This is a genomic window from Pleionea sediminis (genome assembly GCF_007570825.1).
Taxonomy (GTDB): domain Bacteria; phylum Pseudomonadota; class Gammaproteobacteria; order Enterobacterales; family Kangiellaceae; genus Pleionea; species Pleionea sediminis.
The window spans coordinates 1-57671 of sequence record NZ_SUNB01000008.1 but is presented as its reverse complement, the minus strand read 5'-3'; the positions used below and the strand labels follow the sequence as shown (position 1 = coordinate 57671).

General features: G+C 38.7%; 32 protein-coding genes. 27 read left to right on the top strand and 5 right to left on the bottom strand.

Annotation, left to right across the window (positions count from 1 at the left end):
• Positions 1-246: 246 nt before the first annotated feature.
• Positions 247-804, top strand: coding sequence for a lipocalin family protein (locus tag FAX86_RS20025; RefSeq protein ID WP_144395277.1), 558 nt, complete (start codon positions 247-249; stop codon positions 802-804).
• A gap of 254 nt (positions 805-1058) precedes the next feature.
• Here the strand turns inward: FAX86_RS20025 and FAX86_RS20020 are convergent, their stop codons facing one another.
• Positions 1059-1601, bottom strand: a complete 543-nt coding sequence (locus tag FAX86_RS20020) for a class I SAM-dependent methyltransferase (protein WP_164503688.1) — start codon at positions 1599-1601, stop codon at positions 1059-1061.
• A 352-nt stretch (positions 1602-1953) separates the two neighbouring features.
• Between FAX86_RS20020 and FAX86_RS20015 the strand changes: the two genes are divergently transcribed.
• Positions 1954-2793, top strand: coding sequence for a hypothetical protein (locus FAX86_RS20015; RefSeq protein ID WP_144395275.1), 840 nt, complete (start codon positions 1954-1956; stop codon positions 2791-2793).
• A 51-nt stretch (positions 2794-2844) separates the two neighbouring features.
• On the opposite strand, the gene FAX86_RS20010 is transcribed toward FAX86_RS20015, so the two are convergent.
• From FAX86_RS20010 to FAX86_RS20000, 3 genes are all read right to left on the bottom strand, one after another.
• Positions 2845-3027, bottom strand: a complete 183-nt coding sequence (locus FAX86_RS20010) for a hypothetical protein (RefSeq protein WP_144395274.1) — start codon at positions 3025-3027, stop codon at positions 2845-2847.
• A gap of 167 nt (positions 3028-3194) precedes the next feature.
• Complete coding sequence (locus FAX86_RS20005) at positions 3195-3623, bottom strand: hypothetical protein (RefSeq protein ID WP_144395273.1); 429 nt, start codon at positions 3621-3623, stop codon at positions 3195-3197.
• A 230-nt stretch (positions 3624-3853) separates the two neighbouring features.
• Positions 3854-4432: a hypothetical protein gene (locus FAX86_RS20000; RefSeq protein ID WP_144395272.1), complete on the bottom strand. Its 579-nt coding sequence runs from the start codon at positions 4430-4432 to the stop codon at positions 3854-3856.
• A gap of 275 nt (positions 4433-4707) precedes the next feature.
• On the opposite strand from FAX86_RS20000, the gene FAX86_RS19995 reads away from it, so the two are divergent.
• The gene (locus FAX86_RS19995) at positions 4708-6012 is read left to right on the top strand and encodes an NAD-dependent malic enzyme (protein WP_144395271.1); all 1305 of its coding nucleotides are present in this window, start codon (positions 4708-4710) and stop codon (positions 6010-6012) included.
• A gap of 471 nt (positions 6013-6483) precedes the next feature.
• Positions 6484-7689 carry an NPP1 family protein gene (locus FAX86_RS19990; RefSeq protein ID WP_144395270.1) on the top strand — a complete coding sequence of 402 codons (1206 nt, stop codon included), beginning with the start codon at positions 6484-6486 and terminating at the stop codon, positions 7687-7689.
• 158 nt (positions 7690-7847) lie between these two features.
• Here FAX86_RS19990 and FAX86_RS19985 read toward each other — a convergent pair whose 3' ends face one another.
• Positions 7848-9791, bottom strand: coding sequence for a tetratricopeptide repeat-containing diguanylate cyclase (locus FAX86_RS19985; protein WP_144395269.1), 1944 nt, complete (start codon positions 9789-9791; stop codon positions 7848-7850).
• Positions 9792-11024: 1233 nt separating this feature from the next.
• Between FAX86_RS19985 and FAX86_RS19980 the strand changes: the two genes are divergently transcribed.
• The 23 genes from FAX86_RS19980 to FAX86_RS19870 all read left to right on the top strand — a co-directional run.
• On the top strand, positions 11025-11516 hold the full coding sequence (locus tag FAX86_RS19980; protein WP_144395268.1) for a hypothetical protein: 492 nt from the start codon (positions 11025-11027) through the stop codon (positions 11514-11516).
• A gap of 295 nt (positions 11517-11811) precedes the next feature.
• Positions 11812-27177 carry a Tc toxin subunit A-related protein gene (locus FAX86_RS19975; protein WP_144395267.1) on the top strand — a complete coding sequence of 5122 codons (15366 nt, stop codon included), beginning with the start codon at positions 11812-11814 and terminating at the stop codon, positions 27175-27177.
• A 186-nt stretch (positions 27178-27363) separates the two neighbouring features.
• A complete protein-coding gene (locus FAX86_RS19970; RefSeq protein WP_144395266.1) occupies positions 27364-28716 on the top strand; it encodes a hypothetical protein in 1353 nt (450 codons plus the stop codon).
• Positions 28717-28874: 158 nt separating this feature from the next.
• The gene (locus tag FAX86_RS19965) at positions 28875-29954 is read left to right on the top strand and encodes a hypothetical protein (protein ID WP_144395265.1); all 1080 of its coding nucleotides are present in this window, start codon (positions 28875-28877) and stop codon (positions 29952-29954) included.
• 8 nt (positions 29955-29962) lie between these two features.
• On the top strand, positions 29963-30481 hold the full coding sequence (locus tag FAX86_RS19960; protein ID WP_144395264.1) for a GNAT family N-acetyltransferase: 519 nt from the start codon (positions 29963-29965) through the stop codon (positions 30479-30481).
• A gap of 109 nt (positions 30482-30590) precedes the next feature.
• The gene (locus FAX86_RS19955) at positions 30591-32489 is read left to right on the top strand and encodes a hypothetical protein (RefSeq protein ID WP_144395263.1); all 1899 of its coding nucleotides are present in this window, start codon (positions 30591-30593) and stop codon (positions 32487-32489) included.
• Positions 32490-32614: 125 nt separating this feature from the next.
• The gene (locus FAX86_RS19950) at positions 32615-33550 is read left to right on the top strand and encodes a hypothetical protein (RefSeq protein WP_144395262.1); all 936 of its coding nucleotides are present in this window, start codon (positions 32615-32617) and stop codon (positions 33548-33550) included.
• A gap of 190 nt (positions 33551-33740) precedes the next feature.
• A complete protein-coding gene (locus FAX86_RS19945) occupies positions 33741-34946 on the top strand; it encodes a hypothetical protein (protein ID WP_144395261.1) in 1206 nt (401 codons plus the stop codon).
• Between the two features lie 300 nt (positions 34947-35246).
• Complete coding sequence (locus FAX86_RS19940) at positions 35247-37595, top strand: tetratricopeptide repeat protein (protein ID WP_144395260.1); 2349 nt, start codon at positions 35247-35249, stop codon at positions 37593-37595.
• A gap of 355 nt (positions 37596-37950) precedes the next feature.
• The gene (locus FAX86_RS19935; protein WP_246128696.1) at positions 37951-38643 is read left to right on the top strand and encodes an ABC transporter ATP-binding protein; all 693 of its coding nucleotides are present in this window, start codon (positions 37951-37953) and stop codon (positions 38641-38643) included.
• Positions 38636-39631, top strand: a complete 996-nt coding sequence (locus tag FAX86_RS19930; RefSeq protein WP_164503687.1) for an HlyD family secretion protein — start codon at positions 38636-38638, stop codon at positions 39629-39631. The genes FAX86_RS19935 and FAX86_RS19930 overlap by 8 nt, the downstream gene beginning before the upstream one ends.
• Positions 39628-40821, top strand: a complete 1194-nt coding sequence (locus FAX86_RS19925) for an efflux RND transporter periplasmic adaptor subunit (protein ID WP_144395258.1) — start codon at positions 39628-39630, stop codon at positions 40819-40821. The genes FAX86_RS19930 and FAX86_RS19925 overlap by 4 nt, the downstream gene beginning before the upstream one ends.
• Entirely contained in the window at positions 40818-42014 is a 1197-nt protein-coding gene (locus tag FAX86_RS19920; RefSeq protein ID WP_144395257.1) for an efflux RND transporter periplasmic adaptor subunit, read from the top strand. The genes FAX86_RS19925 and FAX86_RS19920 overlap by 4 nt, the downstream gene beginning before the upstream one ends.
• Complete coding sequence (locus tag FAX86_RS19915) at positions 42011-43246, top strand: ABC transporter permease (protein WP_144395256.1); 1236 nt, start codon at positions 42011-42013, stop codon at positions 43244-43246. The genes FAX86_RS19920 and FAX86_RS19915 overlap by 4 nt, the downstream gene beginning before the upstream one ends.
• Before the next feature lie 1486 nt (positions 43247-44732).
• Positions 44733-45893, top strand: a complete 1161-nt coding sequence (locus FAX86_RS19910) for an efflux RND transporter periplasmic adaptor subunit (protein WP_164503686.1) — start codon at positions 44733-44735, stop codon at positions 45891-45893.
• The gene (locus FAX86_RS19905) at positions 45890-46597 is read left to right on the top strand and encodes an ABC transporter ATP-binding protein (RefSeq protein ID WP_144395254.1); all 708 of its coding nucleotides are present in this window, start codon (positions 45890-45892) and stop codon (positions 46595-46597) included. The genes FAX86_RS19910 and FAX86_RS19905 overlap by 4 nt, the downstream gene beginning before the upstream one ends.
• Entirely contained in the window at positions 46590-47804 is a 1215-nt protein-coding gene (locus tag FAX86_RS19900; RefSeq protein WP_144395253.1) for an ABC transporter permease, read from the top strand. The genes FAX86_RS19905 and FAX86_RS19900 overlap by 8 nt, the downstream gene beginning before the upstream one ends.
• A gap of 72 nt (positions 47805-47876) precedes the next feature.
• The gene (locus tag FAX86_RS19895; RefSeq protein ID WP_144395252.1) at positions 47877-48563 is read left to right on the top strand and encodes a YIP1 family protein; all 687 of its coding nucleotides are present in this window, start codon (positions 47877-47879) and stop codon (positions 48561-48563) included.
• Between the two features lie 143 nt (positions 48564-48706).
• Positions 48707-49465 (top strand): 4'-phosphopantetheinyl transferase family protein, encoded by a 759-nt coding sequence (locus FAX86_RS19890; RefSeq protein WP_164503685.1) that lies wholly within the window; start codon positions 48707-48709, stop codon positions 49463-49465.
• A 1066-nt stretch (positions 49466-50531) separates the two neighbouring features.
• Positions 50532-54359 carry an AMP-binding protein gene (locus FAX86_RS19885; RefSeq protein WP_144395250.1) on the top strand — a complete coding sequence of 1276 codons (3828 nt, stop codon included), beginning with the start codon at positions 50532-50534 and terminating at the stop codon, positions 54357-54359.
• A 6-nt stretch (positions 54360-54365) separates the two neighbouring features.
• Positions 54366-55022, top strand: a complete 657-nt coding sequence (gene gntA / locus FAX86_RS19880) for a guanitoxin biosynthesis heme-dependent pre-guanitoxin N-hydroxylase GntA (RefSeq protein ID WP_144395249.1) — start codon at positions 54366-54368, stop codon at positions 55020-55022.
• A gap of 4 nt (positions 55023-55026) precedes the next feature.
• Positions 55027-55614 carry a DUF1989 domain-containing protein gene (locus FAX86_RS19875; protein WP_144395248.1) on the top strand — a complete coding sequence of 196 codons (588 nt, stop codon included), beginning with the start codon at positions 55027-55029 and terminating at the stop codon, positions 55612-55614.
• Positions 55615-55646: 32 nt separating this feature from the next.
• On the top strand, positions 55647-57671 hold a 2025-nt coding region (locus FAX86_RS19870; protein ID WP_144395247.1), incomplete at its 3' end, for a condensation domain-containing protein.

Below are 57671 nucleotides of genomic sequence, written 5' to 3'. Positions count from 1 at the left end.
TATTGTCACTTTCCTGTCGCGTTTAAATCGCAATAGTCATTAGTTTACGATTTTATGTCAACCATTAGTCTCATTATTTAAAAATAATATCGCAAAAACATTAAATATATTATTTTTCTTTCTTTAAAGTTGTAAAACGAACTCCCAAAGCGATACATAAAATCTTTTGAATTTTTTATGGCAGTCGATCCAGAATCGGAAAGTGGCCGTACTCTTTGAAGTCAATCACACAAAGAGGATCGTTCTATGAAAAATTTATTTGCTCTGGTTGTTGTATTAGCTGCTATAAATGCAAAGCCATTAGAAGCAAGATGGCTTCCAGAAGTTGTTGATAACTTTGATGTCAATTTGTATCTTGGTCGTTGGTATGAGGTTGCATCCACTAAACCGGTTTTTCAAAATAACTGTCTATGTACCACTGCCGACTACACCATTAATGAAAATGGAAACGTTGGTGTTTTTAATAGTTGTCGATTAGGTGCCTTTTATGGACCCGTTAACAATGTGAGAGGTGAGGCTGTTCAAAGTCGACGAAACCCAGCAAAGTTACGCGTTGGTTTTGGTGGTTTGGATTTACCCTTTAATAACTATTGGGTGGTTGATTTAGCGGACGATTATCGTTATGCCGTTGTTTCTTCTGCTTTCCGTAACCCGATATTTATTTTATCAAGAACGCCTGAAATTGCAGAAGACGATTTAAACGGCATCCTTCAGCGACTCGAAGAACGTAATTTTAATGTTGATAATATTCTTCCTACTCAGCAACCTGGATGCAGCTATCCACCCTTTAATGGAGACCAATAGAGTAGGCTCCTATTAACTGAGAGTTTGAGAACTTTAAAAGGCCGCTAGCGATGCTCGACATTAATGAGTTTAATGAACAAGCTCTAAAAGTGTTCGCTAGCGTCATAGATGAAAATCACATAGAGATGGATTAAGAATAATTATTAAATGTTAATGTATATTGGGTTTAACATTTCGTTGGAAAATTATTAATAAAAGTTGCTTGGCTTTTTCCGAATCAAAAAATCAAATCAACATTTACTAATTGTTTACAGTCATAATACTTTTTTAAATTCCCAAACCGATGCGGGTGGAATATTACGAGAAACAAATCGAATTTTTTCCCCCTTAATATTGAGCGACTGACAGAGTGATTCTGAAATGGGCGATTTGAGAGAGTAGGTAAACTGGATTAACTTACCATCGCTATTCATTTGCTTAAATATTTGAAGTAGTATCTTGTAACGTGTGAAACGTCGCAAGTTTAATAGAGGTAAACTTGACACCACGCAGTTGATCGCAGGATGCCCGGATTTCGCCAAAAGCTGAGGCAGGTGGGATGCATCTCCACAAATAACACGTGTGCCCGCAAAGTTGCGCGTTAAGGTGTTTGAAAGATTTGGATCTTTCTCAAGGATTGTCAGGTGGTCATGAGGTAGACCACGGGCCAAGATGGCTTGGGTTATTGAGCCGGTACCCGGTCCCAGTTCTAATACCCTGTCGCGTTTGGGGTCAACCATCGAAGCCATCGCTTCGGCAAGTTTGCTACCACTGGGGAAAACCGCGCCCATTTGCCGTGGATTTCGCAGCAAAGCCATTAAAAAGGGTTGTTTCATCTTATTCGGGTACCTCTGGGATCCCCGTTAAAAAGGACGCCTTCATGATTGTTGGTTACTCGCCTAATCCTGCTTTCGAGTTAAGCTAAGAACGCTATATTTAATAATAGTTCAGTTTGTCTTTAACCTAAATAAGTTTCGAGCGTCAATAAGTCAAGTGACACAGAGTAGAACTGCCAATAGAGTCACGGAAATTTACCCGATAGCAAGGAATGCTTTTGATTATTAATCAATAAGTTGAATAAATGAGCAAACTTTTATCAGTAAAGTCTAGGGCTAATGCTATATTATCGGTTTCCGTTCAAGAGGTGATTTTTGAAGGTATGCATAGTTGATGAACAATTTATTCCCTGCTCGACTGCATGTTTTATTTGCCAGTAATAGTTCGAGAGCCTTAATTATTCGTCGTGGGCCGTCAAAACAAGTTTGTTCCTTTCTATGGGATAGACAAACCGACTCTATAGAAGTAGGGCAATGGTTAAAAGGCCGAATTTACGAGCGTCGTTCCGATATTTCTCCCGATGGAAAATACTTTATTTACTTCGCAATGAATGGTAAGTGGGATTCTGAAACACGTGGTTCCTGGACAGCTATCTCTAAAGTGCCCTACATTAAGGCGATTGAACTTTATGCAAAAGGCGATTGCTGGGAAGGTGGAGGTCTATTTTTAAACAAGAACACATTTTGGCTTAATGACAGATATTTTAACAATAACCTGGTGCTTTTCGACTCTAAAGAAGTCAAACGTGATGCGAGTTTTGTACCTGAAGGAAATTTTGGTTCTGAATGTACCGGTGTTTACTACCGGCGGTTGATTCGAGACGGCTGGCAATTGGAGGAAAGAAAGAATGTAAGTCGATGGAAAAATGCTTCAACCTTTACTAAAGCGCTCGTAAACGATTGGCAACTAATTAAACTCGCCCATGAAGAAGTTGACTCACCAGAGGGGAAAGGTTGTTACTGGGATGAACATATGCTGCTCAATAAACAAACTGGTATTGAATATATTAAAGACGATTGGGAATGGGCTGATAGGGATGGAGATTCTATTGCTTGGACATCAAACGGGTGCCTATATCGCGCGTCGCTTCAAAGTAAACATAAATTAGGTGAAGAAAAATTAATTCACGATTTTAACCATTGCACTTTTCAGAAATTAAAAGCACCCTATTAATGGAAAATAATAGGCAAAATAGAGTTTTGTAAAAACGACAAAGCAAAATTTTTATTTGCCGGGAGCGCATGGTGCATGCGGTTCTGTCACCCAGGTTGGATCACAGTAGAAGGATTGAGCATTGCCAGCGCTTAATGCTTCGTCGTCGCTTGAAGAATGGTTGGTATCAACTGGGAGCTCTATGGAGAAAATAGTTAATGCTAAGACAAATAAATTCATACTGAACCAATTCATGTTCTAACTCAATCGCTATTAATTTTATTATTGATGTTTAAACATACAGCAAGTGCAATCCATAAATCAACTAAATTAGTTAAAGTATGTGGTTTGTCAATTTAACAAGGTGAAACGGCGATTAAACCGGTTACAGTTTCACCTTAATTTCAGATAACCGCTTTACTTTAATGCTTCGTCCATATCGGATTATTACTCAAGTGATATTTAAAAAGCGCTAAATAAGCAGGGAGAGATACTGCAAATGTAATACCGCTAGTGAGAAAATCTCGCATATAACTTGGACTGCCTTGGTTATTAAATAAGTAAATAATCGTTGCAAGTGACTGTACAACAAATGCAATGCTTAATACGGTAAAGGTAATTTGCCAAAGTTTTCTAGAAACAATTGGCACCGAAAAAGTGAAACCATACAGTCCAACTAATAAGAGGGTTGAAAAAGCAGCTGTAATCCAGTCACTAATAGTCAAACGTTGTACGCTCAGAAAAACTTCTAACCCTTCAATAGATAGAATAACCATTATAATAAAGTAGATTCTCCAACCAACTGAAGGTAAGTTGACTGAATTTGTTACTCTTTGCTCCGATGTCTGCATGTCAGCTTCCTTATATGTACAGCTTCTTTTTATTTGAATTTATCTATTCTCTTGCCGGTTATTAATTAAGAGTCGCCAATCATATTGACTTTACTGAAGGTAATTAAGTTCTGGCTTGGAATTTCATCAAGTTTAAAGGATTTATCTGAATGAGAACTGAATTTAGATTTACAGGGGATAGAAAAAATAAAAAAAGCAGCTTTTGCTGCTTTTTTTACGGATAAAATTGGTTATTTCACAGATTGATTGAAATCATAAATTAATTGTTTGAGAATTATATCTAAAGCCACTTTGGTCGATTGTTGAACAGCATTCTTTTGTGCAAATGCACCGCCCCAAAACATTTTCCCGCCTTGCGAATTTCCATTTGCAGTATATACCTTTGTAAATAAGACGTTTTCTTTTTGTTTGAGTGTAACTTTCAAAGCTATTTTTGCTTGTTTATCAATAAACTGATAGTTCTGTAAGTCAAAGTAGATCAATGATCCTTGTGGGTTTTCACCATTGAGCTCGGATAATTGGTTATTAAATGCTGCTTGGACATCTTTCGACTTTAATGTCGCGTCTAGCATTTTCCCAAATTCAACAATCCAAAGATTTGCACTTCCTGTCATAAATGAGCGAAACTCATATCGGTGCGATTGTATTGCTTTTGACATTTCATAACTTGCTGATTGATTCGCCTTCGGTAAATTGCTGGTTCCGATATTGTTCGCTAAGTATTGGTCGTAATCATTTGAGACAGGGCGATTGATAGTACAAGCCGTCGTTGCGAACAAAATGAGCAGTGAAAAAAGAATTTTATACATGAAATATTCCTTTAAAATATCTTAGATGAAAGGTACGAGATATTACACCGTGAGATGCTTAAGTCAAGTATAAAAAACACACTGAACTGTTGTTAAAGGGGGGATTTCAAACTTACCAACAGCTTTAAGTGGCTTCTACTGGATGAAAAGAAAGTCATTTTTGTGAGTGACTCTAGAAATCACTAAAACTACTCACCAATAGGTTTAGTCAAAGGCAATCTTTGCTAATATTAAATATCTGTAGATATCTCATAAAAGTAGTAAACAGGTCGAAAATGAAAATTGTTGAAGTTTTGCTCGTCGAAGCGCCACACCAACCGGGAAATATGGCGAAAGTTCTCACTATTGTTGGTGATATGGGTATTACCGTTGAGGGGTTGAATGCGATACGCCGTCTCTATAAAGACACCGTATGGGAATTAACCATTGAATACGATGACTCATTCGACATGCAAGTCTTGGTGGACCATATTAATTCGCTGCCAGAAACGAAAATAGTCGGCAAGTCGGATCGTGTCTTCAATCGTCATAAAGGCGGAAAGATCAAAACAACGTCGAGTATTGAGATAAACTCTCTGGAAGTGCTACGAGATGTCTATACACCGGGTGTTGCTCGAGTCTGTCAGGCGATTCAAGCCGATCCTGAGAAGATAAAAGAGTTTACCAATATTCAAAATACGGTAGCTATCGTTACCGATGGCAGTGCCATTCTTGGTCTGGGAAATATTGGTCCTGAAGCTGGTTTGCCAGTAATGGAAGGTAAGGCGGCAATTTTTTCTGAGTTAGTCGGCATTTCTGGCGTGCCCATCTTATTAAAAGAAAAAGATCCATTACGCATTATTGAAACGGTGGAATGCATCGCATCTTCTTTTGGTGCTATTTTACTGGAAGATATAAAGGCACCTGAGTGCTTCCAAATAGAAGAAGAGTTAGTGCATCGTCTAGATAAACCCGTGTTTCATGATGATCAACATGGTACTGCCATTGTGACTTTAGCGGCGTTACTTACGGCAACCCGAAGATTGGGAATGTGTATTAAAGATAAAGTCTTTGGCCAAATTGGTTTGGGTGCTGCAGGCATGGGCATTTGCAGCTTGTTGCTGGAATATGGTGTTAGAGATGTGTTGGGCGCTGACATTAACGAAAACGCTAAAAAACAGTTACGCGGCGATGGTGGCACACCTGTCTCACTTGAAGAGTTAATGGAAAAAGCTGATATAGTGGTTGCCACATCGGGTGTTAAAGGATTGATTAAACCGGAAATGGTCAAAGAGGGCCAAATTATTATGGCGCTGACAAATCCGGACCCAGAAATCGAACCGGAAGTTGCGCTTGAACATGGCGCTGCCTTTGCGACGGATGGTAAAACAGTGAATAACATGTTGGCATTTCCCGGATTGTTCCGTGGAACCCTAGACGCTGGCGTAAGTGATATTAATCACCAAATGAAAATTGCCGCGGCCGAAACCTTGTCGAGTCTGGCGAAGGAAGACGCGTTAGTTCCTTCCGCATTGAATAAAGAAGCGCATGACGCTGTCGCAAAGGCTGTTTACGACTGCGCACTGAAGATTAAACAATAATGATATGATTTTGATGGACGCTAACATTGAAATAATGACTATATAAAAACTCAAGTTACGTCTTTCATGCGACGTCTTGAACTTTATAGTATGAAGCTGAAGGTGGTTCTGGTTAACTTAATGACGATACAAATACACGGATTCATTAAGTTGACTGGAGTTAAAGCGAATAACTCGCAGACTCGAGTTTAGAGTTTTGTGTTTAGAATTTTGCTTACTGACTTGTTGTTCGTCATTCAATTTTTGTTAATGCCTTTCGAGTTATTTTCTTTTTGTTATTCCTGATATTTTTATAATCCATGCTAATCTTAAACTGCATTGTTTAAAATGTAGAGGATGTTGTTTATCGGTATTAGATGTCTCACTCAGCTAACACACTGTGGTTGTTCATTCGAATAACATGCTGAATGTTGTTCTCGGTAAATTCTCAATTAATGACTTCCAAAAAAAATAAATATTGAGGACACCCGTATGAAAAAATATCTAAGCGTAACTTTAATAGTTGTCATCATTGGAATTAGTTTTAGCAGCGCTAAAGCCGCAGATTTCCTTAGTCTTGATCAGGCTCCCGCTGAAGGGGTAAGTGACCTAGCTCCGGTTTTTGATTTTGATGGTGATGGTTGCTATCCCGCTGCCGGTATAAGTCGCCTGGGAGAGAAAAATCCCGGTTTAAATACGTCAGGCAGTTTGGGCGGTGGTTGTCGTACGTCCAATTTTTTGGAGTATTCCAATACATTGCATCGCCGCAAATGCATCAGCGACTCAAACGGTGTGCGCTACTGCGGCAATTTTTTTGCGATGTATTTTGAGAAAGATCAAGTAATACCGGGTTATGATCCTTTCGGGCACCGTCATGATTGGGAACAGGTCGCAGTATGGACACGAAATGGAATTATCACTCATGGGAGTGTCAGCGCGCATGGTGATATGGAAACCCGCGCCATTGGCAATCTTCCTCGTCAGGGTAACCATATAAAAGTGGTGTATCATAAAGATGGCGTGACTACGCATGCCTTCCGGTTCGCAAAATCAAATGAGAGCGCAGAGAACAGTTATGGTCATTTTGTTACTCCACCCATTATTAGCTGGATGTTTATGAAAGGTGATGGTGTGAGTAATGCGGAATTAAGAAATAAGCTTAATACTTATAACTATGGCAGTGCCACCATTCCCTTAAAAGACAGCAACTTTTTGACCAATCTAAATCGGTTTAAGCCATCGAGTTATCCGCATTTCTTTAGCGGCGAAGACAGTGTTTTCACACATTGGTTTTCAGAAGAGGGTAATGGTTCTGCAATATGTCCTGAGCATCGTGTTGTAAGCGGCATAGAATGTCGGGGCAGATATTGTGATAACAAACGATTAAAATGTACTAATGTTCCCGGTGTAATACCGACTGGCTCGTCATGGGAAAGCTCTCGGTTTTCTGAAGAGCAGCCGAATTATGCCGGAAAATATGGTGAGCAAGTACTGGTTGGCTTAAAGTGTAACGGTCGCTATTGTGATAATCTTACAGCGATTTTTAAACAGCAAGGAGGAAGCTCCAATCATTGGACAAACTACTTTTCGGAAGAACAGGGATTAGGGCAGTGTGCTATTGGTAGTTTTGTAGCCGGATTACAATGCAGTGGTCGGTACTGTGATAACTTAAGTCTTCGTTGTCGACAACCACTGTAATTTCTATGATGGGTGTTACTTTTACCGTAAGCTTGTTAACACCTGTCATTATAGGGACTATGTTTAACTTCCGACTTTATTATATTCTCTACGACTCGTTAAGAGCCTGATTAACATTACAGAGGGATTTTCACACAATGTTGATTAGGCATTTGAGATTACTCGAACGAGCTCGTCAGTTCAATTTGCTTTTTTTGAGCTAATAATTCGATATCTTCATCTTGAATAGTGTCCAGCAGACTTGGATCTTGAATACTGTCAATACACACCCAACAGTTGCGTTGTTTTCTTTTTCCCAAATACAGGGCTGAGTCAGCCAGGTTAACCAGTTGACTCCATTGTAACTCTCGTTCAAGCGTTTTTACGTTAGGACAAAGAACCGCACCTACGGTACAAGAAATATCGAGCTTTAATTGGTTTTCAAAAGTAAATTCATTTGTATTGACGGTCTTTCTAAGACGTTCTGCAATACTATGATATTCGTTTTTACTTTGTAAACGTGAAATGAGTAGAAATTCTTCGCCACCCCAGCGAATCAATAAATCTGTGTCTCTTATTACCTGGCGTATACGAAATGCAAACTCCTTGAGCACTTCATCGCCAACTTCGTGTCCATAATTATCATTAATATTTTTAAAATGATCGATATCAAAGAGAAAAAAGGCCAATGTTTGCGAGCTGTCTTCTTGTTGCGACCGTCTCAGAATATTCAGCTCTCGGCCGATGTTCATTTCAAAGTAATGTCGGTTATTCAGTCCTGTTAAGCGATCGTGAAGACTCATTTCTTCAAATTGTGCGGCGAGTTTTTTCTTCTGTTGCAATTGCATAAATACCACAATCAGAATCAATGTAAAGATAATTACAGTTGTAATATTGAGTCGAGTTCGGATCGCAACTTTGTCTTCTTCGGCTTCCTTAAGGGCTTTTTCTTTGTCGAACAGTTCACCTTTTAATCTTGACTCTTGCTGCAATCGCCTTAATTCTGCGCGCGAAGCAGCCTTAATGGAACTTTGTTTTAGCTGTGGTTCAAGTTTGTTGATATAGAGTGAATAAAGCGTTTGATAACCGGCTTGTTTGAGCCCGTTATTCGACGACTCGATCATTCTTTTAACAAGGTCTTGTTTTACTTCTAAGGGAGTTTGTTCCGACAGCTGCTGGCACTGATCAATGGCGTTATTGATTGAGAGCTTTACTTGAATGATTTGTTGATAACATGACAGGTAGTCCGAGTGAAACTCAACGCTTGCGGCCGTACTTAACGAACGCATTAAATAGGATTCCGCTTTATCTCGTTGGTTAAGCTCCAAGTAAGATAAACTGCTAAAAACGAGCTTTGACTCAATTAAGTCTTCATTGTCGTCGGGAACCTTTTCAAACCAATATAATGCTTTTTGATAGTCGTAGATATGTAGCGCATATGCAATTCCAAGATTAAAGTATATCGCAGGTAAGGTTCTATCGACGTAGTTCGCGAGTTCTGGTTTATCAATTTTCAATTGTTTCAATCTTGTTAAAGTATCCAGTTTTAATTGAATGCCTCGTTGAACGTATTCCCGATCTCCGTGAATGACATACATTAATGCCAAGTTTAAAGTAACGTTAGTTAGCAAGTTTATATCAGCTTGCTCTGCCAGAGGTAACACTTGTTCATAGCTTTCGAAGGCTTGAGCAATATCACCTTCAACAGACTGTAGCCAGGCAACATAATCCAAAGACTCTGCTGCGACCCTGATATTGCGACTTTCTAGTGCATCATTATGAAGCGCTATTAATTGTTTTATGACAGCTTTATTATTTGCCGTCGAGTTGACCAGACAAATCAGTCGATATCGATGGTCGAAAAGCTGTGGTGGTGTTGTTTGACAAAGAGGCGGTAACTGATCGTCTTTATTTTTTCGAGCATATTGAAAAGCAAGCTCGCGCTTTAAGCGATAAATTTCAGTTGGATTGTCACTTTTCTCTATTTGTTGGTTAAGCCATGAGATTCGACTCGAGTGTTCAAGGCTTTTATAAGAGTCGGGCAAGGAAGGTAGCTTTTCAAGCTCAGTTTGACTAACCGATTCTTGAGCAATAGCGGTTTGCGACGCTATTACAATCAGCATTATAATAGCTAGCGGTGCGCACCAATGTAATATTTGGCGACACGAAAAATCATCTTCAATTTGAGTTATTAACTGTTTAATAAATAGCTCCAGCGTAGTAAAGACTATTGATCTAGTCTTTTTTTGAGACCTTACACCAGTGGAATAAGTGTAGCAAATGGGAGATAACAGACCATAAATACATCAATCGTCAACATACTATTCCTTCATGATTTATGCCCGGTATGCATACGATGAAAAGGTTCGTCACAGAAGTAGGATCCGACGAAATATATTCGGCCAATCTGTGTTTTATAAAGATGGAGCCTATAGATAACTAGTCGAATATTCGATGTCCGTTATTTCTGGGCTGCTAAACCAATTTCTATAATTTGTGGAACAAACGTTCAATATGGCAGTAACTTGTTGACAATAGAAACAATTTACGGTTAAATATTTCCATAATGGATCACTCTCCTAAAAAGCCGACGCAAGTCGGCTTTTTTGTATCCAACGAAAAAGTCCCCAAGCAAGTAAAGTCAAGTATCTCGATATGGGAATATTTTAAGGCCTTACTAGAAAACGTGATATGGTTTAAAGATTATCAGAGTGTAATGCAATCCGTCCTCATAGTAATTTCTTTAGGTTTTCAAATTCATTATTAGTAAACTCTAATTGAATTTCTTTTTAAATATACAAACGTAACGGAATCATAGGACGAAAAAATTTCGTTTAAAGTAATTCAAATCAGAGACAAAATTCTAAGAATGAAACCGCTAAATTTGATAACGAAAGTCTTAGAGACAAAAATGTGCCTTAATAAATTCTATTCTTCGTAAAATCATCGATTTAAATGGCACAAGGAGCGATGTTATTATTTTTTCGATTAGATCGAGAGAGCTGGAAGGATCTAACGTAAAAAGAATGGAGATCAATTTAAGAAATCAAGAAATACGAAAAATGATTGTCTTGAAGTAAAATTAGTGTCAAGAGCACTATTTTCCAGTCTAATAATAACTTAAAGCTATAGTAAGATACTTTTTATTTGAATGTCTATTGACAGCTGAAACAAATTTCAGTTTAATGTTTCCATAATCGGAATAATCTAAAAGATTTTAACATCGCAGTTACAATTTAGAAATAACACAAAAGGCCAACTTCAGTTGGCCTTTTTTTTGCCTTTAAAGTATTCGTATTAAATCAATTAAACTTATAGATTTTTCATCTACTTATATAATTATTGAGGATTAAACTATGTCCAATAACGTTATCAATATATCCGTAAACACTTCTGACTCACAATCCATCATCGTATGCTTAGCCGAATATAAGTATCGAGAAGTTTATCAAGCTATTGATTTATTGAAGCAAAATTTAAAAATCGGATCAGGAGCTACATTTGTGGATGTTCAGCTTGACGCATCACTTGCCAGAAATGTACTTGCCGAATTGGTAAAAAGGCCATTCTGTGATGTTTATAAACTGGTGGGAACTATTAATGAACAGCTTGACCGATTAGCCGAAAATGAGTTCAGACACACTAGTTCATTAGATTTAGACGCCACTCATGAAAGTAAGGGCGAGCTTGCAAATAAGTTAAGAAACAACGATCCCTTGTCTGGTTCGCTTGAAGGAAGTGAGATTGCCGAAGCAGAAGAAAAATTTAATGCTCAGGATGTTAGTTCAAACACAATGGGTGGCTCCATGTTTGATCAATTTATTCCTCAGCGCAATTCAGTAAATTAATCATCGATAATGACTTTATAGAATATCTAGAGGTCACAAGAAGGGCGCTTATGTGATTTTTGAGAATTTACGTCTCTTACATATAAGTAGCCCCAATGTAAAAACGTTCTTCATTAAGTGTTTACAAGATTGGTAGTACGATAAAAAGTTAGTTCTTTTACCAGTCATCATTTCTAGTTTTTTACAACTCTCTAATAAATTTTCCATCAACATTTTATCAGCGCCTGTTTTGTCAGAGGTGGCAATGGCAATGAGCGTATGCGTTGAATTAATGAATTAAAATAGGAATAAATCCATGTCATTAAATAATATTGAAAATGATAACATGCCAAACTATATAAAATTATTTGGTGATGTTGATTTTAGAGAGGGCGAAGAAGCCCGCTCTGTTTACTCTCCCGCGGCTTATCTAACTGATTTATTGCAGTTGATCGATGACGAAATTAAAGCAGTCGATGATCCGGGTACAGGAGCAAGTGATGATGAGGTGAAGGCTTATCGAGCCCAACTTCATCAACGGCGAGAAGATATTCAAGATATTTTGTTAGATCACGATAGTACGTTTGAATTACTACCTTATCTTGATATTGTTAATCAACGTCTAGAAGTCAGAGTGGCTGGCTTGCCCAATGGAAGTTCAAGAGAAGAAGTCTATGCTGCAGCCTATAATAAATTGGCGAATGCTAAATTTCCATTCGATCTGCCATTTGATCTGCATAACGAACGCACGAAGTTATACGCAAAATATTTATCCGTTTCGCCATTAAAACTCTATCAGTCTATAGCTCCAACGATAAATGATGAGGTTATCGTAAAGGAATATCTTGGTCTTTCAAATGAGCAATATGTGAATATTTCAGATAACATGACGGTTGAAAGTGAGATTGATGAGGCGATTGTAAATTACTACGGTGGTAAATTAACCGATTTGGACAATGTTTTAGTTGATTGTTTCAAAGAGACCACCGATATTGCGCACATTGATTTAAACCATTTATTAAATTGGAACTTGAGTGATAAGGAAAAACAAACTTCTAATACAGTATTTAATATAACCGATACTTATTTAAACTCAGGTTTGGATGGGTATTTTAAATTCTCTCAAGACGAATCAATGCTTGAGTGGGTAGGTGGCAGCGAGGTTATTAAACGAAAGAAGTGGTTGCAAAGAGCGTATCGTTTCCTACATTTATCAAAAGCACTCGGCTGGAGTTACATCGATCTTGAATTGGTGATTCGAACCTGCTGCCATAATGTTTTAGATGAAGAAGCTTTAAAATCGATTGCACTCGTCAAACATGCAATGAGTAAGTTCGATATAAGTACTCAGGAAGCATGCGCATTATATTCAAATATGAACAACCACAATTTTGGAGAAGAAGATTCTCCAGTAGATTTATTTAATCACTTTTACAATGGTGCTTGTGCTGAAGTTGACGAGCGCTATGTAGGCCCAATAGAACCTGATCAATATAAAGGTTACACGCCTTTCCGCGCTACTGGCAAAATACTCGATTTAGTCAATAAACCCTATCGAACTCGTATTGCTCGATCTCTAGGACTTTCAGACAAGCATCTGCAAGAAATAATAATGGGTTTTCACTCGCGTAACGATCAAGATATTGAAGACGAATCTTTACATTTCTCGTTATGGACTTTTAAGAAATTTCAATCGTCTCAAAATGGCACTGAAACTTATGAGTACGATACTAGTTCCAATGGTCTTTCATCTGATTATGGCATGTTATCGACATTATATCGAACTCGAAAATTATGCGAGTATCTCGACTGGTCCTACTCTGATTTATTTAATGTTTTGGATGTAGTTGAACACGATCCACTCGTAGGTTCGGAAGGATTGAATAACAAATTCATTCAACGGTCGAGTCTTAACAGAAATGGCTTTGATATATTAGTTAACGGCGAAGTTAATGAGCTTCAGTGGCTAGTTCAAATCTTAGAAAGTGTCAGTCAGTTGATGCTAGATTCAAGTTTGAGTTCAGAAGATTTGCTTTATTTTACTTGCGGACGATACCCTAGGAATTTAAAGCACACTGGTGGTGATGATGTTAAAAAAGCATTAACTCCATTCGAAAGAGAGATGCAAGAAGATGTTGCTACGTATGACAAAATATACCAAAAATTTAAAGAAACGCTTCTTAAGCCAGTGTCGTATAAATCAACTAAGTTTAGTGAACGACTTTCGAGAATTGCATATGATTTTGTGGTCGACGCAGAAGGTGAGTTGGTCTCCCCTGATGATAATCGTTTAGTTCATAAGAACAAACAAGCGATTAAAAATACGGCAGAAGATGTAATTCAATATCTAGATGTAATCAGTCCATCGGATTTCTTGGGTTTGGGGTTAGAGGAAAAAGTAGCCTCAAAAATATTCGATAATCTCGTTCTAATTGGGTATTTAGATAACAGCGGTACCGTCAAACAAGATTACTGGCCACTAACAGTCAATGACTTTTTCCTCGAGACTGACTTTAATTCAATTAAAGATGAGCTTTTTAATAAGATATCAATGTATTGCAAAGAATATGTAGATGCCACTTTGAACCCATCCGATTTAGAGTTTTTAGATCTAACCGTTGAAGAGCGTAACGAGTTAATAGATAACTTGATTTTTAATGGCTATCTCGATGAAAGCAATGTTGTTATAGAGAAGTCAACTTTTGAATCGCAGGAAAATATCAGCTTGTTTGATGTGAATTCAAATATTGGTGTTTTCGCAGAGTCAGTTTACAACTACATTCAACTAAGAGTTGAAAAGTTCAAGAAATCAAGAGTGAAAGTAAGCAGCAGCTTATTTGAAGAACTAGAGCTTTCTGAGCAAGAAGGTTCTTTGTTACTTGAAAACCTGATTGTTAATGAGTACTTATCAGAAGAATGTATCATTAAAGATAATGAAGTAATGTTATCTTTAAATGAAAAAGAATTTTTATTAGATATTCAATTTTATCCGCATCGAAAGCAGATATTAAGAAGTATCAAGACTCGTATTAAAAAGGTTCAAGAGAGCTATCTAGTTTTAGGTAGAGAGCAGTTTAATAAAATTGCAGACTCAGTTGTCGCCAGCTGGATATTTAAAGTAATGACGGATTTCTATATGGTTGATGGTCGGTTCACGGCTGAAGCCATGGACTTTTTCCGCGATAATAATAACTCGAATGAACTCGATATACATTGGCCGTTTACTAAGCATGATAACGGATTAGTTTTCAAACGCGTGCAATCAATATTGAATGAAGTGGATTCTTATCGGTTTACTTCAAGTCACCTATCTTCTCTAGATTTTAGTGATAGCGAATATGATGATCTTATTGATGTATTAATCAACAATGGTTCTTTGAGCGAAGATTGGACTATTACTCCTGAAAAAGTAGAGTACTTTTTAATCTTGGACAATGCTCTTACATACGAGCTTGAGGGTTTCGAAGATTATAATAAAGATGTTTTCTTTCTAATACATGGTTTGGCGAAGAGAGTTAGTGAGACCAAGTCGGATTTTATAAATAGCCATAACCGTATTGCGCAACAACAACAAGATGTTATCTATCAAATGTTGTCTGAAGCATTTTCTTTAGAAAGAGAGGCCGTAGAAGCTCTGACCAATGAAATGTTTGGCGATAGTATGATGGTTTCTGATACCTGGATTTTACCATTACTCAATTCTGTTGATGTCTTCGATAAAATTTCCGAACCGCCAAAAAATAGGTTGTTTAATAAAAGTTTCCGTCGGATAAAACGTTTTGCCAAATTATCAGAACAATTAAAGCTTAGTACTCATGAAATTGTTATAGCCTTCAGAGACCAAAGTATCGTTAATAAGTTACCTATTGATATTGAGCTGCCTACTTATACGATTAAAGGGAAAACAGGTATTTCGGACAAAATAATTGAGATTCAGCAGACCGGTTTTGACGCTTTGTTAGAGAGCATGGATGGCTACATCTATATCTTCAAGAATGCAGAAACTAGCGATATTAACTATGAAGACGATTATCCTCGTTATTGGATGTTTTCTTCGATTACCAGTGAAAAGGAAGATACCGAAGACGATAGTTTGTCGACTTTATTAACAGGTAATAAAGATAAGTTAGTAGAATTTGAAAGTGTTCATGCTGCATTTGTTAATGAGAATGATCAGGATGTTATTATTATTGGAGATTCTTATTATTATAGAAACTTGATAACCGAAGAAGAAGAAGAGGAAGCAGTAAATAGAAAAGAAAAAGGCTGCTTTCCCAGACATCGTAAATGGCACAGAGTTAAGCGTGAGTGGGGAAGAACCCATAATAACTTTAGTAAGCTAAAACGAGTCGATGCGGCTTTTACTGACCTTAGTGGTCAAAGTTACTTGTTCAGCGATAGTCAGTTTGTTCGATATACGAAAAGCAGTAATGGTAGTTATGATTACAGTACCATTGATGCAGACTACCCGAAAGATATTCAAAGTGATTGGCATGTAGAGGGACTATCTGGTGTATTGCATGAGGATTTCAAGTGTGGTGTTGATGCAGCGCTACACGGTTCTGATCATATTACATATTTCTTTAAAGATAATCATTTTGTAACCTCTGATGCACCAAGCGAAAAGAAGTCAATTAACAAACACTTTATTAATGGCAAAAACAACATTGCAGATGGTCAAGAAGTAAGTGCATGTTTCACAATGAACGGAAAAACCTTTGCGTTCAGTGGCGACCAAGTGTTTGCCTATCGAGACGCATTAGAAAATAACGATTTAGAAATATTAGAAGGCTTTCCTTTAACGATTAAAGAATTTATTCACGAAACCATCGGTGATGGAGCTGTAATTCCTTCAGAATATCTACATGGTATCGATGCGGCTTTTTTGGGTGAAGATGAAAAATTGCATTTATTTGTAAATGATAAAACTGTTATTGTTGACTTCGCTAATAAAACTATTTCATCAGAAAAATATTTAAAAGAAGATTGGGGAAATGCTAAAAGTGATACCGATATTCAAAGTATAACGGTCGATGCTGCGTTAGCTGGTGTAGATGGAAGAATTTATATTTTTAGTGGTACTCAATATTATCGATACAGTTCTGAAGATTATACAAAAGTAGATGATGGTTACCCACGCTCCATTGCTGAGGACTGGCAAGGCTTATCAACCATTAATGCAGCATTCATTATGGACGGTAAAACCTACATTTTTGGTATGGGAGATTACGTCGATGCTCAGGGTGTAGTCAGAACTCAGCAAGACATTTATGTCCGTTATTCAACAAACGACTACAAAGTACCCGATCAAGATTATCCTAAACTGCAAGATGAAGTCACCGAATACTGGTGGAATTTCCCTGAAGGTTTTGGAACGGGAACGGTGGATGTGATCGATGGAGTTACAGCAAGAAAGCAAGTCGATGCTGTGTTTAATGCGCCAAATAACAAAACCTACGTTTTTTCAGGCAACCAATTTATTGCGTTCGATCACATCAATCGCTGGTGGAGCGAGCCAAAATATATTGCAGACGAGTGGCACCAATGGGCCGGTGCTGGAATTAATAAAATTGATGCAGCATTTTGCGGAAAAGATGGAAGAAGTTATCTATTCAGTGGAAACCGCTTTGTTATTCTTTCAGATAAAGATTTATGCAATATTGAATATGGATATCCAAAGCTTATTGGTAGCCTTTGGTGCAAGGTTGTTGACCCATTAAGCCAATGTGGAAAAATCAACGCGGCTGTATTTCTCTCTAGTGTTGAATATAAAGACAATGGTGGAGATATTAACGCTGAGAAGATAAAAGAAATCAATCGTTACACCTATTTGTTCAGTGGTGATCATTATTATCGTTATGTGTATTCAGGCAATAGTTACTTGTTGGACTCTGGTTATCCGCGAACGGTAGCGCACTTTAAAGATGAACCTCGTTTTAAGTATTTAGACGAAGAGACTTCTACGTTATTTGAAACGGATGCTAATTGGCTATCACATATCAATGCAATTGCTGCGGATGAACGCAGTGTATTCATGTTTGAAGGTCGTAACCTACACGTCTTATCAGACAGTTTAAATAAGGTATATGGAGACAATAGTTCTGTTTATCAAAATATCGATTGTGCTTTATCTTATGAGGGTGCATTTTTTGTAAAACAAAATAACTCCTGGAAGCATCTAAGTGCACCTGAACAATCAAGTGTAATGTTAACTCCTGAATTACCAAGCTTACTCAAACATATTAGTAATGACGATAATATTCAACTCGATGCAGTCTTACAAGGTCTTGACGACAATACCTACTTGTTCATGGACGACTGTTATTATGATACTCAATTGAATCGTGAATATAAAATTTCCAGTAAGTGGGGGCGAGAAAGAAACAATATTCAGGACAAAGGAAAGATTGATGCTGTTCTTCGTAGGGAAGACGGTAAGACCTATCTGTTTAGTGGCGATCAATATGTGGTTTATCATACTGATACCTATGTTGGAGAAAATGTTTATCGCCGGACTCTACAGGATCAAGCGGTTCACCTTATTGAAGATGACTGGTTTGGATTACAGAGTATTGACCTCGCTTATAATCTCGGAGAAAAGACCTACCTATTTGAAAAGCCAGATTATAATGGGCAACGTCGTTATGTTTGTTTGTCCAGTTGTGACTGGGAGAATAAACACGATGTAAATCCCAAAATGTGCAGCGATAACTTCTGGAACCTACCTGAGCACTTATTGGCCGAGGGCTGGAATCTTCCTGATGGAATTTTAGTTGATGATCAACTCACCACGTTGGAACAAGTTGAAGGCAAGTTTAAGACAGTATTAGGTGACAGTAAGGAAGATGAAGAACATCATACGTTAATCTTTGTTAAAGATGGTCAGTTTGTCCAGCTAAATACTCGTACCGATCGTTGGACGAAACCTTGTTCCATTAATAAATTATGGGAAGGTTTAAACTGTGAGGAGGACTTCTTTGATGAGTTGACTTCTATTTTTGTGTATGAAGGCAATGTCTACCTCTTTGCCGACAATTGTTACAGAATCAGTCGAGTGACTACAGGTACAAACAACACGCTAACTCGATTATTAGAAGAACCTAAGGCAATCAAAGATGACTGGGCAATTGTTGAACCACGAGTAGAACGAATAGACGCAGCATTCGTTTACGACAATAAACATACTTATCTATTTAGTGGTAGTGATTATATTCGGTATGAGGATCATGATTATTGTCATGTGCCTGCTGGATATCCTAAACGTATCGCGGAAAGTTTAAGACAAGAACCTGGTTTTGAACACTTGCCTCATGGATTTGAAAGTTATGTCAATCAAATAGTTAATATGGCTTCAACCGGTATTAACCCCGTCATTATTAAAGCGGCATTAACCAACGATCAGAATATATATCTATTCTTCGAAGACCGGTGCTTAGCGGTTGGCAAAGAAAAACGTCGTAATATGCAAGTGGGTTTATTGGGGAATAAACACAATGCTTTTTCTCAGTATGGAAAGATTGATGCCGCATTCCGAAAAGAGGACGTCACTTATTTATTTTCTGGTGATCAATATTTGAGATACTCTGAATGTGGTTACCATAAGCCAGATGCAGGCTATCCGAAGAGTATAGAAAGAGATTTTGTTGCGGACTATTTTCGAGATCAAGTAAATATCAATTTTGAACTCCCCAAGAGCTTCTGTAAAAATGTTAGCGCTGCATTGGTTGATCACGAAACCGTATATCTATTTAAAGGTAGGGAGTTTATTAAGCTAGAAAACGGAGAATCAGTTCAGTTAGTAGAAGGTAACTGGGGACAAGTTAATAATCTATTTGTTGATGAAAATGGTGAGCCTAAGCAAGGCGCAATTGATGGAGCATTCGTTGATAATGAAGGAAGACTCTATGTTATCAAACAAAATCAAGTGATTCGCTACAAAGATACTGAACAAACCTTCATTGAAAAAGGATTCCCAAAACATATTAATTCTGTCTTCAAGCAGCTGCCATTGAGCTATGAGAGTGGTATTGATGGTGCTTTCACCTATGCTGGACAAACTTATCTCTTTAAAAATGCGGTAAATGTAGAAGAGAGAGCTGATTACGTTAAATACGATAATTCAAATTATGATTGCTTATCGAGACCTCTTTTATCAAGTATTTACCCAATGTATTTCGATGAAAAATGGGGCTCTATTGCTGATTATCGGTTAAGAGATTTATCGACGATTAGCTGCTTTAAAATGTTGGTTGAAGATTACGGTAGTGACCAATCTGTCGTAGATGTTTTACGGCAAGACAGTGGTTACATTAATAAACCCTATGAACTTCTGGCGGAATTATTTGATTGGGATATCGATGAACTCAAGTGGTTAAAACGCCATAATGCCTTCTTACCAACTCAAGTAAACGATGAGCGTCGATATGATCTTGAGTTACTTTGCAGAATGCATGATATCTTCCAATTAATGTCGGAGATTAGTGCGGATGTTCGGACCTTTTATACTGACTTTTGGAGCAAGCGCTTTGAAGAGAACATGACTGATAAACCAGCGGACTATCTATTAGGTTTGTTAGGTAGCAAATATTGTGGTGATAAAAGTCAAGATGTTCTTATTGACGAGTTGCACAATCATTTAAACGTGATGAAACGAGATGCATTAGTACCTTACGTTATTGAGAACAATGACAGAAGTATTATTGACGCCCGCGATCTTTATGAGGACATGCTAGTTGATGTCAACATGAGTGAATGCATGGAAACGTCTAAAATAAAGGAAGCGATTTCTGCGCTTCAGTTGTATTTTCATCGTTATTTTATTGGATTGGAGCCTGCACAATTAATTGATGAAGGAGAGCCTGGAAAGGCTATTTTAGCTTCCGAACGTAGAGAGCGGTTGAAAGATCGCTGGGATTGGTTGAAAAGCTATCGAGTTTGGGAGGCCAATCGTAAAGTATTCCTTTATCCTGAGAATTATATACGTCCTGAACTCAGAGACACAAAATCTCCGCAGTTTGAAGCACTCGAAGAGAAATTGCTTCAAGGCGAACTTAACGAAGATAATATTGCTAAAGCAATTAATCATTATACTAATGAGTTTTCAGTAGTCTCACAGCTGACAATTTCTGGAGGATATGTTTATTCCGATCCTAAGTCGCCGAGTGATAAAAGTGTGATTTTATTTGGACGAACAAAAACACAGCCTGAAATGTATTACTATAGAATCGGTACTTTTGTTGCAAGAAGAAGTGATGCGGTGAAGTGGCAGCCCTGGAAAAGTGTCGATATACAAATTGAAGCGAAAAGAGTTTACCCAGTCTATGCATTGAATCGCTTCTATGTATTCTGGGCAAAAGTTGAAGATAGATCCGACGCAGGCCCTAATACCTCAAGTAAATTTGAGAAAAAAGGCGAGAATTTTAACTCTAAGTCAAATGTTACGAATAGTACAGCTCTGACATTTTACTACTCATCTACCGATCTGAATGGACAGTGGTCACCAGCTCAGAAGTTAAACTATGAAATTCCATCCAGTGATACGATAGTAGAGTCTCTATTGGATTTTAGTGATATTAAAGTAAACTCGAAAAATGAAATCGATCATATCGAAGTAAAATGTATTTACACGTCTGAACGAGAAATTAAACCAGTTGCTGACTCCGAAGGAAGAATTGAAACAGGAGAGCTGATTGATCAAATTGTCAGTGCTAATGATGACAATTCTCGATATGTTTACTTTAAGGTGAATAATGGAAATGGAACCTTTTATCTGACGGACGAAATTGATTCAAGTAGTGGAAATTGGCATGGATACCAACGTTCGTTACGCGCATCACGATTGTTACCTGGCGAAGAATTGGAAAACTCTTTCCGATATCAGATTACAATTAATCCATGGAATAGAAGTCCGAATGAGTTTTCGATTATAGCATTTAACAATTCCAATAATGGTTGGTGGAACTCTCATGGTGACAAAGGGTGGTTAGGACAATTTAGGGTCGATCATGGTTCTTCATGTCGTAAAAGATTTGAGTTTGCGTTGTATAAATCAAGCGTCACTGCCGGTTATTCTTTAGTTGGTGAGGATGATTTATATTTGATGGTCGACGAAAGTAACGGCTTTGTTCGCTATGCGGATATCAAGTCACTAACCAATAACGATCAGCGGTTACGCACGGTTATTAAAATTATTGCTAATCGGAAAGAGTTAAAAAGTAGCTTCCGATTCTTTCCTGAGTCAAGAAAAGTTGCCACAGTACCGGGAACCAGTGGGAAAATTGGTTTAGAAGAAAAGTCATTGCTGATTCGCGGACTAAAAACGTTTAAAGAATTGTTTCCTGCCGAAGACGACAACAACCTAAATCAAGCCATATTATTGAACTCACCTAAGGATGATACCTCATTAACTTGGGCGAGTTTCGATTATAAAGGTGCAAGCTTTATGTGTATGCCGTTGAGTGGAACGGCCGGTGTGTACACTCCTCATAATATCGCTTTGAATGGATTTAAAGTAATTTCTGCTGTAAATATTGAGGATGATACTTGGCTATTCAGTGATAATAAGAAGTTTATCAAGGCACAGCAAAACGACATTAGCAGCAATCAACCACTTCCTAATTCGCAAAATATTACAGATGTTTGGGGTATTACTCCGAATGCTTGGGAAAATATTGATGCGGCATTTGTCCAGGGTGCAGTGACTCATCTTATTAAAGGTGAGGAATATATTTCTTATCCGAATGGTAAATACGATGTAATTCCCGCGGGCTATCCTAAATCGTTAGCACAAAATCGAGAAATGTTGCCCCAAGCCGCAGTAGATGCAACTTTCCGAGCTGACAGTGTTAACTATTTTGTGCGTGGAGAAGATTGGTACAAAGTAGATGAGTTTGGTCAAGAAGTTCAAATGCCTGGTCGTCTTTGGCCTGAAAGTGATGAAGTGGGTGTCGGCGAAATTTCGCCAACGGAAGCCAAAGCCTACTTAAAAGTTAATGGCGTGGCGTATGCAATCGGCAATTCGAACAGACTATTAAAATTAACTAACTCTAATTTTGAAGGACAAGCGAATTCGAACTTTTCTCAATCTTCGTCACAACTTCCTCATTGTAATCGCCGAGCATTCATGATGAATGGTAAGTTGTACATCACGACGGATAGCGAAGACAGATACCGATATAATATTGGAGGATTAGAAGCTGCTCATGCTCATAATGGATGGACTTACGCTATTATTAAAAATGCGTCAAACGAATATGAAGTTAGGTCCTGGAATAACTCGTACGATCCGATTCGTAAATACATCATAAAAACCAAAAGTGGTCAAACGATTGATAATTTATTTTGGTTGAAAGATAGATTCTATATTATATCGGGTAATGACTATTATACCTTCATGAGTTTAGACAATCATCGTGATATAAGTGGCACACCTGATGGACAATTAGTCGATATTATTGAAAAAGCAAAGATTTTCTCTGTTATTGTCAAGCAAGATACGGTCGTAGTAATGACGAGCGATCGCTATATTAAATTCGACAAAAGTGAGCTTAAGGAAACTTCGCCTAGCTTACCTATGCCACAAGCAATATTGGGTAATTCTGATGGAATACCACAAAATCTTGACGTTATCGATGCTGCTTTCTTTAGTAATGAAAGAGTCGCTTATTATTTTGGGACGACTCATTTTATTACTGATGAAACTAATGCTTCCCTTGAGCAAATTTCTGGTAATTGGGGTAGACTCAAAAATAATCTACAAGATGACGGTGAATATAAAGGCAGAGTGGATGCAGCGTTCACGAAAGGAGATTATCTCTATTTAATATCGGGCGATCAATACTATCGATATGCCAAAATAAACCTTGATTCACCTCAGCTTGATACAGGTTATCCAAAGTTACTTGAAGGTAACTTAGAAGGTATCATTTCTGAGAATAAAAACTTTGACTTTGCGTTTACATTAGGTATCGATGAGAACGTTTACTATGTCAGTAAAGCACGAATCAAGAATGTACCGTTTTTAGACATACAATGGGATGGTGGCTCAACACAATATGATGTTGCCTATAATATAGGCATTGACAAGTTGTATATTATTAATGGTAACAAAGGCTACATGGAGTCCGAACCTCAAGAAATACTAACTGACGAAGACTATGCCGAATATGATCTTATTCGTTTATCGTCGATGGCGGGCAGCAAATTATCGCAGATCATCTTCAATAAAGGTGTGAAAGGCGTTATGAGTTTAGAGAGTCAGTTTATGGATGAAGCGCCACGATTCGAGCTGTCAAGTTCGACAACCGCTAACACACAAGAAGCTGTGATTCGAGCAACTCCAAATAAAGTGAGTCCTAGTCGTTTTCCTGTTGATACACATTTGGAGTTTAAAGGTGCTAATGGTCAGTACTATTGGGAATTGTTTTATCATGCTCCTTCGTTGATTGCTCAATCCTTGAATAATGCGCAGCAATTTGAAGAAGCGAAGTCATGGTATGAGTGTATTTATGATCCAACATCAATTAATGAATATTGGCAATTCGTTCCATTTAATCAAATTGATATTGTTGCTATTAATAAGCAAATTCGCGACATGAGTGAAATGCCTTTAAGTCTGGACCGAAATATTATTTCTGCGTTAACGGATAAGTTATTGCCATTTGTTCCATTCTTTGCTGGAGAAAAGGATTTAAGTGATGGAGCCATAGATGAACTAAAGGCATTACGTGAATGGAGCGACGAAGATAAAGTATATAAAACTTGGGAAGAGCTATATCGTGTACAAGTTGCATTGCGAGATTCTTTACCTACCAGCATTATAGAGACAGTAAATGAAGCTAATCTATTGATAACGTTAAATCAATTACCACCCAGTCCAAATGAGGCACCGTCTCTCACTACTTGTCAGGTAATTAGATTAAGAATTAAACATTTGCTATCGAACAATCCATCCCCTTCGGACGTTCTACTGGCTCAAAGTTCTCAAAAAGCACTTGATGATAACTGTATTGATATTTCAAAAATTATCGATTTAAGAATAGAAATGTTGTTATCTTCAGAACTTACTGACGAGAAAAAAGATTTGGCAAAAGCGGCGCACAAGGCGAACGAATTGCTTTCAATGACAACACGTTTGTATCAACGTTATCGTTACTTACAAACAAGTATGGAGCAAATTAAAACTTACCTAAATGATCCTTTTGACCCGCATGCAATTGCTGCATTACGTATTAATGCTTACCGAAGAACAACGGTAATGGCATACATTGATAACTTGCTTGATTGGGGAGACCATTTATTTAGACGTTATACGCGTGAAAGCATAGGCGAAGCTCGAATGTTGTATGTTTTAGCTTACGATATGTTAGGCAAGAAACCGGAAAATTTAGGTAAGCGATATCTTACTGATGATTTAAGTTTCAGGGAGATACGTCAAAACGGTGCTGGTATAGCTTCTCCATTTCCTGAATTCGATGTTATAAATTTTGACAGAGAAAATTATGACTTCCTATTCGATACCGAAGGTGATCCAACAGTTACAAGTTTGTCTCATAATGGAACGGTTCATGAGAGTGTGGCTAACCCATACTTTTATGTCCCTGAGAATAATTTTGTTCTTCGTTATTGGGAAAGAGTTGAAGATCGCCTCCATAAAATTCGACACTGCCTAAATATTGAAGGTGTTAAGCAACCGCTGCCCTTATTCCAACCGCCAATTGATCCTATGGCTTTGGTAAATGCGGTTGCCTCTGGAGGCAGCTTGCAAGCGGCTCTAGAAAGTATGAATTTACCGGTGCCACATTACCGATTTAATTTCATGCTCAACAAAGCACGAGAAGTTTCGGAGAAGGCGAGCCAACTAGGTAATGAATTACTCGCTGCGATTGAGAAAAAAGATGCCGAAGAGTTGAGCCAAATGCAAACAAAGCATGAAGGTCAAATCATAGAGCTAACGAAAGAAGTCCGAGTTGCGCAGATAGATGAAATTGGTGCAAATATAGAAAACTTAAAAGAAAGCATGGTTAGCGCGAAACAGCAACTTGATCATTACAATGGCTTGGTATCTGAAGGTATGATTACTTCAGAGCAAGTTCAAATAGGGATGATGACAGCAGCAAGTGTCATGTTTGTAGCAATTCCTATTTTGAAATTCGCCGGCGCTGCGGTAACAGCTGCTGCACCTGATGTCAAAGTGGGTGCGCCGACTACCATAGGTGCGACTAAGGGAGGTTCCAGTATCGGCGCTGGATTGACTTTCAGTGCTGAAGCGCTTGAATCTATTGCTGAAGGTATCAGCATGGGGGCTGAAGTAGCCGGTATGTATGCACAACATCAACGTTCAGTTGAAGATTGGAAGCATCAAGCGGTTGTTTTTGATAGTGAGATAAAACAAATTGGACATCAGCTAGAAAGCGCTAATCGCCAAATGGACGCCGCCAAGCAAGAACTGAAAATCAATCAAAAAGAGCAAGAAAACAACGCCTCAATCATGACGTTTATGAAAGAGAAGTTTTCTAACAAAGATTTGTACCTTTGGATGCAGGGTAAGTTATCGGCGCTATACTACCAGGCTTATAATATGGCTCATGACTTGGCAAAAATTGCTGAAGTGGCATATCGATATGAGCGCGGTTTGTATGCTGATAAAGTAAACTTTATCAATGGTCACTACTGGGATAACGCTCAAAAAGGTTTACTAGCAGGTGACAGCTTAGGTATCGATCTTAATAAGATGGAAAAGTCTTATTTGGATACCAATAAGCGCAGTTTTGAAATTACCAAAACAATCTCTCTACTGGACATAGACCCGTTAGAATTCTTTAAACTAAAGAAAGATGGAGTCTGTGAGTTTAGCTTTAAAGAGGAGCATTTTGACTATGATTTCCCTGGCCATTATTGCCGTCAAATTAAAACGCTCTCGGTGAAGCTCAATGCTGGTGAAGGTAAGACGGTTTTCGCGACTTTGACTCAGTTGAATAATAAGACGCTGTTAGCGCCTGATGTGAAAGCGGTTAAATACCTATTGTCTCCAAAAGACTTATCACCTGTTTCGATTCGTCATGATTGGAGACCAAGTCAGCAAATCGCTGTTTCACAAGTGGACCAATATTCAGGACAAAGTTCGGGATTATTCGAGTTAAACTTTGGTGATGATCGCTATTTGCCGTTTGAAGGTACTGGTGCAGTTTCTAGATGGCGACTGGAATTAGGTGGTAAGAAGGGAAGTTATAACCTTAAAGACTTGCAAGATTTAGAAATCGAGTTGAAATATACTGCGAAACAAGGAGGTGAAGATTTTGCTGATGCGGTTCGAGGATTATTGAAACCTTACGATACTGCAGTTCAACTTAATATTGCAGAAGCTTTTCCTAGAGAGTTCTATGCTTTCGTCCAAGATGAGACTGATGAATTAAGAATTAATATCACTCGTGATATGCTGCCTAATATTTCAGGTAGTAAAATAAATGGAATTTACCCCATTTTCGAAACACAAGATGATAGTGCTTTTTCAATGGTTCTCAACGACGATGACGAACTGAAAATTAAGAACCATAAATTACTATTTACCAATGGATTATCTGTAAGTAGAAAAGGAGAAACCTGGACCTTTAAAGCGAGAGGTAAAAAATCATTATTGACTAATATGATACTGGTGCTTGGTTATAAGGCATCAGCTTTATAAACTCAGTCTTTCAACTCAAATTAGACAAAAGAAGCTGACTTTTGCTTCTTTTGTCTTATCTTAGATAATTATTCGCTTACATCTACTTCACAGTAGTTAATTCAAAATAATTGATAAATACAAAAGAACTTATTGATGAATTTTTAGCTTGTTCGTAAGTTCTAAAGTTAATTAATGGAAGGTTTTATGTTTAACTTCTTAAAAAGAAAAGGTAAGAAAAAAAACAAGTCTGACAAAGCAACCGATTTTAACAATGTGACCAGCTTATCAGACCTTAGTCGAGAAATTCTGGAGCAAACCAGTAGTGAGAGGGCCGCGAGTCGTCGAATTGCGAAAGAACCCGTTGAGCTTGTCGAGAGTAGTCCACAAAATAAAAAAGAAATATCGAGTAGAATCAAAAAGCCGACACTCGAAGTGGTTAGTAAACCACAGAGACAAATATTTCTCGGTAGTAATGTAATGAGTTCAAACGATGGCTTATCCGAAGCAATTCTTTCTCGATTACCGAAAGATTTCAACGGACCGGTTAAATTTAGAAGCAGGGAACAAGCCGTTCTCTATTCTCAAGGCAAAGCCGAAGGTATGGGAGTTTGGAATGGTAAGTGGGTGAATCTAAGTGGTAATGGAACGATTGTTTTTGGTGAGGAACATAACGAATTGCGAGAAGATTTTGTTCAGGCAATGAATATAAGACACCGGCTTATTGAAGGTGCCTTTGAACGATCGTTACACGGAGTTCCGCTCGGAAACATTCCTACTCCACCAGCGACTCATGCAGCACATAAAAAATACGACGGCAGTGAAACTAATAAAGCGCTCGAAAACTATTGGCTAAGAGGCGGTCAATATATGGCTCGATTTGGCGCCGCAACCCTGAAGAATATTGAGCAATTTGTTACCAATATCGACAAGAACCCAAGCGAGGCCTATATTCCACCCATTGACAGACCGAATGAACTGCAAGAATTAATGAGAACGATTAGTGGAGTTAGGTTGCCAGCTATCTCTGAACAAACTCCTGATAGTGTTCGAGATGTTATTGCTGCTGTGAGGAATGCACAAACTCAGATTGCACAGTCTCAACAATCGGGATTAACTGAACTGATAGACACTTCAATAAGTGCTAATCGTGATCGTAGAGGAATTTATGCACACAGAGCCCTTGTTGAAGAATTAACAAAAGAACAAGCGCAGCAACTTCTCGATAACTTTACGCGTATATCGGACGCGGTTAAAGCAATTGGTTCAGCTCAATTTAAGGCTATCGCCTCCGAAAGTGAATTAGAAAATGATGTAAGACGAGTCGCCGAAACCCAGAAATTTGGTGCTAAAGACGATCCTTTCGCAATTTGGGGGCCAAGACGAGAAGTTGCTATGTTATCTAATTTAAATGCTGCACTACAAATCAATCCTCCACCAATCTTTGTTTCTATGGGAGTTGCTCACTCTGAGAACCGAAGAGATGTTATTGATATTATACCAGGCGTTACTTATGTGAAAGGAGGTATTCCTGATTTGGTAGAACTGGGTTCAATCTAAGAATTCAAGATTTCAAACTATTAGAAGTTGATTGTTAAAGATACAAAACAGTCAACTTCACTAATAGTTATTGGTCAGTATTGAGCTTAACTCAACCATTCTATTTTGAACCAAATCTGTTTGTTAATTTTATAAGCAGTCAAGAAAAAGGCACACCAATGTCAAAACCGAGTGCAAAGAAGAAAAGGAAGAATACAGAACGCATAAAAAGGAGTAGAGAAAAAGATAAGCGAGAAAGGCAACAAGAAAGAGCTAAGCAAAGGCGAGAGAAAAATCTATTTCAGTCTGAATTCATTAATAATGATGATCAAGACAGTGACCAGTCGGACACTGAATTCGGTGGTGTTGTACCTCGAAAGCCATTAAGTACATTAATACCAAAAGGCAAAGGAAAGGATTCTTCATTAAAAAGCCCGTTAAACATAAAACTTTTGGAAATTGATGAGCGTGTTAAAAACTATCAAGAAAGAAGTGTGAAAAGCGAAAGCGCGAATAAGGCATTTAAAAAGGGAATTGAACTGTGGCAAGCGCTACAATCCAACGACACTACTGAATCATTACAAAAACTAGATCAACAATTCTCGAATCACTATTTTAATGATTTGGATTCGTCTGAGTTTGAAGGGGTGTATAAAAATAAGCCACTTAATGACGATCAATATGTAGTTTCTTCATGGGGGGTCGAGCAGTCCAGTTCAAAACCTCCCGAGCAAGGCGCAAAAGAAAGTCAGAACGAATATGACGAAAGAATAAGTCAGCTAGGTGACGCACACTATACCAACTTCTTCGACCTTGGGATAAATGGGACGATTGTTGCTACATCAAATTTTCGAGATAAAGATTCAAATGTCGGAGCAAAAGGGAATTCTGTACCCAACAATATTTCGATTTGGGGGCAATATATGGTGACACTTAACGACTGGTCTCGTCGAAGTGGTAACGATATTGCTTCAGCTCTTAAAAATTTGAAGTCGATTAGAAGAAAAGAAATATCTAATGATGAAACGATGGAAGTAATCACACAATTTTTTAGCGAGGATATGATAAAAGATAAGAGTGTTACATTGGACCCAGGAGATGACAGGTTTTTTTCAATAATAGGAACACCAAATGGAAAGAGTGTTGTAAGAATGCTCTCAGAAAGAAAAGGTGTACTTAATAAAGACATCGAAAGTGTATCTCTTTTTAAAGATGGAATTGGAATTAGTCTGCAATTCAACTTGAAAAATAGAGTGTAATTTGAGTAATGAAGTTAGTTCCATTAAAACCCCAGCATATTTTAGGGTACTACAAACAATATCAAGATCCAGAGATGATCAAGTTACTCGATGGAGAGGTTCTTGATAGTCAATGTGAAGTTTCTCAATTTATCAACGAATCTATCGAGAACCCCAGTGAACATGATTTTGCAATCATTAAAAATCGTCGGTTCCTGGGGATTATTGGCATTGATGTTCTAGAAAATGGTAAATATGCGTGTATATACTATTGGTTAGGACAAGAATTTAGAGGAAAAGGAATCGCAACTTCTGCGATTAAAATCATGACTTCTTACGCTAAGAATTTGAAAGTCGAAAAACTTTACGCGTTTGTTTGGCCGCATAACAGACCATCAATAAGTTTATTAATCGGTAATGGTTTTGTTCGATTGCCAGAAACAATTAAGACGCAAGGTAATAAATTAGGATTTATGTTAGATCTCTACGGATATGAGGTTTTAGAGAGTTCAAAGTTACAACGTATCGTTCAAAAGTTAGGGTTTTAACCAAACTATTGTCATTAAAATTCCATTGATTTAATAAACGAGTAATGAGTAGTGTGTCTTACTGCTACCGTCGGTATTTTTATATTGAGAAAATCTATGAGGCTTCATCATGTCATCTCCATCAAAAAGAAGTAATAAGTTAAGAAATAAGTTAAAGAAGAACAAAGATAGCTCGCGCAACCGAGATACTGATGTTACATCTTCAGGGCTATCGGGTTCGAACAAAGTTAGTGTATCCGATGGCGGCCGTTCTATAGCTAAGAATAAGAAGTCAAGTAATGTCGATGCAAAAAGAGTTCTTAGCATTTTGGCGGGTACTACCGATCCATCAACCGCAAGTCAATCACAAAAAGACTTTGATAGCTTGATTAATGGACTAGATTCCTCAGGCTTAAGGCAAGTACAACAAACTTTAGCCTCCAATGCAGAAAAACCACCAGTTGAGATCGTAAAAGCGTTGGAGAAGGCTCAAATCAATCAACGAAAACAAGAGCAACAAGATTCTGCCCGTGAAGATATTGTTAATCTATCGGATGCATTAAGCAAAGATCCTAGTCAATTAACGCCTGAAAATATAAGGGATGCGATTAAAGCAACCGAGGAAGCGATTGCAAAAGGTCAAGCCATTAATAGTGATGGTGGCTTTTGGTCTCGCTTAGGTGAAACGCTGCGTATAGCACTATTAAAATTGGCGGATATGGATGACAGACAAGTCGCGAACGAAGAGTTATTGCAGCAATATGCCGATGTATTGGAAGCACGTAATGATTTTGAAGTCATTGGGGACACCAATAGAGCGGCAGATACACAGGATATTATTAGAAATTTGGAGAATGAGACCGCAGACGCGATTAATAAAACTGCGGTCGCTATTGATTCGGTTTTAAATTCAATCGATGACCTGGATACTGATAATCCAGAAAAAGTTATTGATACGCTTGATAAGATAAAAGTTGCACAGAATGATATTTTGGACCTGACAGATAAAAGGCGAGGTTTCTATGCTCGTCGTCTAAAGAAATTAAATGATACTCTATTACAAGCGGCTGGATTAAATCCAGACTCTAATTTTGCTAAAAGTAAAACTGACAGAGATACGTTTATTAAATCATCTCTGACTCAAGATGGACTCGATCTAGATTTACTAGAAAGTTTATCGAATGAAGCCAATGAGTTAGATACCGCAAATGAATTGATTATCGATTCTCAAAATTCTAGGTTGGATGGGAATAGTAAGTCTGATTCCACTGATGAAATTACACGAGTTAACGATCAAAACTCCCGTTCTGATTCGGTTTCAAAGTTACCGGATTTAGCTAGCGATTTAGGTTCAATTAGTATTGATAAAGTCGAAGGCTCCATTACCAATCAACAAGATGATGTCGATTCAAATCAAGGGCGAAGCGAGGATAACGCGACTGATTCCACGAGCTTAGACGAATCCAGCATATCAGAGCCGTCTGTACGGGACAAGGTTCCGACAACCATAGAGGAAGCTGTCAATAATGTATTAAGTGCAACTGAGAAGTTACCTTGGAATATGACTCAGTCCGACATTGCTGGAGCAATAAAAAGTATAAAAGATGCACAAGGCCTTTCTTTATCGTTAACCGGTACTGCAAAAAGTGAGACTCTTAGTGCGCTCAATCGTTTTGATAATGCTTTAAAAGAGCTAGGAGACAATATTTCGAACTCACAAAACCCTTCGTTACAACAAGCGGTGAATGACTCCAGAAAAAATTTGGAAAATGTGGTTAATAAACACCAAGACGATATCAATAATAATTCAATTGATCCCTCTATTGCTAATCTTGTAAGAAAGTCTGTCGAACAAATCCAACCAAATGAAATTGATGACGCCCTTAGTGTTGTGAGTCGTGCACCGAGCTCACCAAAATCTAATGCTTTAAGAACCGCATTAATTAATGTCAAAGAAGAATTGGGTGATGTCAGTCCGGTCGCGAAACAAGCTTTAGCGACTGCGCTAGACGGTTTTCGTACTCGATAAATACTCAGAATATTTGAGTAGTAAGATGACAAATAAGGTTGTAATAAATCAATCAGATTTAAGATTATTCAATGCATATTAAAGCCGAAGTAATCGGCTTTTTCGTTTAAATATATGGAGACAAAATGAGCGCTAGAAGACGACGTAACAGTAAAAGTGATAGTGGAGTTAATAAGGAGCAAGGTGGTGATATTGATCTCCAGAAGGGTAAGGATGTACAGCAATCTAAAAGCGATGAACAGGAAAAGAGCAATAATCCTGAGTCTTCCGATGTTTCACAGGATGCTGTTAGTCAATCGGGAAGTGTCGCAGCCAGTCGACAAGTAGGGAGTGGCCCCATACCTAAAGTTGAGACTTATGCAACTTTAAAAGACAGAGTGGTACAGTCTCAAAACATTAAAGAAGAGCTACAATTTTTGGGTGCTGGTACCAATAAAGATGCTTATTCCATAAACGATAAATGGGTGTTATTGGTCGCTAAAGAAAAAAATGAATCGGGTGATAAGTCAGACAACTCTCTAAAATTGTTACAAGAAGAAGCTTCGACCTTAAAGAAATTGCGTGAAGCTGGGATTGATACACCGGACGTTGGGGATGCAGAAGTTATTGTCGTTAGGATAGATGGAAAAGAACGCTATGCAATTTTAGAAGAAAAAGTTAATGGCTTTGAAATGCGTGGTGATGGAACAGCAACGACCGATCAAGACGTTCAGAAGTTCAGCGAGAAAGTGGTGGCTGATATTAAAGATACGGCCGATCCAGAGAAAAAATTAGAAAAATACACCAATGCATTAAACAGTTTAGAAAAGTTACGCGATTACTTTGATACAGGAACGGATATTCTAGATTGGCAAGTGACTTACCGAGAAAATGACGGATTCGTACTCACAATTGATCCGGGTCAGGAGGGGATTGCTCAGAATGGTACTGCTAAAAAAGATAGAGCACGTGTGGATAAATTGATTAAAGATTTAATACGCTCGAAAGACTTAAAAGATCTTAATGCTAAATTAGGTAAAGAAAGAGTAAAAGAACTGGATCCACCGATAAAGCTTTTCTAACAATCGGATTTATTCTTTGAGTCACCTATAACCATCGACCAAGAGTTACTAATTATAGATGATTCTGAACAGCTCGTTCAACTGTTTGCTAGTGAAAAAATAAGACCTTTTTGGTCGATTCTCAAGATTTGTCAATCAATTAACCGAATCCACTGAAAACGAATGTTTCTTTTCGATAGGTGAGAATTTTATGATGTTAAAACGAAAGTCGAATACAAATAAGAAAGCCGAATACCAAACAGAAAGTGATACTAAGTCAAATGAACAAGTGAAAGTCGAGGAACAAAAAGTTCAGGAAATTGAGAAACGTCGACCTATAAAGGACAAAGGTGACTCAGAACATGTAATCAGTTCAGTTAATGAGAAACATTCTTTATCCTCAGGAAATGGGGAAGAAAGTTCTGTTAAAGATGTCCGAGCACCACTGCTAACGAAAATAAGGCAGAAAAAACTAAATAAGCTCCACCTAACAGTAAACAATGGAGGGCAAGAAATAATAGTTAATTATGTTTGGATTAACCCTGATCCTCTAGGCGCACTTGAGAAGTTCAATATTTATTCGTGGAGAGCGCTGGGGCATAAAGTCAATATTTATACTCATCCAACATTATCTCACGAAGAATTAGGAATAGAACCGATTGATGCTACCATTATTCCATTAAGATCAAAGTTAGATGAAGATGAAGCTGTAGATGTAGAAGGAGACCCTAGACATATCTTAAAAGATGGTCGTTCGATTCTAAGTCGCTGGATTGATGCAATACCGGAACAAGGAATAACTCGAGAACATATTTTCAATATAGTCGACCTAACGAAGTCCTATCTCGGAGGAACTAAGCGTGGAATTGTGTTGGATATGAAGGTGGGTCCTAGTGTACATCTTCAGGATTATGCAGCTAGCTTTAACGATCAGCTGATTAGCTATACGCGTGGTGGTAATACACCTGAATTACCAGAAAATCAAAGTATTGGAACCATGCAGAAATCAGATAGTTTACGAGTGGAATATGCTTTGGCATTTAATGAAAGGATAAAAAATCTAGCAGACGCAGATTTTAACAAACCTTGGTTTAATCACATCACCGGTTATCACGGTCAATCCTATCAGCAATCCAACTGGTTAGACGTAGCAACCAAGAAACCTGATGGCCAGATTAATAAAGATGATTACAAAGTATCTGAACCTGGCGAGTTTGGTAAGGGACCATTTCGAATCTATAAAGCTGCTAGTGATCAAACGAATAAACCGAATAGTGTTAAGACAAAGCCGCAAGACGTTTTGGATATTTCAATAGAAGCTCTAAATGAGATGATGCAAAGTGGGGGTGATCAGTATTTTATAGAGAAAGCAATAATGGCTCATTCAAAATTGCCTAAACCAGCTCCACTTTGGTGATGATTACATTGTTGTGGGGCCTGTTTTTAATCAGATCTTAAGCTAATATCGAGTGTTCTTTGTTCAATCGACTTCAGTTCTTAGTTACTAACCCTCCTCGAAGCCACTGTTGGAGTGGCTTTCTTCGTTTTCCTTTCGCTTCTTTCATGCAAGCAATTCTATTTCAGTAAACGTGTCATTTTTATTGATTCTCTTGTATATACATCCTTGTTTAATAAGTAAAATATATCGTAGAGAATTAATGACTTATGGTATCGTTATACTTCTTGTTAAAAATAATAAAATCAAAGTTTAATCGTTATGGAAAGTTCATCTCTGTTCAATAAAATATGGGAGCAACGCGTACTTCAAGTTGTTGGGTTGTATATTGCAGCAACTTGGATGGCAATAGAGATTGGCGACTGGGTGATTGAACGATTTGTTTTAGCGCCCGAAATTACCTCATTTATATTCATAGCGATGTTGTGTTTTTTGCCATCGGTTGTTTTATTGGCGTTTCAGTATGGCAAAAAAGGCAAGGATCCTTGGCATAAGTCTACATTTCTTTTTGTTCCTGCAAATGGTGTTTTGGCGGTGTTTTTATCGTTTACTTTTGTCCAGCCTGTCAAAGCTACTGAAGTTAAAACAGCCATCGATGAGACAGGAAAAACTCAAGAGTATGTTGTGCCCAAGGAGCAATATAATCGGCGAATTATCAGCTTTTTTTGGGAGGAAGAGCAGTTAGCTGACGATGAAAAGTGGCTGCAATACGCGTTGCCCTGGTTGTTAGGAAAAGATTTAAGTCGTAATAAGTTTCTATCCAATATTACACCTTTTGAACACGCTCACTTGTACAATATTGTTAAGGATGGAGGATTTGAAAAAGGCGTAGGTGAACCGCTTGCTTTGCAGTTGGATGCGGTCCGAAAGCACTCCAGAGAATACTTTATTACTGGAAAAGTCACTAAACAAAACGACTTTTTGATTTTAACGGCCCATTTGTATCGATCGAGCGATGGTAAAATCGAAGAAACGTTTACTGCGAAAGGTAAAAATATATTTAAGACGATCGATCAACTCTCTGAAGAAATTAGTAAAAATCTTATAGGTTTTGCCATCCGAGAGTCCGTGCAAGATGATCTTCCCGTGAAAGAGCATGTTATTTCTGATCACGATGCTCTTAGAGTTTTGACTAATGCCATGGTTGATAAACTAAAAAATCCATATGGTGAGCAATACATCGGGCAATTTGAGGAGGCCTACTCATTAGAGCCTACCTCCATAGAAATTTTAAAAATACTGTCTGCTGCTTACTTTAATAACGGCCAATTTGCTTTGGCGAAACAAATAGGCGATAAACTGCAAAAGCAGTTTTATAAATTAACACGTCAGGAAAAGTTTAAGTATCAAGGGTATCTCTACAGCATTAATGGTGACTACGACTCTCATTTGAAAATTCTTGACCTATGGGTTGAGCTTTATCCCAATTCGATCGACGCGCATAATTATCGCGCCCAATATCAGTTGTCTTACGCAAAAGATCTCAATACAGCAGAAGCGAGCATGCTTAAATTAACGTCATTACTGCCAAACGATGCGGGTGTTTTCTATCGTTTAGCATCGCTTTATGACCGTATGGGAAAGATTGATAAGTCAATTGACGTTATGAGAAAGTCTATTGAACTCAGTAGCGATAAAGTTAACGGAAACTTACAATTAGCACAGCTTTATGAACAAAAAGGTGACTTCGCTAGCGCTAGAGATATTTATGAAGAAGTTGCGTTGATAGAGCCGGACAAAAGCTCTGTGAAATATCTGCTCGCATTAAATCAGCTTAAATTGGGTGACTTAAAGCAAGCAGAAAAAATACTTACAAAAGAATTAAAAGCTAATAACCTTTCAATCAATGAAATAGCGGGAATGCGGCATCTATTAGGTGAGGTGTACGTTTCTTCTGGTGAGATTGACAAAGCGCAGCAACAATACGATTTATTAGAATCCGAACTCGCTAATTTGTCTGAGGTTAATAAGTTAAACGCAACAATAATACCTAAAATTCATTTACTTGAAAAATTGGGTGAGCATTCGCAGCAGGTCAGGCAGATTGAAAATACATTAGTTAATTTTGAACCACCTTATACTTATGTCATAGAGTCTCTTTTACTGGGGGTGTATCGCGCTCAAAAGGACATCAATGCGATTAATGAATTTATAAAAAGATACGAATTAATCAGCGAAGAAAATAGCGCCTATGTTGAGAGTATACTCGATTACGCCTACTTGTATTTTTACGAATTGACTGATAATTACATTGAAGCAAAAAATCGTTCTGAGGTAATTATCGAGCGACTTAAGAAAACTTCACGCAGCATTAAACATCGCTTTTCTTATTTGTCATGGAAAGTTGAATCGGCAAGGCTATATTATTTGACAGAACAATATGATAGAAGCGAAGCTATTTTATCGGAAGTGTTAGTTGAATTTCCAGCGTCGGTATTGGCCAAGAAGGAATTAGTGACTTTGTACCTAAAGACAAACCGATTGGAAAAGGCTAAACAATTAGACGCAGAAATCATGACCATCTGGGCCAATGCAAATCCAGAGTATGTGGAGTATCAGGACTATTTGGAGTTGCGTGCTAAATTAGATTTGGAAGATAGTGCTTTATAGTAACAATAGAAATATTTCTAACATTGATTTCAGGCATTCTTAAATCAGCAAATTCTGTAATAAAATAAAGAACATAGGGGACTTATTGTAAGACAATGGAGTTGTTTGTTTGCTAGCCATGTCTTGTGATCTTCGTATAGGTGAAAAGTCAGCTAAAACTGTTGTTAGTTGTTAGTTGTTAGAAACTAGGATGGTTAGAAGCAGGCAAATTAGTTGCATCAATTGTATTTAACTATTTCAAAAGACATTGTTAGAAACATTTTGCTGGTTCAGTCTCGGTCTGGAGACTGATATATTAACCCCAAAATTCAGTTAAGATCGTCTGTTCTCTATTAATGGAATAGCAATAATTAAAATGGGTCAAAGTTCAATGATACAGGTGAGTAACCTCTCTAAAACTTATACGATGGGTCATAAGCGATTTAAAGCGTTAGATAACATCGATTTAACCATTCAGAAAAATGATTTCGTGGCCATTATGGGGCAATCTGGATCGGGCAAGTCGACTTTAATGAACGTTTTGGGTTGCCTGGCACAGGCCGATTCGGGAGATTATCAGCTAGATGGTGAGTCGGTTGCTCAGCTCACAGATGATGCTCTCGCAAGAATTCGCAATGAAAAAATTGGTTTTGTATTCCAGTCCTTTAATTTACAGACACGGCGTACGGCGCTAGACAATGTATTACTTCCCTGTCGTTTTAGTTCTGATAAACCGGAACAAATTAGAGTTCGTGCTGAAGCTTTATTAAAGCGCGTTGGGTTAGAATCTCGCATGAATCATAAACCAGGAGAGTTGTCGGGCGGGCAACGCCAGCGTGTTGCCATAGCAAGAGCTTTGATTAATCAGCCCTCAATTATCTTAGCCGATGAGCCTACCGGTAATTTGGATAGTAAAACCACACTTGAAATTATGTCACTGTTTAACGAACTCCATCAGTCAGGCCAAACAATTATTATGGTCACACACGAAGATGAAATAGCAGCTTATGCTAAGAAAGTGATTTGGTTAAAAGATGGACAAATTGTTAAGGTGGAACACAATGACTAGGTTACTCTTCCTATTTTTTATTTTCATTTCCAATATGCTTGCTGCAGAATCTTTGTTGCTTTCAGGAAAAGTAGAAGACGAGCAAGCACAATATTTTTCTGCGCCCTGGACCAACACTTGGCGCGTACAAGTTAAATGGTTGATGAAAGAAGGTATGGTGGCAAAACCTGGCGATGCTGTCGTTCGATTTGATACCAGCAATCTTGAGTCGGAAGTTGAACAAAGAGAAACCGCATTACGACAGGCTGAACAACAAGCACTTGAAGAGGGCTTGCGATTAGAAAAAGAGTTTATCAATGCACAATTTGAGTGGAAAAAGGCCAAGTTAAGATTACAAAAAACAGAATTAAGTGCCAAGGTTCCGAAACGATTTTACAGTGATTATGAATACGCCCAAGTTCAATTCGACTGGGTAAAAGCAAAAGATACGTTGAAGCGGGCGTTTGAACAAATGAACTTGAAAGAAAAAGCGTATCGGGCTGAGCAAGAAAAACAGCAGTTAAAAGTTGAGTTGATAAAGCAGCAGTTGGCAAGAACGAAGACGTTATTGGATTCGATGGAGCTTAAAGCCAAGATGGAAGGTCCTGTATTCTATGCTCTACATCCATGGACGGGCACAAAAATACAAGAAGGTTCGACCGTTCAAACAACCATGCAAGTTGCTTCAATTTCTGGCGGCGGCGAGCTACAGGTTAAAGCTTGGGTTAATGAAATCGATTGGCCCAAATTGAAAAAAGGCCTTCCTGTGAAAATCGTTTTTGATGTTGAACTGGATCGTGAGTTTGTTGGTTTAATTAAAAGCGTGGGGACTCAATCGGAAGTTCGTAAAGAGTGGGGGGAATCGGCTTGGTATCCAGTAACGGTTTCTGTTGAGTCAAAGGAGTTTAGTTTAGTTCCAGGCATGAGTGCGTTGGTTGAAGTTGATTTATCCTCTCATCCTCAAAACTTTGCAGAAATTAAAAGTAAAAGTGAAGGAGCGCAACAATGATAATTAGATTATTGAGTCGTTCCCTGATGAAAAGTAGTTTTGTGCTAGTTATGTTATCGCTTTGGTTAACGGGATGTGCAAACGATTCTGAAGAATGGAGTGAGGTAACAGTAAAGCAAGTTGATATTGCGGTTAAAGCATCAGGGGAATTAGGAAGCGCAGAATTGCTGACTATTAATCCACCGATGGTCAGTAATATGTGGCAGTATAAGATTCAGTTTATGGTGCCAGAGGGCAGCATGGTTAAGAAGGGTCAACGTCTCGTCAGTTTTGACAGCAGTCAATTACAACAGCAGCTACGTGTTAAGCAGAGTGAATTAGATAAAGCGGAAAAAAATCTTGAAAGTACCCAACTTAATGCTGAGCAACAATCTGAATCATTAAAGTTAGCTTTAGCTGAAAAAAACATGAATCGGGATAAAGCAAAAAGAAAATGGGAGCAATCTGACGACTTAGTAAGTTCGGTAGATATTAAACAATTAAAACTCGATTACCAGCTTTCATTGCTTGATGTTGAGCAAGCTGAATTTCAACTTGAACACTATAACAAAGAAGCCGACACTAAGTATAAAGTCACACAAAACGATGTCGAGCGATTGCAAAACGATGTTGAGCGATTAAAGCGTGAAATACAAAGGATGACAGTGGTTGCCCCAAAATCGGGAATGGTCATTTACACCAGCCACAATGGAGAAAAGCCAGTTGTAGGTTCATCGATTTGGCAAGGGCGAAGTGTGATGGAAATTCCCTCGATGGAGAAAATGATTGTTAAAGCCGATATTGATGAGGTGGATGCGAAAAAAATAGCGCTTGGGCAATTGGTGGAAATTAAAATTGATGCCATTTCTGATCAAGTATTTACCGGAAAAATCACCAAACTGGGTCAGGTTTATCGACCGAAATCCCATGATGTGCCCTCGGTTGTATTTGATGCAGAAGTAATGATTGACAATCCGAATACTGAATTAATGCGTCCTGGAATGAGTGCACGGTTATCAATATTTGTTAACTCTTATGAAAAAGCGATAACCGTACCATCGGAAGCTATATATTATGATAATGATACCGCTTTCGTGACGGTAGATGGTTTGGTGGGTAAAGAGCAGCGAACTGTAGTCGTTGGTCCTTTGGTGGGTGATGAAATAGTTGTTCTCAGTGGCTTGCAAGAAAAGGAGCGCGTATTGTTATGAGGATTATAACGTCAATAATTATTTTAATGGGACTCATGGGGTGCGAAGAAGCTGAGCAGAGTCATGGGTTAACTTATGTCGTGAATAAATCGATACAATCAATTGAAGTTCCTGCGAAAGGGGAGCTAGTTGCCAAAACATCTACGCCTATTTCTATTCCAGCCGGAATTTTCGAGCCACAACAACTTGCATGGATGGTTGATGAAAACCAATTGGTGAAAAAAGACGAAGTGATAGCCAGACTTGACGCCACTAAATATAGGTATGAATTACAACAGAAAGGATTAGAGCGAAAACAGGTTGTGATCGAGAAAGATGTTAAGAAAAATACATTATCTAATGAGGAAGATGACATCGGTAGCGATAAAAAGTTGATAAAGAAAGAACTAACGATTGCGGATAAATACGTGATTGATGATGTACGTTTGTATTCGAAGAACGACATTATCGATAAGATGAAAAATAAGGATTATTTAGAAGCCCGTTTGGCAAACAATGAATGGCGATTTGATAAATATCAGATGAAAGCCGATACCGAAATGGAGCTATTGGCATTGAGGCAAAAGGAATTTGATACCAAAATGATGATGTATAATTCATCACTCGATAAAATGGAAATTAAAGCCCCACATGATGGTGTCTTTGTGTTAAGCAAAAACTGGCGTGGTGAAAAGACCAAAGTCGGCGAAATGTTATTTCCAGGACGAGAATTTGCGGTATTGCCAGATCTCTCAGAGATGCAAGCGGAACTCTACATTTTAGAAAGTGAGTCGGCCAATGTGAAAGTTGGATTAGCTGTCAAAGTCTTTCTCGATGCTTATCCCAATGAAATGTATCGCGGAATGATTGCGTCAATTGAACCGATGGCGCAAGTCATTAGCCGTGAAAGTCCGGTTAAATACTTTAAGGCTCGGGTTGATTTAGAACAAACTGTGCAAGAAAAAATGCGTCCTGGAACACAGCTTAATGCGAGGATTTTACTGACTGAAGATTCAAGCGACCCATTGATTCCTAGTACAGCACTCTATCAGAAAGATGAAAAGTTCTATGTTGATGTTTTGGAAAAGGGGCAATGGAAACAGCGGGAAATCGAAATGGGAGTTCGCGGAAGTGATTTAACTCAAGTCACAGAAGGGCTTGTGGAAAAAGACGTGGTAGCGATCTTTCCGCTCATTAAGGAATTCAGCCGATGAAAACTATGGAAATTATAAAAGACGTATTCAGTGAGTTGTTTCACCATAAATTACGCACTTTATTGACGCTGCTTGGTATGATTTTTGGTGTTGGCGCTGTTATTGCTATGTTAAGTATTGGCGAGGGCGCAGAAAGAGAGGCTATGCAACTTATCGATTCAATGGGGTTGCGCAACATTATTGTTAACTCAAAGGAAATGGATGAGCAACAGCTAAAAGAAGTTCGTGAAAAAACAGTCGGCTTATCATTAAGAGATCTGGAAGTATTGGAAGCAACCTTTCCTTTTATTGAAGCGTCAGGCGCTGAGAAAACAATAAAGACCTATGCACTTTTTAGTAATCAGTCCAAAAGTGATGCCACAGTAAAAGGCCGCACTCCGTCGTATTTTGCTTTATCAAATTCTCAGGTAGCCTCTGGGCGCTTGCTGAATCAAAAGGATGAACGTGCATACTCTCAGGTTGTCGTGCTTGGTGAGCAAGCAGCAAAACAATTGTTTCCTTCAAGTGAACCGGTGGGTGAATATTTGAAGATTAATCATCTTTGGTTTGAAGTCGTCGGTGTGATTGCTGATCGTAAATTATCAAAAGATGAAATTGGTGGAATTAAGTTGGGCGGTGAATCCAACCAAGTGTTTGTTCCATTAAATACGGCGTTAAAGAAATTTAAGTTTGGTATATTGGAAAACGAAGTGGATACTTTAAAAGTGCAAGTTAAAAAAGGTACGGATATCTATCAAGCCTCTCAAGGTATTACTAAAGTATTGAGTAAACGGCACGCAGAAATTGATGATTTTAGTTTAATTATTCCGTCGGCGTTACTAGAACAGCAAAATCAAACCCAACGAATTTTTACCATTGTTATGTCGTGTGTTGCTGGAATCAGCTTGCTGGTTGGTGGAATTGGTATTATGAATATCATGTTGGCTACGGTGCTTGAACGAACCAAAGAAATTGGTTTGTTTAGAGCGGTCGGTGCCAGAAAAACTGATATTGTCATTCAATTTGTTATAGAGAGTTTTGTTATCGCTGCCTTGGGCGGCGTGCTGGGGATAGCACTCGGTTTTGCTTTGGCGTTCGTGATTGCATCTTACGCAAACTGGGCCGTCGCCAGTTCCTTGTTTGCCGTTGTGTTGGCTGTAGGAGTCTGTGCCGTCATTGGCGTTGGTTTTGGTTTGTATCCTGCCATTAAAGCGTCAAAACTTGATCCGATAGAAGCTTTACAAAGAGATTAGTCAGTTAGGTGTTCTGCACTTGTTAGACTTAGAGTGCAGAAACGACGCTGATTAAGCATAAATGAAACTATGGCTTAGCCATTTTTAAAAACGAACTTAACCTCGAAAAAGTCGACCTAGAGTCGATTAATTTCACGGGCCTCATTGCCTCATGTTTAATTAAGTTGACCTCTTTATCCATTCTTTCAAAAATAAACTATGTAACTCTTTGATTATTTTAATTTTAATCTGAATGTCTCTTTGATACATACCTTCTAAAACTGAGTTAATTCTAGAAATCGCTTCTGTTGGTAAATTGATAGATTCAGTCAACGCCTTAATCAATGAGGTAAGGTCGATTGCAATGCAGTAAAACAGGTAGTCAAAACACTGTTTTTAGTTGCCTAAGGTTTTTGAATTGTACTAGACTCATATTTGTGTATCTACATAAGAGATAGTTTGATGCAGGTTACTAGGTCGTAGATTGTTGATGTCATATCAGCTATTACAGTATAAATATAGTAATCATATTGATAGAAAAAACTTAGTGGCGTTTGAGTCAAACTTAAAAAAGCAAGGTTTCAAGAAAGTCTTATCGGAAGAGAAAGTTTGGGAGTTTTGCACCGAATTTAAGTACATCCCGATGGTGGGAAAACGTGTTATGCTAATCCATTCATAATGAATGGAGGATTGCTGCGAATAGTCTAAATATTAAAGTTAGTCAGGTATATTACCAATTAGATGATTTTGATGAGGTGATAGAGTATTCCTTGCTACTAATTATTATCTATCTTTTAGAGTTCTGGAGTGTTATTAAAGCCCTTGAGTTAGTTGTTCAAGATCAGTGAAACTATCGACTCAGGAAGTGTGACAGTTCAGTTCTTCCGATATTGATTATAGTAATATGAGTGGCTTAAAGAATGTTCCTAACATACGCTATGTAATGTTTGTTAATCATTCTCAATAGAGAACAGCGATACACATTTTCGACTACTACAATATTTGACTTCTTAATTTTTAAAATCAATCTTTGTTGAATTAAGCAATGTTTGCTAGTATGCTCTAGCTTGGTTTCGTACTTTTAGTACATTGTTCAGATTAAGTTTTGGATATGCAGTTGCTATGGAAAGCAAAAGTCTTCTATGATTTAGATAGCGAGGACGAATATTTGTGGCCAGAAAGAATCTAAAGTATTTTCTAAATTACTTGATAGTTTTAATGGTTGTATTTCGGATAAATCACTAAAGAAGAAAAAGGACTTTGAAAAAAGAGTCTAGTTCATGCTCGGTATAATGTAAGAACCGAATGTTTTGATGGCTAAAAACCGCTCCTGTTATGAATCCATGATAGTGATTCTATGATTTTATCTGGAATATCTTGAAAAGATATGGTGGGCGCGTTGGTTCTTTGACTATTACCTAAAGCAATCTAATGAATTTATTTGGTTCTTTCTTTATATCTGTAGATGGATAAAAGTATATTGGAGTACATTGGGGTATCAATAGAAATGAAGAAAACTGCTTTCCTGATGATAGGACTTATTTTAATTGTTGGAGTGCCGCTTATAAGCCAAAATAAAAGTAAGCATACCAAATCTGTAAGGACGACTCTCGTTGATTTACATAGAGTAGATTCCAGCATAATAGCGTCAGGTAATTTGATTCATAAAGATCGAGTTGAGCTCCGTGCCGAAGTTATAGGCAAGGTTGTGGAAATATTTGTAAAGGAAGGGGATCAGGTTAAGGCAGGCCAGTTATTAATGCGTATTGATGACGAGCAATATAAGGCTCGTGTTAATCAACAAAGTGCTCAAGTTAGTCGCCAAAAAAGTGAACTTTCGAGTTTATTCCTTGATTTAGAAATCGCCACTCGCCAGTGGCAACGTCAACAAAAGCTGTTTAAGCAAGGGTTATCCACTCAGTCGCAACACGATGAGGCTCATTACCGAAAGGCTTCCGCAGAACTTAAGTTGGAGTCAGGCAAATCTGCTTTGGCTCACTCTAAGGCATTACTTGAAGAAACTCAGGAAACGCTCAATAAAACGCGTATTTCGGCTCCTATCGATGGTGTGCTCACCTCGCTTGATGTTGCAATCGGTGAGACAGTCGTTTCTGGAACCATGAATATGATCGGCTCCAGTATTATGACGATTTCTAATGAGAATAGTTTGGTGACCGAGGTTTATGTGGATGAAGCAGATGCAGCTGCCTTAGTGATAGGTCTACCGGTAGAAGTATTCGTGATTGCATCTCCCAATACACCGCTCAAAGGCCGAGTCAGTTTTATTGCCAATACTGCAAAGCGCCGTCCAGGAAGAAATAACTTAAGTTTTGCGGTGGAAATTGCTCTTGACGATGTCTCTCATAGTTTTTTACGACCAGGGATGTCATGTCGTGCAGAAATCTTCACAAATAAACTAGATAGCGTTCTGGCTTTGCCTTTATCTGCCATTATGTTTAGTGAAGCAGAATCTAAATACTATGTGTTTGTAAATGATAATGGTACGGCAAAAAAAGTATCTGTAAAGGTTGGTACGAGCGACGATCAGATGCAGCAAATGATTTCTGGCGTAACGCAAGGACAACAGGTATTAGTCGGTCCTGCTAAAATACTCCGCCGATTAAGTCATGGCGACTCGATCAGTTTGATTGAGAGCAAAAAGCTATGATAGAGCTAAAAAGCATTAATAAGTATTACCAATCAGAAGCGCAATCTTTTCATGCTTTAAAGCATATTAGCTTAAAAGTTGAGCGAGGAGAAAGTGTTGCAATTATTGGCTCATCTGGTTCCGGTAAGTCTACGATGATGAATATCATCGGCTGTCTTGATCTTCCTTCTACTGGTGAGTACTGGCTTAATGGCGAAAATGTCGCAGGGTTTAATGAGCGCCAACTAGCAGATACCAGAAATCATACGATAGGGTTTGTTTTTCAAAACTTTCATCTGTTACCACGAATGAATATCCTTGAAAATGTCGTCTTACCCTTAGCTTATCAACGCATTCCGACAAAACAAAGAAAAGAACAAGCGGTAGAATGTTTAGTAAGGGTTGGATTACAAGATAAGCTTAACATGTACCCTAATCAATTGTCTGGTGGCCAGAGACAGAGGGTTGCAGTAGCGAGGGCTTTAGTTGCGAAGCCAAAACTTATTCTTGCAGATGAACCCACTGGCAATCTTGATAGCAACACCACCGAAGATATCATGCAGTTGTTTGAACAGTTGCATAGCGAAGGACATACTTTGCTGATCATCACACATGAAAAAGAAATTGCAGATCGTTGCGCGCGCGCGATTAGATTACAGGATGGTGAGTTGGTTGAAGACAGACTGAATTCCACTGTAATACCAAAGGTAATTGCTTGTGCTTAGTTTGTATGAAATTTTCCGCCTAAGTTGGTTATCAACTCGTAAAAATGGAATGAGAAGTGTACTGACAGCCCTTGGCTTAATTATAGGTGTAGCTGCGGTGATTACTGTTGTTAGCGTAATGGATGCGTTTTCGAATAGAATTACTGCTAAGTTTGAGTCATTGGGCAACAATGGGTTGACTCTTTCTGCTTACACACCATTGAAACATCAGATCCAGGGACGTTTGACAGCATTAAAAGCAAGTGATTTGGATATTATTAAAAGAGTTTCGGGGGTTCGCCATATTACACCTGTATTTTTTCCTACTAATGGTGCAATTAAATCAAATGGCTACGAAAGCTTTAGTCAAGTATACGCTACCACAGAATATTATCAGGACGTAAATCAGAATTACCCAACACAAGGGCGATTTATCAATCGCACTGACAATTTAAAACGTCGAAAGGTAGTGGTTCTTGGTGTCGACACGGTTGATGAACTTAAGTTCCATGACGATCCTATAGGACGCTACGTTCAAATTGAAGACGAGTGGTTTAAAGTTATCGGAGTGCAACAACGTAAAGGCAAATTATTTGGCCTGAGTCAGGATAGCTTCGCCATAATTCCTTATGAGACAGGCCGCTCTATTGCAGGTTATCATAAAGAGCCGCAGTTTTTTGTTCAGTTTAGCGTCGCTGACCTAAACCAGTTAGAGCCTATCAAACGTCATTTAACTCGAGAGATTCGCAAAAATCACCAGTTATCTAAAGGACAGCAAAACGATTTTAAACTTGAAACCGCAGAGCAAATGATGGAGACCTTTAACAGTATTAGTGAAGGTGTCACATTTGTTTTAATTGGCATGGTTGGCATTAGTTTGGTCGTAGGTGGTGTCGGAATCATGAATATAATGTTGGTTTCGGTTACCGAAAGAACCCGTGAAATTGGGATCCAAAAAGCACTTGGAGCACAACCGACAAACATATTATTACAGTTCTTGGTTGAGGCTGTTTTGTTATCAGTCACTGGTGGAGCGCTGGGTGTGATTTTAGGGCTAGGGCTAGGGCAGTTGGTGGAACTGTTTAGTGGTATTGAAAACATTGAAGCACCCACCTGGGCGGTGCTTCTTAGTTTTGTATTTTCGGCAACTGTCGGTGTGGTGTTTGGTTTAATTCCGGCAGCTAAAGCATCAAGTCTACACCCAATAGAAGCGTTACGTTTTGAGTAATCGTAAGCGGTGGAAATGTAACTTTAATGTGATTTTTGGTTATCACTAGATGAATGAGGAGTCTAATTCGCTATGTTTAGTACCTTAGTTAATATTTTCATTTCACCGAATGAAGCTTTCTCTGATATTAAGCAGAGAAATACATTTTTTGTACCAATATTATTACTCGTTAGCGTAACAGTAGTGTTTTGGATATGGTATTTCTTTTCGATTGACGCGAACTGGTTAATTAACCATTACATAAATCAAGAAACATCCGAAGGTAGCATGAGTATCGAAGATCAGGAGGCTCTAAGCAGTATAATAACCATTGAGACTCTAGTGGTTTTGACTATCATCGCAACCGTAGGCTTACTTTTTTTCGCTAATTTATTGTTAGCAACTTACTTTACCATCTTGTCATCTCTTAAAACTCAAGACATCTCCTTCGGAAAATGGTTTTCCTTTATTTACTGGACCTCACTACCAACTTTAGTGCTTGTGTGTAATATGGCTGTTACTTACAGCATCGCTAATGAAGCTATTGCGCCTGAAGCATTGTCAACAATTGCGTTTAGTAATTTGCTTGGCTTAGAAGTTGGACACAAGTGGCACTCCTTAACCTCTAGTTTGTCATTGGTCACTTTGTGGAGTTTGGCATTGATGGTGTTGGGTTACCGTCATTGGACGAAGAGTAGTACGACCACTGCAATAATAGTCGTCGTATTACCTTTCGCGGTCTTTTATGGTGCATGGAGCACTTTGATTATGTTGTTATGAATAGAGATGAGCGTATAAAGGGGATTGCTGATTAGAAGTTGACAATAAAATCCCGGAATCATTGACAGATAAAGCGGAGATTATGGGGCGCATCACAAGGACATTTAGTTTTCCATTTATTTATGTACATTAAAGAATTTTATTTGAAGAAAGAAGAAGTTCTCAAGAATTTATTTGTTAAAAATTTGCGTTATTATGAGCACCGAGCGTTGCCTATTCTCTTGGTATCATGTGACTTTAATGCGATTGACTTTACAGTTAGTTTATTTAAGCAACTTGGAATTTCTTGTCCAGAATGCATTTTGCAATCGGTATCTAAAAGACAAACAGAATTTCTGGCTGGAAGATATGTTGCAAGAGAAGCGCTGACGAAAATTGGTTTGAGAGGAGAAGATGACCTCGAGATAAAAATAGGAAAGCATCGAGAACCCATTTGGCCAGAAGGAATTATTGGCTCAATAACACACAGTTCATCAAAAGCGATATGCTTACTTGCAAAAACGAGAGATGCTGATTCATTGGGAATTGATGTAGAAAAAATTATTTCGCCAGACAAGGTTAATGACATTGCTAGTATTGTTTGCATTGAGTCTGAGATTGATCTGGTAACCTCCAATGGATTTGATATGAGTCGTGCACTAACACTTATTTTTTCAGCAAAGGAAAGTATTTTTAAAGCCCTATATGCTAAGGTGGGCAAATTTTTTGACTTTGATATTGCAATACTCTGTTCTGTGAATACGCAGAATCAAATGATGGAGTTTAATATTGAAAGAGCCTTTGCTGTTAAAAACAATTTAAAGCTCACTTATCAAGTGTTCTATTCTTATGATAGCGTTCAAGTGATAACTCTATTAATTGAACCTAAGCAGGATTGCTTATCGCAACTTTTGATAGTTTAACCAACTAAGTAATGTTCTATGACGCTGGAGGAGTGTCTTGGCTTAATGCGTTAAGATTGTCTAGAAAATTGTTACTTTAATCATTTGTTCAACAAGATAGTTTTTTGCAAAAGCAGTTAACAATGATGATAAATTTTGCAGGTTGATTTACAGGGATTATATTGAGAGTATTGTTGAGCTCTGGTTTACATAACTCTATAACTAAAGGTCGTTATTAGGTATTAGGACGTTTCATTTATTCAGCTAACTTCGATCATTGATTGCTGCTTGATCAAAAAAACTCATATAAAATTGCTATGGAGATTCAATGTTTGAGGCTAAATTGTTAACCTTGGACGAACACTCCAAAACAACAGCCAACAAATAGATTGCAAACTCGTTTTAGATATTGAAAAGAGTTGGTTGTATTTGCATAAGGAGATTTGTTGGTTTGAAGTATCTTGGGAGTTGTTCTGTAATAGTTCTAGAGCTTCAATCAAAAAGATATGTAAAATACATAGCCACTTTTTCGGTTAAAATAATAAATGTTTTTATTTATCTAGTGACTGAACAATGTAAGTTGACAACTCTACACTCAGAGATATAATGGATACGTCGGTACTTGAAATCGACTAGAAATAATGGAAGTAATTAAAGTTAAATACAGTTTAATGGAATTTAAACATACAGCTATTCAAGAGTTCTTGATGAACTTCCTGTATTAAAAATGGTTTTTACAAGAAATGGATATTTTTGAACTCATAATATTTAAGATTGCTTTTTATTGTAAGCTACAGTCTTGTGTAAAAACTAAAAAATATAAGCTTTTTATAGCAAATAACGGAATGTAAATAATTTATTTAGGATAAATATAACGGGATAATAAGACATCTCTAAAAACTTGGGTGCCAAATTATTGCCTATGTTACTCGTTGTTAAAAGTAATTTTATATGGAAATGTTTTAAATAGTAGAAAAGAAATAAATCTATGTTGCAAAAGAGAATCACTGCTCAACAGCGTTAGTCGAGTTTTTTCGTCTGATTCTCACAGGATTGCTTCATCGAATATAATTATCAAGGTGATGATGTGATAGATTTGCGTTCAAATTCTGTTAAAGGAAACAGAGTTCAATTTCTAGAGAAAGAAAGTGTTGTTGATTCGGTAACTTATGATTCACTCGAAACCGAAACAAATTTGCTGTGCGCTGGTTTGCAGTCAAAAGGATTGGTGGGAAAAGTGGCTATTTTATACTTTTCTCCTGGCCTTGACTTTATAAAGACGTTTTTAGCTTGTCTCAAGGCATCGGTTATTGCCGTTCCACTACCGACTATTACAAGTCAGTCTAAAAAACGCGCTACATCACGCTTAAAGTCTATTTCATCGAACTCTAATGCAGCGGTTGTGTTGATTCAAAATGGTTTCAACAAAGAAAATGTCATCGCTGACTTTGGAAATAAGTTTAAAGAGTCACAAATAGTCACTTTAGAAGAACTCAGTCAAACGACATCATCTCCTTTAGTTGATAAAGCAAACGAACATGATATTGCTTATTTGCAGTACAGTTCTGGTTCAACAGGCAATCCTAAAGGTGTCGCTATAACTCGATTTGGATTGAGTAATCATTTAAAGCAAGTGACCAAAACATGGGATATGACTAGTGAAAGTCATACGCTCTCCTGGATGCCACATACACATGACTATGGTCTAATAGAGGGAGTGCTAGCACCTATTTATGCGGGTGCTAATGTGTATATTATGTCGCCTTTTCGGTTCCTAAAGCGACCCACGGAGTGGTTGAGTTGTGTATCTAAATTTGGCATAACACACAGCTCTTGCCCTAGTTTCGCGTTTGAGCTGTGTTTAAAGGATTTATCCAAAAATACGCAACGTGACTTTGATTTAAGTTCCTGGAAAAAACTGAGCTTTGGAGCTGAACCGATTAATCCTGAGGCAGTCCGAAAATTTCAACATAAAATGGAGCAAAAAGGACTAAAAGAAGGGGCTTTGCATCCGGCTTATGGTTTAGCTGAAGCAACATTATTGGTATCCACACAAGGCGGATTGAAAACAAAGAAATTGCATCGGCCTTCTTTAGCAAAAGCTAGAGTTGTCTTCGCAAAAGAAGGAGAGTCCTCATTAGAAGTGGTGAGCTGTGGCAAACCCATTCAAGGAGTAACGGTTAAAATTGTCAATCCTGTCACAGGTCAAGAATGCGACAAAAAAGAGACTGGCGAAATTTGGGTTAGTAGTCTCTCAAACGGGGCTGGTTACTGGCAACAAGAGGCATTAAGCGAAGAAATATTTCGTGCAAAATTGGATAATGATTCAACAGAATATTTAAGGACTGGTGATATCGGATTTATATATGAGAGTGAACTATATATTATCGGAAGAACTAAGGATTTGATTATTATCCGTGGAGAAAACCACGCACCATCAGATATTGAGCAGACGGTTTTAGCGTGTGATACTGCCTTAGTTGGTATGCGTTGTGCGGCGTTTAGCTTTGTTAATGCGACTGTTGAAAACTTGGTTATTGTCTGTGAAGTGCCAAAAACCAGTCGCAAAAGTGTCAGTCATCGATTTGTTAACAAAATTAAAAAGGAAGTTTTTGAGTGTCATGGCTTATCGATATTTGACTTGGTCATTGTACCCAGGGGAACCATTCCTAGAACAACCAGTGGAAAAATACAGCGACGAAAATTAGCGGCTCGATTCAGTGATAATCGCTTGGTGGATGTTCGTTACCAAGTAATGGAGGATGAGTCTGAGCAGATTATTAATGAAAGCCATCCTTCTGTTAGGCAACAGGTCTCTCGAACACCTGAAGAACTCAATAAATGGATTACTCAATTTTGTGCAAAGCGCACCGATTTATACTCGATTGATGAGAGACGTTGTATCCCACCTCATGTGATATTGGAATTTGGCAACCAAGGGCTGTTAGGGTTAACTACACCCAGTGACTTTGGTGGTTTGGGTGGTGGATTTGAGTACGCCTCAAAGATTTATAAACATCTTGCCTGGACCGATGTGAATTTAGCGGCGATGACATTAGTTCATAACTCGTTGGGAATCGACCCTATTATGAACTTTGGGAGCGAAGAGTACAAAGCCGAAGTTGTGCCACTACTTGCCAGTGGACGTCAATTGGGCTCCTTTGCATTTACAGAAGAGAGTGCGGGATCTCATGTTACAGCGATTCGCTCTAGTGCACATAAAATACCTACGAGTGATCAGTGGCGTATAAATGGCAAAAAAGTTTGGATAGGTAATGCTGGTTGGGCTGGGGTCATCAATGTTTTCGTGAATAGCGTGTCAGCATCTGGCGTACACGATGGAATGGTCGGCTTTTCAGTTTTCACTGATCAAGAAGGTTTGTTGATCGGCCAGGAGTCGATGACTTTAGGCATGCGAGGCATGGTTCAAAATGATATCACCTTCAAAAATCTTACTGTCAACGGCCACCAGCAACTAAGTACACCTGAGCAAGGGTTAGCACATGCTAAGGCCATTATGGTTCGAACTCGATTATGGTTGGCTTCAGTAGGTTTTGGCATTGTTACACGTACATTTACTCTTGCCCAAGAGTATGCGAAAAGTCGATATATTGCTACTGGACGTTTGTATGATAACGGCGTAACACAGGTTTACCTAGCCAATATGCAATGCTCAATGCATTGTTTAGATGCATTAGTTTCCCGAGTCACCCAGTTACTTGATCAAGGAGTACAAGTTCCTGATTGGATCATGGCAGCAGCGAAAGTTTTCGCTAGTGAGGCGGCCTGGCAATCGGCAGATGAGTTGGTTCAAATAATGGGAGGTCGAGGTTTCGAAGAAACAAATACCGCATCACGTATTATGAGAGATGTTAGAGTGATGCGCATCTTTGAAGGTACCTCAGAGGTTTTGCTTGATCATCTAGGTGCTTTAGCTTGCTCTAACTCTATAACAATAACTTCTGCGTTAAAAAACATCTTTAATGTCGAGGCGAAAACTGTTGCACAGTTTAATGAGTTATTAGAAGAGGTTTCTAGTAACAAGACGATCTCTACCAACCCTCAGCTGATTCATCTAAAACATCATCGTGCTGGAAAACTCACCGTACTGTTTGTTTTGAAGTCTGCCATTGGCATTCATAAACTAAACATGTCCAGCAGTACGGTTTCTTTAGTTGAAGTTTGGTTGGAACAAGAAGTAGCTAAGTTAAAGCTTAGTTATAATTTTCAACAAGGTCTTCTGGACTTTAATCATATTGGAAACCTTTGTATACCGGATGAAATCAACACTTTATTTGAGTTGGAAAAAGGTTTAAGGCGCACTCCATTATTCTCACGTCCAGCCACAATTGATACACATGATATCAATCCAGATGCTGTATTTGATATTCAAGCAACCGACAACCAAGTCACGCGAGATGTTTTTGATAGTAGTAAAGTACAAGCTAAGAAAGTAGCTGGAAAAAATACCACCAAAGAGCATGAAAAAGATATTTTGGCTTGGATGGAAGTTTGGCTTAAAAACGAGCTTAAAACTTCAAGTATTAACAAAGGCGATATAAAAATCACTCCTCAGATGACTTTTTCTGAACTCGGACTCGATTCGGTTTCTTCTACGTCATTTATAGTTGGTCTGGAAGACTGGTTAGAAATAGAGTTATCACCAACCCTCATTTGGAACTACCCGACTCTTAAAGAGCTTGCATGTTTTGTCGGGCAGCAAGTTAGTATTAATGGTGCTGAATCTGAACCTGTTGACAGGGTTGGTGAGGATTCTTTAAGTGTAAGCGGCAACTACTCAGAATACATTAATAACAAACTTAAAAACAGCAAGTCGCTAACTAAGAAACATACTTCTCACCAGTCAATTGAAGAGCTTCTTTTAGAAGAAATTACTGCCGATGGAGTGGAGTAGAATAAGATGAGTACATTAAATATTGAACAACGATTCAAAGACTTCGTCTCGCAACGACATTACCCATGTCCGGGAGCAAAAAGTGCCGTAAAGTTTGAGCGAATGCGTACTTGCTATGTAGATGATTTCAGATCCGTGTTAGATGCAGAAAAGGTGCTTGAATCAATTTATCAGTTTATCGATGCTTATGACAGCGACCAAGAGATGTTTCTAAGTTTAGCTGTCTTTTTTAAACAACCACTCGATTTATCAGAAGTGGATTTTGAACGTTATTTGTGGTTGTTTTTACAACGTCTCCATGATTTAGATTCTAGACATTTTTCTTGGGCACCCAACTCAAGTTCTAATCCTGCTAATAATGATTTTTCTTTCAGTTTAGGAGAAAGAAAGTTATTTGTTATAGGTATGCATCCTAATAGCAATCGAAAAGCTCGAAGATTTGAAGTGCCATTACTCGTTTTTAACATGCATGACCAGTTTCAACGTTTAAGAGAGTCTGGTGACTTTGAGCGATATCAAACAACAGCAAGAAAAAAAGATATTACGTTTTCTGGATCTATCAATCCAAACTTAAGCGACTTTGGAGAGGCTTCTGAAGCCCGGCAGTACAGTGGTCGAATCGTTGAAGAAAATTGGACTTGTCCTTTTAAAGCTAGAGGTTAATAAAATGAAAGTTGTGATTCCCCCCAAAAGTGGTAGGTCGGTTGTTCTTAAGAAGAATGACCTTTTGAAAATAATTGACCCAGAGGGCCAACAAGTCGCCGACTTATATGCCTTTAATGAACATGAATTAGGGGAGAACTTATCGTCAGGTCGGAGTATTGATTACAAGTGCAGTATTTATTTTAGTAAAGGCGATATTCTATATTCCAATCGTAGTAATCCGATGTTTGAAATTCTTGAAGACACCGTAGGACGACACGACTTCTTGTTAACGCCTTGTGCTGAAGGAACCTTTAAACATTTTTATCCGGAGCACCCCGTTGAAAAAGGTTGCTTTGGCAATCTTACTGAAGTCTTTAAACCTTATGGTATTCAACACGATCAAATTTCAACAACGTTTAATGTTTTCATGCATGTTGCCATGGATGAGAATGGTGCAATCGACGTATTGCCTCCCAAGAGCAAGGCTGGAGATTATATTTTGCTAGAAGCAAAAATGGACATGATCGTTGGTGTGACAGCTTGCTCAGCAGGTATGTCAAATAACTTTGCTTATAAATCCATTCATTTTGAAGTTATGCGTTCCAATTAATTTTACCAGAACTGCTTAATAGAGAAGTATTCATGTCAACTCAAAATAACAATAAAGGTTCGTTGCTCAAGTTAGTTAAACAACGCCGACGAGAGTCGATCGATAATGAGTTAGCCGTCACGAATCGAAATGAACCGCTCGTATGCTCAGATAATCAGTCTGCGATGTGGCTACATTGGCAAACCAACCCCAGCTCAACAGAGTTTAACATTCCGGCAATATTCAAATTAACCGGTGATGTCGATGATGAGTTGCTGGCAAATGCTTGGCGACAGGTATGCCAAAGACATGAATCACTTAGAACCTATTTTGCAGATGGGGAAGATGGCCGTGGTGTGCAAATCATCAGTGACCAAGTCACGGAATTAGAGATTATTGATTTAAGTAACTGCTCAAAGGTAAACGGGAACGACCAAGAGGAGCTCAAGTCTTCTTTAGAGGCAATGGCTTGTACTCGTTTTGATTTAACCTGCCAACCTCCAGTTAAAGCGGCACTCTTTCGAGTCAGTTCAAGCGAGTCGATCATTGCATTAGTACTCCACCATATTATTTCCGATGGTTGGTCGATGGATATTGTGTTTAGCGAGCTTTCACAAATCTATTTAGCACTGCTCAGAGACACTGCTATTGATCTTCCTCCATTAAAAATTCAATACGCCGACTACGCAGTTTGGCAACGGAGCCAAGTGTCAAGCCGAGATTATCAAGAGCAATGGTCCTATTGGTCGGAGCGTTTACAAGACTTGACTCGTTTAGCCTTGCCTTATGACCGAGCGGCGCCGAGCCAGCCGAGTTATTTGGGTCAAACGGTGAGTTTTGAATTACCGGCCGAGTTAGTGTCGTCGTTAGAGGCGTTAGCCCAGCAAGAAGGTGTGACGTTATACATGGTGTTGCTGGGTACCTATCAATGGTTGTTGTCGCGTTTGAGTGGCCAAACGGATGTGTGTGTGGGTTCGACGGTCGCGAACCGTTCGCGAGCGGAGCTGGAGTCGGTGGTAGGCTTTTTTGCGAATGTGTTGGCGATGCGGGTGACGGTGGATGAACGCCAGAGTCTGGCGGAGTATTTACAGCAAGTGAAGCAGATGTGTGTGTCGGCCTTCAGCCGTCAGTCGGTGTCTTTGTATGAGGTGGCTGAGCAAGCCGGGGTAGGGCGCAGTGGCAGTCGGGCGTCGTTGTATCAAGCGACCTTTGTGCTGCAGAACACCCACACAGCGACCGGCCCTAAGCGAGGGGATTCATCGTCGTCTGAGCCATTAGATGGCTTAACGGTGAGCCCTTGTGAATTAGGCCCTCAGTTGTTGCCCTATGAGTTGATGCTGTCGGTGGAAGCGAGTAGCCGTGGCGGTCTGGTGGGGCACTTAAGTTACCAGGAAGAGCGGTTTAGTCGGCAGAGTATGCAGCGTTTTGGCGAGCGTTATGTGCAGCTGTTGCAGCAGTGGGTGTCCGCTGTTTCTTCTTCTGCTTCGTCCGCTTCGGCTTTGAGCCAACCCTTGTGGCGTTGCTCGGTCTTGCTGCCAGGAGAAGGGTTGTCTGGGGCGGTTGAGAATATCCCTAGCTGGGAAGTCTCGGTGCCGGAGGTGTTTAATGCGGTGGTTGAGCGCTGCGCAGAGCAAGTGGCGGTGGTGGCCGAGTCGGGAGAGAGGCTGGATTACCGGACATTGGACACCCAGAGTACTCAGTTAGCCCGGGCGTTGCAGGCGCGGGGGGTGCAACCGGGTGATTGGGTAGGGATGTGTTTGCCTCGTTCGTTGGATGCGGTGGTGTCGTTGCTGGCCATCCTTAAAGCGGGCGCCGGTTATGTGCCTTTGGCCCCGAACACGCCCCATGAGCGGCTGTTGGGTATTTTCGAGGATGCCGGTTTGAGTTACTTGCTGGTGAATGAGGCGGTGTTGGCGGAACTACCGGCCTATGACCTGATGTTTATGGAGGTGTTGAGTGTTGATGGTGAGCGGTCGCAGTGGCAGAGCGAGTCGACGGCTCCGCTGTCGGTGTGTCGTCAGGCCGAGTCGCTGGCGTATGTGACTTACACCTCGGGTTCGACGGGTCAACCGAAAGGG

Bases quoted from the DNA above. Each gene is read 5' to 3' on its own strand.
- FAX86_RS20000 (WP_144395272.1), bottom strand. From the start codon at position 4,432: ATGTATAAAATTCTTTTTTCACTGCTCATTTTGTTCGCAACGACGGCT.
- FAX86_RS19920 (WP_144395257.1), top strand. From the start codon at position 40,818: ATGAGGATTATAACGTCAATAATTATTTTAATGGGACTCATGGGGTGC.
- FAX86_RS19940 (WP_144395260.1), top strand. From the start codon at position 35,247: ATGGAAAGTTCATCTCTGTTCAATAAAATATGGGAGCAACGCGTACTT.
- FAX86_RS19990 (WP_144395270.1), top strand. From the start codon at position 6,484: ATGAAAAAATATCTAAGCGTAACTTTAATAGTTGTCATCATTGGAATT.
- FAX86_RS19945 (WP_144395261.1), top strand. From the start codon at position 33,741: ATGATGTTAAAACGAAAGTCGAATACAAATAAGAAAGCCGAATACCAA.
- FAX86_RS20020 (WP_164503688.1), bottom strand. From the start codon at position 1,601: ATGGCTTTGCTGCGAAATCCACGGCAAATGGGCGCGGTTTTCCCCAGT.
- FAX86_RS19910 (WP_164503686.1), top strand. From the start codon at position 44,733: ATGAAGAAAACTGCTTTCCTGATGATAGGACTTATTTTAATTGTTGGA.
- FAX86_RS19925 (WP_144395258.1), top strand. From the start codon at position 39,628: ATGATAATTAGATTATTGAGTCGTTCCCTGATGAAAAGTAGTTTTGTG.
- FAX86_RS19930 (WP_164503687.1), top strand. From the start codon at position 38,636: ATGACTAGGTTACTCTTCCTATTTTTTATTTTCATTTCCAATATGCTT.
- FAX86_RS19950 (WP_144395262.1), top strand. From the start codon at position 32,615: ATGAGCGCTAGAAGACGACGTAACAGTAAAAGTGATAGTGGAGTTAAT.
- FAX86_RS19975 (WP_144395267.1), top strand. From the start codon at position 11,812: ATGTCATTAAATAATATTGAAAATGATAACATGCCAAACTATATAAAA.
- FAX86_RS19915 (WP_144395256.1), top strand. From the start codon at position 42,011: ATGAAAACTATGGAAATTATAAAAGACGTATTCAGTGAGTTGTTTCAC.
- FAX86_RS19995 (WP_144395271.1), top strand. From the start codon at position 4,708: ATGAAAATTGTTGAAGTTTTGCTCGTCGAAGCGCCACACCAACCGGGA.
- FAX86_RS20005 (WP_144395273.1), bottom strand. From the start codon at position 3,623: ATGCAGACATCGGAGCAAAGAGTAACAAATTCAGTCAACTTACCTTCA.
- FAX86_RS19935 (WP_246128696.1), top strand. From the start codon at position 37,951: ATGGGTCAAAGTTCAATGATACAGGTGAGTAACCTCTCTAAAACTTAT.
- FAX86_RS20025 (WP_144395277.1), top strand. From the start codon at position 247: ATGAAAAATTTATTTGCTCTGGTTGTTGTATTAGCTGCTATAAATGCA.
- FAX86_RS19895 (WP_144395252.1), top strand. From the start codon at position 47,877: ATGTTTAGTACCTTAGTTAATATTTTCATTTCACCGAATGAAGCTTTC.
- FAX86_RS19985 (WP_144395269.1), bottom strand. From the start codon at position 9,791: ATGCTGATTGTAATAGCGTCGCAAACCGCTATTGCTCAAGAATCGGTT.
- FAX86_RS20010 (WP_144395274.1), bottom strand. From the start codon at position 3,027: ATGAATTGGTTCAGTATGAATTTATTTGTCTTAGCATTAACTATTTTC.
- gntA (WP_144395249.1), top strand. From the start codon at position 54,366: ATGAGTACATTAAATATTGAACAACGATTCAAAGACTTCGTCTCGCAA.
- FAX86_RS19955 (WP_144395263.1), top strand. From the start codon at position 30,591: ATGTCATCTCCATCAAAAAGAAGTAATAAGTTAAGAAATAAGTTAAAG.
- FAX86_RS19965 (WP_144395265.1), top strand. From the start codon at position 28,875: ATGTCAAAACCGAGTGCAAAGAAGAAAAGGAAGAATACAGAACGCATA.
- FAX86_RS19905 (WP_144395254.1), top strand. From the start codon at position 45,890: ATGATAGAGCTAAAAAGCATTAATAAGTATTACCAATCAGAAGCGCAA.
- FAX86_RS19980 (WP_144395268.1), top strand. From the start codon at position 11,025: ATGTCCAATAACGTTATCAATATATCCGTAAACACTTCTGACTCACAA.
- FAX86_RS19875 (WP_144395248.1), top strand. From the start codon at position 55,027: ATGAAAGTTGTGATTCCCCCCAAAAGTGGTAGGTCGGTTGTTCTTAAG.
- FAX86_RS19970 (WP_144395266.1), top strand. From the start codon at position 27,364: ATGTTTAACTTCTTAAAAAGAAAAGGTAAGAAAAAAAACAAGTCTGAC.
- FAX86_RS20015 (WP_144395275.1), top strand. From the start codon at position 1,954: ATGAACAATTTATTCCCTGCTCGACTGCATGTTTTATTTGCCAGTAAT.
- FAX86_RS19960 (WP_144395264.1), top strand. From the start codon at position 29,963: ATGAAGTTAGTTCCATTAAAACCCCAGCATATTTTAGGGTACTACAAA.